Below are 47,986 nucleotides of genomic sequence, written 5' to 3'. Positions count from 1 at the left end.
GGCACCGGAGCTGTTCATGCCAGCCTTCTCCGCTTGGCCAGCTGCGCTCGCTCGACCAGCTCCGCCGGCCAAGCTTCCCGTGGCGGAGCGGCCAACCGTACACTAACTTTACCCTTGGACCACCTCGTGGGGGCCGATCAGTTTACATGTGACGATGCGATCGAATGCGAGACATTTTCCGCAAGCGACTTGACCAGTGCCTCCCCATACGCAACCTCGGCGAGAATCATGCACGAGAGCGATCATGGGACGGCGACGCGCATCTGACTCCGTACGGACACTGCTGCTGGTAGCCTCGCTGGGTCTGATTGCTCTCATCTTCGGGCAAGGCTTAGGTCCTTCCAGAACAAGCTCTCCACCGCCAACTCGGTACGTCTCGTTGCCCGCAGATCCGCCTCGGGTCGAACCTTTGGTAACGATATCAACGCCTTCGGCCCCGTTGCAGCATTCTGCCGTCGTCGTTGCGCCGCCGGAGACACTTTACGTGTCCGGCCACAAAGTTCCGCTCCGCGCTGAAGCCAATGGCAAAGCCGCCATCCTCGACCGTTTCGGCCCTGGCGAAGCCGTAACCGTCCTCGCAAGGTTGAATGAATGGGTTCAGGTCCGAAATGTACGGACACAGCGCGAAGGGTGGATTACCAAAAAGCGTCTGCGCGATGAGGCACCGGAACAGATCGAAAAGCCGGTAAAGCCGACCATCTCTCCAAGCGTTGCCCTCGGTACGGCCGCGATCGCGAAGCTACTCATCACCGCCTCGATCGACGCCTATCCCAGCAGTTGCGCTTGCCCCTACCAGTCGGATCGCGGTGGACGATCCTGCGGACGCCGCAGTGCCTACTCACGGCCCGGGGGCTTTGCCCCTTTATGTTATGCCAAGGACATCACGCCAGAGATGGTCGCGAGCTACCGCGCCAGCCGCTGATTCCGTACCACCGGCGACAACGTCGGATCGAGACGCCTTCATCATTCAACGTCGTTTCCGGGTCTTAAGTACCACCTTCGACCAAACCCGGGCGTCTGCGGCATAGGACCGTCGTTGGACTGCCCGTGCCCGTTTGCAGGCCTCGTAGTAGCTGGCATCCCCAGACGTGGCGAGCAGCTCGGATGCTCGTTCCGAGATCGTGGACCTTTCTGAGCACCGGCGCCCGGGCGGGCTCGCATGTACGACCACATGGGATGAGGCTCCGCGGTTAGGGCATCGTCACTGGGATGATGTGGTTTTGGGTACGACGGGTGGCTGATAGAGGCCTGCTCAAAATCCGTCGGAGCATAGACGCTGTGGACGCCCCAAATTCGGTTTGTGCATCAAGACGGCATCACATTTGCCGTCACAGCACATACTCGATCCTGATATTGACCTTGTCGCGGCCTGACCGGTCCAGCACGAGGCGAGAATATGGATAGTCACGCTGCCATATCAAATTGAAAGCTGCACCGGCGGATGCGACGCCTGACAGCTTGATGAACGTCTCAGCGGGCACGTTCAGCATCTGATTGTTTCTGAACGTTGAATCGGAAACCATCACGACGAAATCTTTCAGATTCTCTACCACGCGGCTTAGCTCTAACTTCCATTTCGGATCAGCGGCGAGCTGCTTCATCCGAAACATGTCAACCTCAAAGTCGTTCAGCCGCAGTGAGAGGGGCGTCTCGTAGGGGCCAACGCTGGAAACGACGACATTCGATTCTGTGAGAATGGCGGCCATGCTCGCGGCTGTGACAGCTGTGGCCGTGACCGTGATCGAGCGCACGCGATCGGGATGGAAAGCGATCTGGTACCGGTAGCCCGCCTTCTCTTCCGCAGACAGTTTGGAGGCCAGGACCGACGAGGGCGGCAGGCAAATGTCCCCGAGGTCGCACTCCTCTGCGCCTGGCAGCTTCAGGGCCTCATCGCGGGTCGTGGAGAGCTTCAAGAGGTTTGTGATCGCCGCATCGCGCGGAATCGCCTTGCGGAACTGGCATTGTCCCACGCTCTGCATCGAGCCGAGCTTCGCGCCCATGAGGAACGCTTCGATATCCGCACGGTCGCCGGCCATTTCCGCCCAATCGCCGGCGGGCTTGAACAGGATGTTGGCGGCCCGGTTCTGATGACCCGCATCCGATTGGGATCCGGGTTTGAGCGAAAGGACGTCGACCCCGTCACCCGCTTTCATGAGATAGCCGAACTTGTAGACGCCGCCGGTCAACACCTGGGCGAGATAGAGCGTATCGCTGATGCGCTTGAACGCCAGCAGCTCATTGTTCGCACGGTAGGTGAGACCGCCCGCGGCGGTCCTGTCCGGTTTCGTCAGGTCGAAGCTCAACGGCTTGTCGTTGATTCGGCAACTCGCGATCTCGCCGAATGGCAGCGCTACCCCGTCCTCGATGATGCTCATCTTCGATTGGTAGCAGCCAGCGAGCAGGGGCAGCATCAGGGCGAGGCCGCCAATCCGAAAACGGTTCATGATCCCGCCTCCGCTCAATCGAAGGCGCTGTACGAGCACCACTTGTAGGCGGTCTCGTCAGGCTTCCCGTTGACTGTCGAGACGACGACGAAATGTTTCTTGTCCGCGATCCTGAGGACCACCGTTTCGATCTGCCGCTTGCGCTCGCCCTCGATCTTACAGCGCGAGGTGAAGGTGTAGACCGAACCCTGGCTCTTCACGTTGCTGATGGCGCAATCCGCCGTCGATTGGTTCAGACGATCGCCCCAGTAGGTCATGATCTCGGCCCGCGAGCGCTGCGGGCAGGAGGTCGTTTCCAGTGCGTAAGCGCCGCGTTCCAAAGGCAGCAGGCTTTGTGACGCAGCTTGAGCGACGGGGATGAAGGCAAGCAGGGCGAAGAGCCCGAGAGGGCAGCGAACTTTCAGCATGATGGGATCTTTCGATGGGAAGGGCGAGAAAGGAGCGCCCGGTACGAACTCGGTCGTCCGGACGTGATCTCTGGACCAGGGCTACGGCGTGCCGCCGATGAAGCTCTGGCGAGCGGCTTGGCAGATCGATGCCGAGGTGAGCCCCTCGAGTGCCGCTCCCAGCAGGGTGCCGGCGGTTTGGGAGGCGTCGAAGACGACGGCCGCAATCCCAGCGGCAGCCGCCAGCGCCGCGATGTCCTGGCCATCACCCCGGCCCCGAGCAATGCAGGACAGGGTCGCGAGGGGGCCATCGAGGGCAGGCAGACGGTCGAACTCAGTGACACGCCAGACCTCGACGCCGTCGGCACGGGGCTCGGGGACGAGGACGCCGCCGAGTGCGGGAGCGTCCTGGCCGAGCGGCGTGATCCGAAGGGCATAGCTCCGCGAAAGGAACAGGGTCCGGGATTGGCTGAAGGCAACCTGGAAGCCGTTTGCGGCGGCGGCCACGACGAGCATCCGCGGATCCACCGACTGTGTCGTACCCTCTGGGAAAACCACGGCCAGCATGCCCTTGCCGAGCACGTCATCGACGTTGGAAGCGGTCACGGCAGCAACGACGCGCTTGGCCATGATCTTTTTCTCTTCGTCCCGGCAGGCGGCCTCAATAGATGAGCGGACAAGTCCGCCACCAGGCGGTACCGACCGAGATCCACTGCCAAGGTAGGGCGCGCACAGGTCCCTCGCGGATCGTAGACCCGCATCCGATGAACCACTCTCGGCGTAAGCCTTCGCAATCCCAGTGACGGCGATGGCCTTTGCCTCGTCTCGGAGAGGACGGGTCAACGCCAGCGTCTTCTCGCTCATCAGACGAACGATCTCGTCGCGACCGGCGTCCCGAGGATCGGCAACTGCCGCAAGATCCTCCTGCGATGGCTCGAACCAGCGATTCCGTTCGAGACCCTCGAGGGTGCGAGGCGCAGCTTGGAGGCCAACCGCAACCGTCTTCGCGCGAATCTCCAGGGCGCGATCGATGACGCCCTTCGCCTCGCTCGCACAGCCCTGCCGCAGCGGGCCGGTAAAGCCGAGATCGAAGCCGTCGAAGGATGTGAACCAGCGACCGAGGACGACGTCACATCGGGCCTGCACCGACAGGACGGGGCCGCGCGGGTTATCCGAGGCGGCGATGTCCGCGGAGATCGCGGTGGTAAGCGCCGGCTGCTGGCGTAGGAGCCAGGCATTCGCCTCCCTTTTGCAGGCGTTTCCCACGCCTTGCTTGAAGCGAAGCACCGCGGCGTCTCCGTTCGACCCGCCACCGAGCGGATCGTTCATCGCCATATCGCGGACGACGTCGGATTGCGGGAACCACGGACCGAGTAGCTCCCGGCATTGCGCCGCCCCGGTTCGTAGCGGTCCCTCTCCCAGAGGCTTGTCCCGATACAGCTGCGTGATCTCGCCGACGACCTGCGGCTGGGCCGCCGCCAGCCGGGCATCTAGAGCCTGGCCGTACTCGCGATAGAGATTCTGAGCCGTGATCATGGCGTCAGTCCCAACGAGTTGGGCGGGATAGGTCACGTCGAGGTTGCGCAGATGCGGCAGGCTCACACTCAGCCGCTCCACGAACTCACCCAGGAGCCGCCGGTAGGTCGTCGGAACCAGCTTCGTCCGGCAATAGGCCTCTAGATTATCCTGTAGAGGGGTTCGGATATCACCCTGCTTAGTCGGCATGATCCAGCGGCAATGCGTGGGAAACGGTCCCGCATCCTCCAGCGTCGAGATCGCCGCCTCCTTCTGGTCGAGCTGCCGCTTCAGCTGATCGAGAAGGCTATCGCCGTACTGGCGAAGCCGCTTCTGAACGGGCTCGATGTCGATATCGTACGTTCTCGGACGCTCGGACCGGACGCTTTGGGCAATCTGGTACCAGCGGTATTTCTTCGCGTTCTCCAGCGTGACAGGAGCCGTCATCGCCTCGAGCGCATAGGCCTCGACCCATTCAGGGTTGCTGGCCGGTGCGGCCCAGGCAGCAGGCGCGATTGCCAACGGCGAAGCCATGGACGCGAGTAAGAGACGACGAAACGAGCGCCGGGCCATCCAAGGTGCCTTTTGAGAATGTGAAACCTGATCCGAAAGGTGCGCCCGCTCGAGCGACGGCAGGCGCACCTGTCCTTGTCTGACGGGAGGGGTCAGAGGCCGGTGAAGCGGTAATTCAGGCCGGCGCGGACGAGGCCGAAGCGGTTCGATTCACGAACCGTATAGATGTCGGTGGGCTCGGTGCTGCCGTTGCCGGTGTAGCGGGCGGTCACACTGGAACGGCCGAGGTCGCCGTACAGGCCCTCGATCTTGGCGCTGAGGCGATCGGTGATCGCATACTCGATGCCGCCGCCGGCGACGTAGCCGACCTGCATCGACGAGCGCGAGGCGGCATACGGAATCACGTTGATGCCGCCGGGGAAGAAGGGACCGGTGCCAGTGTCCGTGTAGGCCGTGCGCATGCTGACGTCGCCATAAGCGAGGCCGCCGGTGGCATAGACCATCAACCGCTCCGTCGGCAGGAAGCCGATCCGACCGCGCACCGTGCCGAGCGTCTCGATGCGCGTCCGCGACGTCAGGATGTCGGTGTCCGTGTGGCCGGGTGCCAAGTTCGTCAGCGCACCGGTTCCCGTGCGACCGCGTTCGATGCCGGCATACTGGAAGTCCGCCTCCGCCCCGAGGACGATGCCGCCAACCTGATAATTGTAGCCGATCTGCCCGCCGCCGACGAAGCCCGTCTGCTCACGCGACTTCTGGAGGCCGTCGAGGACGCCTGGGTTGAGCCCGACGAAGCCACGGCCTTCGGTGTATCGCGGCTGTTCCGAGCCGGAGAAGGCCGCACCGGCGTTCACGCCGGCGTAGAACCCGGTCCAGGTAAAGACCGGCAGGGTGACGACGGGCGGTGCATAGCGCGTCGACGGTAGATCCGCGGCCTGGGCGGCACCCGCGAACGATCCGGCCAGCAGCGATCCCAGCACGACAAGGTGTTTCACGAACTCACTCCACATGTGACGACAGTCGATGGCATCCGCCCGGGGGACCCCGTTCGGCATTTCATGTGCTGTGCCCGCCCTACTCACCTGCAGGCAGCCGACAGCGAAGTTCGGCCCCGCCCATTCGGACAGAAGGCCATGACAAGAATGATCAATGTTAAGCCGTAATACAGCTCGATATTTATTGATCGATGCTGTGACTGCGGCGTCTCCGCTTGATGGTGATACTCAGCGAATCGCCTGTACAATTTACTAATTAGCTCGGCCATATCCGAGGGATCAACGGACGATGCGTCCTTTCGAAGGGACGTTCCGTCCTTTTTGGTGCCGAGGAGCATCGCAGCATGCCGCCGGGGCTGAAATTGGTATGCAATCCCGCGACACGGTCCGGAACCGCCAACGATCAGCGGAGCAGATTTATTATCTTGCGAATCGCTCGATAAACAGCGATTCGTGAAACAGAATTTCCGATACTGTATAGACCACTGATTTATCTACGGTATCAGGCTTGATCATCGGACGGGCGCTGCCTACCTGCCAGAATGTTGCTGGCCCGGCCGGAGGCGAAATGCGCCTTGGGCAGGGCATGCAACACAATCGGAAACAGCGTTTCAGCGCGCCAGCGGCTCCATGCCGTTGGCCGGCTCCAGGATTCGTCGCGATGGCTCGAGCGATGCCGACTGCGCCTCCCTCGCTCTACACGGGCGGAGGGCGACGGAAATACCTCACGGCGCAGGAGCGAGAGCGCTTCGTCGCTGCTGCCGCCTCCAGTACCCCCGAGATCGAAACACTCTGCCTGATGCTGGTCTGGACGGGATGCCGGATCTCCGAGGCGTTGACCCTGACCATGGCCGACCTCGACGTCGAGGGCGGCACGGTATCGGTCCACTGTCTGAAGAAGCGCCGTCCCGGGATCGTGCGAGAGGTACCGGTGCCGCTCACTTTCCTGGCCCACGTCCGGCAGGTCCACGGCCACGGACGGCCGGAGGACCGGCTCTGGCCAATCGCGCGCTGCACCGCGTGGCGACAGGTGAAGGAGGCGATGATCGCCGCTCGCGTGGGAGCGACAGCAGCCTCGCCAAAAGGCCTGCGTCACGGCTTCGGCGTCCATGCCCTACGCTCGGGCGTGCCCCTCAATCTCCTTCAGCGTTGGCTCGGCCACGCCGATATCGCGACGACTGCAATCTATGCCGACGCGATGGGTCCCGAAGAGCGCGCGATCGCCGCCCGGATGTGGTCGCCCGCGCTCTGAGTGGATCGCACCGAGAACGAGAGGCGCCCCCCGCCCGCCCACACCACAGTCGACGCCCCGACTTGAGCGGCGCGAGGGCTGTTCGATGATCATCGACCACCGCTTCGATCACATCGCGGACGACGAGGCCCGCCGCCGGGCTTGGATCGATAGCCTTTCGTCATTCTTCGTCACCCACATCAATCCGGACGCGGTCGTGCCTGCGAGCGCGTTCCACAGATACCACCACATGAACCATCTGGTGTTCGGTGAGATCGAAGCGTCGCCGCAGACCATTGAGCGGACTCCGGCTCTGGTGGCGGCCCAGAACATCGATCACGTCGTGCTGCGCCTCTACACGTCCGGACGCACCAACATCTCGACCGGCGGTGACACGAGCGAGATCACCCAGGAATCTTTCGTCTTGTTCGACCTGTCACAGCCAATCTTATCCGAGACCAAGGGGATGACGGGCCTCAACCTCGCGGTCCCGCGCCGCCTGATCGAGGGCGGCGGCGATCTTTCGTCCTGGCACGGGCAGATCCTCCCATCCGCGCGCAGTCCGATCACGAAGCTGCTCGCCGACCTTTTTCGCAATGTCAGCGCCAGCCTGAGGACGGCGACGACCGCGCAGATGAACCACATCGTGCCGGCGACTACCGCGCTGTGCAACGCGCTGTTCCTGTCCGAAACCGACAGCGCCTACAACCGGCCAGCGGTCACCGGTATCGCCATCCGTCAGTTCATCGATGAGAACCTAACGAAGGTCGACGTCGGGATGCTGAGGGTCCGGTTCGGCATGTCGCGGAGCCCTCTCTATAAGCTGTTCGAGGCCGAAGGTGGTGTCTACGCCTACATCCGGGATCGGCGGCTCTCGCATGCTATGCAAATGTTCTTGCGTGCCCCAGGCAGCAGGCGACCGACGATCGCCCAACTCGCTTTCAGCGCCGGATTTGAGAACGAGCGGGTATTCAGCCGTGCCTTCAAGCGCAAGTACGGGGTGAACCCAAAAGATATCGATGGGACGGCGGCAGCGGCCTTGAGCCAGCAGCAAACCTCGCAGTTGCTGTCCTGGGTCAAAAATCTTTAGAGGTTGTTATAAACCACTCGCCAATCGAGCGGCTTGTTTGAGAATGAGGCAGACGAAGGCGAGGATTTAGAGATCGACGAGCGTGCTGTGGTAGCGCTCGTAGTCCTTGACGAGGCGGCGGAAGCGCGTTGCCCAGGCGAAGGAGCGCTCCACGACCCAGCGTCGCGGCAGCAGCACGAAACCGCGCTTGGCCCCCGGGAGTTTGACGACCTTCAGTTCGATCCCGCGTTCGCGGGCGGCCTGGGCTGGCGTTTCCCCGGTGTTGCCCTGGTCGACATAGGCCAGACCGACGTTGTCCCCGGTGGCGGCCTGCACCGCTTCTGCCAGATGCCCGACCGGGGCGCGATCGTCGGCTTCGGCAGGGGTGACGTGCAGGGTCAGGAGATGGCCCAGGGTGTCGACGGCCAGGTGGACCTTCTAACCCTTATTGCGCTTCGCCCCATCGTACCCGGCCCGCTCGCCGCTCTCGGGCGTCGAGCGCAGGGTTCGACTGTCGAGGATGGCCTCGCTCGGCTCGGGGTCACGCCCGGAGGCCAGGCGTAGGAGCGCATGCAGATCGTCGGCGAGTTGCTCGAAGCATTGGCACTGCAAAGCGTGCGGATTCGTCGGCCACCGCGACGTCGTCGGTGCCACGAACATGCACGTCAACGCCTATGGTGTGACCGTCACATTCCCCGCTCCAATGACGTATCGATAGCCCGGCCCCGTAAGGGAGCCGCACGGAGTAAACAACCGTGCGGCCGCGTTAGCACCGGAACGTCGTAGAAGCCCGGACACGGGCCCGGGCGGAGGGCGCAAGCCCGATGCCCCGTTGCCTGGGAGAGCACTTCCATAAGGCACACGAAAAGACACATTCAAGACCAAGGCCCCTCCGTTGCACATCCGAAGTGCCATAGCCTGACAACAAGATTTGGACGCCCTTTGCCAACCTCACAAAGCTTACGCCATCGACAGGCTTGGACATACGGCCGCACTTCACAACTGCGACAATCTGTCAATTTTTTTGGCGCAACGCAGAGTTCATCTACTAAGGAAATTGTACAAATCGGTGGCAATAAAATGGATCGCCATAAAAAGACCATCTCTTTTTACCGGGTATTTTGTAATGTTTTACTATTGACTACGGCAATGCGAAAAAGGAAACGAGTCACTCGTGCTGCATATTTATAAATGGCTTCATAAATGGATGATCTGCCCCCTACCGTCGCACAATCTGTGGCCGTTGCCGACAGGGTAGACGAGCTTCTTCCAGCGCCGCGCCTTGCTGCCTTCGGCCTTCAGCACGTCCTTGTTATGTACGCCAACGCCATTGCCGTACCGCTGATCGTTGGCGGGGCACTCAAATTGCCAAAGGATCAGATCGCCTTGCTGGTCAACGCTGATCTATTTGCATGCGGCATCGCGACGTTGATCCAGACTATTGGAATCGGGCCATTCGGTATCCGATTGCCTGTCATCATGGGCGTCACCGCGGTCGCGATCCAGCCGCTCCTAGCGATCGCCGCGATGCCTGGAGTGGGACTGGATGGGATCTATGGCGCGGTGATTGTCGCCGGCCTGTTCGGGCTGGCCATCGTGCCCTTTATCGGCCGTCTGATGCCCTTCTTCCCGCCCGTCGTAACGGGAACGATTCTAACGATGATCGGCATTGCGCTCACGCGCGTAGCCGTTGGGTGGGCGGGCGGCGGCGCGGGCACGCCCGAGTTTGGTGCGACCGGTCATATCCTCGTCGCTGGCCTCGTGCTCAGCGTCATCCTCTTACTCGCCCGGTTTGCTCGCGGCTTCGTCGCCAATGTCGCTGTGCTGATTGGCATTCTCGTCGGCTATGCCGTGACCGCGGCGATGGGTTGGACAAATCTCGACGGGCTGGGTGCCGAACCGTGGCTACGCGTCGTCTTGCCCTTCGCATTCGGCCTTCCGACCTTTCACCTTGTGCCCTCCCTGATCCTCTGCCTCGTGATGACGATCGTCTTCATAGAGGCAACCGGCATGTTCCTGGCCCTCTCGGTCATGACGGGCCGCCCCGTTGGCACACGCGATATCGCCCGTGGCCTGCGTGCGGACGCGCTTGGCACGCTGATCGGCGGCGTGTTCAACACCTTCCCCTACCTGTCCTATTCGCAGAATGTCGGATTAGTTGGTCTCACGGGCGTCCACAGTCGCTGGGTCTGCGCGGCGGCCGGGGGAATCATGCTGCTGCTCGGCCTCGTGCCCAAGGTGGCCTTCGTCGCGGCCTCGATCCCCCAACCCGTCCTGGGTGGCGCTGCGCTTGTCATGTTCGGGATGGTTGCCGCGACCGGCATTCGCATCCTGGGGCAGGTCGACTTCGGCCGGCCAGGCAGCCGAGATGCGCTTATCATCGCGGTCTCACTCGGGATTGGATTGATCCCCATCGTGCAGCCGCAGTTCTTCAAGCTGGTGCCCGAGGCGTGGAACCCTATCGTCAAGGACCCGATCCTGCTGACCGCACTCGCGGCCCTAGCTCTCAATGCCTTATTCAACGGCGCGGGTAAGCACGCTATCGCTGATCAGGCCGGGACGGACAATTTGGGCAGCGGGATTGGTTCGCGACCTTCCGATATCGCCGCAGCGAGCAGATCGAGTCGATCCTGACCCCAGAACGGCTCTTCGAGGTAGAAGTAAAACGGCGCCCCGAAGGCCTGCCGGGAAATCGCTTCGTGTGTCAGGGCTTGCTCTCGCGCGAGCAAGCCAGGCGCAGATGCACCTTCCAGAAGACGTAAACCATCGAGCCCGGACGCATTGGCGAGCCGTACGATAGTATCCGGATCGGCAATATCGAGTTCGTCTGCCCAGACCGCCGACAGACCTGCATGGATGTAATTGGCGACGTCGGCGCCTTCGTCTAGTGCAACAAGCAGCACGCGGTGCGCAAGCGAGGGGTCGGCAGGGTAGAATTTCGGGTGATAGACCAGCGGGATGTTGCGGATCTTTCGCCAGCGCTGCATTTCGACAAGCCGGTAGGCTTGGCGTTGCAAAGGCCGCTCTTTGACCGGCTTGCCGCCGCCAGCCGCGAAAACTTCCAGCAGGTTGACTGGTCTATAGTCAATCTCGGCGGTGTGGCGCTCGGTAAGCGCCTGGAAAGCCCGACTGCCAACGTAGGACCACAACGAAATGAAGCTGAAATAATAGGTGATCACGGGCCGTGGTGCAGGCTCTGACATAAGTTTTCTCCTCTTTCAGTCTGCGATCGGCGAGCATCACCGATACCACTTCGCTCCTAGCTCGCGCCACCATAGTGGTGCCGATTCACGCCGCCTTCGGTCCCAAGGATGAGCGGCATTCCCCTGGCAATCTTGAAGGTGACCGCCGACCGGACGCAGTTCGGCGTGGGGCCGCTCCCCAAAGCGATCCTGGTGGTGAAAATCTGACGTTTGGTACCCGTTGCCGGGGCTGCTTTCGACCGCTCTCGGACTCTGGGAAGGTCTTCTTCCCGGCAGCCTGGTGGACGAAGACCTACGACCGGGACGGGTGGTTTGGCGACGATCCGCTTTTGGAGGAGATAGCTTGTGAAGATAACGTTCAGCGAAGGGCGGCGTCCTTGCCGCAGCGGCTGACGATCTCCACAGGTGTGGATGGTTCGATTGGGCGAGAGGGTGAGGATCCATGTCATGGCGCTACGTGCGGGCGGTCATTGGCCAAGACGTTGAGCTGGCGATTTGCCCTGTTGGCTGTAGCGAAGCCCTCGTCCCACATTTCCATGAAGAAGCGCAAATCAGTTTCGTTCTGACAGGTTGGCGTCAGTTCCTTGTCAATGGTTGCTACATCGATGTGCCGGCACGAAGCTCTTGCGTCCTGCCTGCTGGCGTGCCGCACCAAGCGATCGATTGCGCGCCGAACACCGTGTGCCTCAATCTCTACGTCCCTGCCGAGCATTCCTTAGCTCTGATGAGTATGACGAGGCCGCTGGGGGAACTCTTCCCGGATATGCCTTCGTTCGCCGAGGACGCGACAATCGCTTGCGTCGCGGTTCGGTCCGGCTTGACCCGAGAGGGTTTCACGCGCCGCTTCTCCCGCTGTCACGGTATGCCACCTCATGCGTACAGGCGCATGCTTCGGCTTAACTGTGCTCGTCAGATGCTGCGGACAGGTACGCCCCCCGCAGAGGTGGCTGCGGCGACAAATTTTGCCGACCAGAGCCATCTCGGCCGCTGGTTCAGGCGTGCCTTCGGCACCACACCCTCCCGCTACCAGCTTGGCTGAGAGCAGTCACAAACGTTCCAGACATCTCGCCTCGCAGTCATCACAGCTCACGCTGGAGGTGCACGATGGATTGGATGACGGCGATATTTCTGATGTCAGCTGGAGCGGCTGGCGGTGTGATCAACGCGGTAGCCGGCGGGGCAACGCTCATCACGTTTCCGGCCATGCTCCAGGTCGGTTTGCCTCCCGTAATCGCCAATGCCTCGAATGCCGTGGCCATCATGCCAGGTCATCTCATCGCCTTCCTTGCGGATCCTGGCCGATGGCCACCGATTGACCGCCGCCTCGGCTGGCTGACTGCTGCATCCCTCCTCGGGGGCGCGTCGGGTGCGCTTCTCCTGCTCTGGCTTCCCGAAGCCCTGTTCACGGGCCCAGTGCCGGTGCTCATCGCGTTCGCCACAGTCCTGTTTGCGTTTGCACCAACGATCCAGGCCCACCGAGCGAAACGCGGCCCTAGGCCCAAGGACGCGCTGACCGGCCCTGCGATGATCAGCTTGGCATCCATCTACGGCGGCTTCTTCGGTGCGGGGCTCGGTGTCATCCTGACGGCACTCCTGTCAATCAGTGGCAGTCGAGACATTCGCACGGTCAAGGTACTCAAGAACCTGCTCGCGACCACCGTTAGTGTCGCAGCAACAACGATCTTTATCGTTCAAGGCGCCGTAAGTTGGCCAGAAACGCTCGTCATGCTGGCAGGGGCGTTGTTTGGCGGATTTCTCGGCGGATATCTCGTAAAGGTTCTGCCGACTGAGTGGGTTCGCTGGACAGTAATTCTTGCGGGAATTGTGATGTCTGTGACCTATGGAATTCGTTATTGGCTATAGAATATTTATGAGGATACAGATGGAATTTAGAATTCCTGATGCAGTTCTGCGCACCCTTCAACATGAGATATGCCATCGCACGTACACCGTTCCATGGCGTCCGGACGGAGAACGCCCACTTCCGGCGAGCACAAAGGTGGGCTTAACGAACAAGTTTGGTCGGAGGCGGAACGCCCGCTTCCGGCCGAAAGGCTAAGGTCTGGTTGGCACCCATCTCGGACGCTCAAGGCGGGGATCATCCCTCAGATTTTGACCACGAGCGAACCGGCAAGCGACAACGCTTCCCTCGCCTTGGCCTAATCTCCCGCGCCATCTCGGTGCGCGACGCAGTATGGGCCCGGCCGCACTCCTGAGCACGGCAGTCTCGATCCGGTGCGGGGATAAAGCGCCTTCAAGAACAGCGTAACCCGCCAAATGCGAATTCGTTCGGCACTCCGCTAGATTGACATCCGCGAGGAGCATTGCCCGCCATCGAATGCGGCGAATATAAATCCTGATCTTGCCGACTCTGGTAAAACGATCATCTCTCACCGAGAAAAAATAGAGAATTCAACCGAACGGATCATGCTGGTACTGACAGTCCCATTATCCAATACACAGCCGTCGTGGTGTGGCGGGACAGGTCGGCTGTCCTAGCCTTCGGCGTGTACGACGGGAGCGGCGGGATGGTATCAGGGTCTGTTCGAGGCATCGCAGGTGTGATGCTTGCGCTCGCACTCACGGTGGGCCCGGCATGCGCCGAGCCCGAGCGGAACGGCGGGACCTTGACGGCGATCGTGCAGCCGGAGCCGGTGATCCTGACCGCGGCAGTCAGTTCCGCCGCCCCGACCGGCGTGGTGAGTGGGACGATCTTCGACGGGCTCGTGGATTACGACCGCGATCTCAAGCCGATTCCCGCTCTCGCCACCGCCTGGGAGACAGCACCCGACGGGCTCAGCCTGACCCTGCACCTGCGCTCCGGCGTGACTTGGCATGACGGCAAGCCCTTCACGGCGGCGGACGTCAAGTGGACCCTGGAGAACGTCTGGACAAAGATCCATCCGCGCAACCAGATCACCTTCGGCAAGGTGACGACCGTCGAGACACCGGATCCGCTCACGGTGATCCTGCGCCTCAGCCAGCCCTCGCCGGCGATCTTGTCGTCCCTCAACAGCAACGGCGCGCAGGTGCTTCCCAAACACCTGTATGAGGGCACGGACGTGCTCTCGAACCCTTACAACAACAAGCCAGTCGGCACGGGCCCCTTCGTCTTCAAGGAATGGAACCGCGGCAACCACATCGTCCTGGAGCGCAACCCGAGCTACTGGGATCAGGGCAAGCCGTATCTGGACAAGGTCGTCTTCCGTGTCCTGCCGGATGCCGCCGCCCGCGCTGCGGCGCTGGAGAAGGGCGAGGCGCAATACGCACCCTTGAGCCCTGTGCCCCTGCGAGACGCCGCCCGCCTCGGCGCGCTGCCGAACCTCCGCGTCGCGACCACCGGCTACGAATGGCTTTCGCCGTGGCTGTTTGCTGATTTCAACGTCGAGCGCGGCCCCCTCAAGGACGTGCGGGTGCGCCGCGCCCTGGCCCTGGCGATCGATCGTGCAGCTCTGGCCAAGGTCGTCTGGTTCGGCTTCGGCCAGCCGGCGACAAGCCCGGTGCCTTCGACGCTCACGGATTTCCACGCCAAGGACGTTCCGGCCCATCCGTTCGACCCAAAACGGGCCGAGGCGCTCCTCGACGAGGCCGGGTTTAAGCGCGATGCGAACGCGACGCGCTTCAGTCTCGACATCGACTACATTCCCTATGGCGACGATTTCAAACGAACGGCCGAATTCTTGAAAGCCTCCCTGCGCCGCGTCGGCGTCGAAGCGAATATCCGGAGCCAGGACACGCCGAGCTATACGCGCCGCATCTACGGGGATCGCGATTTCGCCATCGCGATCACCTGGTTCGCCGCCTTCTCGGATCCGCAGGTCGGCGTCACCCGGGCCTATTGGTCGGCTTCGATCGGCAAGAACATTCCATGGACGAACGGCTCGGGTTACCGCAACCCGGAGGTCGACGGGCTGATCGCAGCGGTCCAGGGCGAGGCGGAGGCGGGCAAGCGCCGCGACCTGTTCCGGCGCTTCCAGCAGATCGTGCTGGAGGACCTACCGACCCTGCCACTGCTGGAACTTAAGTTCTTCACCGTCGAGGCGTCCAACCTGCGCCACGACGCCCGGGGCGATCAGGTCTACGGCACCCTGCGCGACTTCCGCTTCGACGGGCCGGTACCGGGGCAATCGCGCGCCAATGCCAATTGAGCGGGCGATGAGCGGGTCGACGGCGAAACTGGGCACCCTCGGCCGGCGCCTCTTCCAGATGGCGTCGGTGGTGGTCGGCATCGCCGTCATCAACTTCTGCCTGCTGCATCTGGCGCCCGGCGACGCCGTCCAGGTCCTGGCCGGGGAAGCCGGCTCGGCCACGCCCGAATACATCGCCGCGCTCCGCGCGCAGTTCGGCCTCGATCAGCCGATGGCCGTACAATTCGCCAGATACCTCGCCAACGTGGTCACCCTCGATCTCGGTTTCTCCTTCCGACAGGGCCTGCCCGTCGCGACCCTGATCCTCCAGCGGGTCGGGCCGACGCTGCTCCTGATGGGCACCAGCATCGGATTTGCCGTTCTCGTTGGCGGAGCGTTGGGCTTTGCCGCCGCGCGCCACGCGGGCCGCCCCCTCGACACTGCGATCTCGATCCTTGCGCTCCTATTCTACGCCACGCCGGTGTTCTGGATCGGGGTGATGCTGATCGTGGTGTTCTCGGTCTGGCTCGACTGGCTGCCGGTGGGCGGCATGGCGCAGGTGGAGGCCGGCCTTACCGGGCTTGGCTACGCGGCCGACGTTGCACGGCATCTCCTGCTCCCGGCCCTCACGCTCGGCCTGTACTACCTCGCGGTCTACACCCGCCTGACCCGCGCCGCGATGCTGGAGGCCTACAGGCAGGATTACGTGCGCACGGCGGTGGCCAAGGGCGTGCGGCCGCACCGGATCGCCCGCCGCCACGTTCTGCGCAACGCGCTCCTGCCGGTGGTGACACAGCTTGGGCTACAGCTCGGTTCGATCCTGGGCGGCGCCGTTCTGGTGGAGACGGTCTTCGCCTGGCCGGGCCTCGGGCGCCTGGCCTTCGAGGCCCTGTTCCAGCGTGATCTCAACCTACTGCTCGGCATCCTGCTCTGCAGCTCGGTGGTGGTCGTCCTCGCCAACCTAGCGGTCGACCTGCTCTACGGGGTGCTCGACCCGCGCACCACCCGGTCCTAAGCCGATGGCGTCTGCCCTTCCCCTGGCCGCGTCGCGGCGGAATCCGGCCGGGCTACTCGCCCGCCTGGTGCAACGCCCGTCGGCGCTTGTCGGCCTCATTCTTCTCGGCCTCGTTGCTGGGTCGGGCCTCGCCGCGCCGGTCCTCTATCCGGGCGATCCGCTCGACATGGTGGGCGCTCCCCTGCAATGGCCCGGCGCCGATCCGGACTTTCCCCTAGGAACCGACATGCTCGGCCGCGATCTCGCCGCCGGCATCGCTCACGGGGCCCGGATCTCGCTCCTGATCGGCGCCGTCGCCACCCTCGTGGCCCTCGTCATCGGCGTCGGGATCGGTGCGGTGGCAGGGTATTACGGGGGGCGCATTGAAGCTGCCCTGATGCGGCTCACCGAGCTGTTCCAGACCATCCCGCCCTTCCTGTTCACTCTCGCCATCGTGGCGGTGCTGCAGCCCTCCATTTCGACCATCGTGCTGGCGATCGGGCTCACCGGCTGGCCGGCGCTCGCCCGTCTGGTGCGCGCGGAGGTCTTGCGCCTGCGGGATGGCGAGCTCGTCCAGTCCTCCATCGTCATCGGCGCCTCGGATGCGCGCATCATCGGGCTCCACATCCTGCCCAACGTGCTGGCACCGGTGATCGTCTCCGCCTCGATCCTTGTGGCGAACGCGATCCTGGCTGAGTCGAGCCTCGCCTTCCTCGGTCTCGGCGATCCCAACGTCGTCAGCTGGGGCGGCATGGTCGGGGCCGGCCGCGAGGTGATCCGCACCGACTGGTTCGTGGCCGCCGTGCCTGGCCTCGCCATCGTGGCCGCCGTCCTCGGCCTCAATCTCCTGGGCGACGGCCTCAACGATGCCCTCGACCTGAAGCGGGCGGCCCGGTGAGCGCGCACAACGAACGGCCGGTTCTGGAGGTGAAGGACCTGTCCGTCGCCTTCCACGACCGGGGCGGCGAACTCGTCGCCGTGCGGGGCGTCAGTTTCGCTGTTGCGCCGGGCGAGATCCTGGCGCTCGTCGGCGAATCCGGCTGCGGCAAGTCGCTCACCGCCTACGCCCTGCTCGGCCTGCTTCCCGGCAACGCCCGCGCCAGGGGCCGCGTCCGTCTCGAAGGACGCGACATCCTCGGCCTGGAAGGCGAGGCGATGCGGCGCCTGCGGGGCGCCCGCATCGCCATGATCTTCCAGGAGCCGATGACGGCCCTCAATCCGGTTCTGACCGTGGGTGCGCAGATCGTCGAGGCGATCCGCGAGCATGAGGCCGTGAGCCGCGCCGAGGCTCGTGCCCGGGCACTCGCCCTGCTCGCGCGTGTCCGCATCCCCGATCCAGAGCACCGGTTCGGCGAGTATCCTCATCGCTTGTCGGGCGGCATGCGCCAGCGCGTGATGATCGCCATGGCGCTGGCTTGCACGCCGGCTGTTCTCATTGCCGATGAGCCGACCACGGCCCTCGACGTCACGGTGCAGGCGGAGATCCTTGACCTGCTCGACGACCTACGCTGCGAGACCGGGATGGCGGTGGTGCTGATCACCCACGATCTCGGCCTCGTTGCCGAACATGCCGACCGGGTCTCGGTGATGTATGCCGGCCGCGTGGTCGAGACACGCTCCGCCGAGACTTTGATCGCGGCGCCGCTCCACCCCTACACGCGCGGCCTTCTCGCGGCGCGTCCGCGCCTTGGGACAAGTCCGAGGCCACGCCTCGCCGAGATTCCCGGCCAGGTCCCGCCGCTGGGCGCCATGCCGCCCGGCTGCGCCTTCGCGCCCCGTTGTACGTCCGTAGATGCGCTCTGCCGCGAGACTCTGCCGTCCCTGGACGCGGCCGGGTCAGCCACCGAGCAGGTCGCCTGCCTCCGTTGGAAGAAAATCCGTGCTTCAGAGCAATTCACTGCATCGCTTGGCGCCTGAGGTTGACGGCCCCCCGTTGCTGGTCGTCGACGACCTCGCGATTCATTATCGGACCGGCCGCGGTACGGTACGGGCGGTGGATGGCGTTTCGTTCGAGATCTACTCTGGCGAGACCCTCGGCCTCGTCGGCGAATCGGGTTGTGGCAAATCCACCCTTGGCCGTGCCATCCTCCGCCTCGTGGACCCGACCCGAGGAGCGATCCGCCTCGGCGGGCGCGACCTCGTCGGATTGTCCGCCCGCAACTTGAGGAGGGAGCGAGCCCGCCTCCAGATGGTGTTCCAGGACAGCGGAGCGGCGCTGGACCCGCGCTGGACTGTCGGCAGGCTGATCGAGGAGCCGCTGCGCATCCACGGGCGCGGCTCGGCCGCCGAGCGTCGGGCGCGGGTGGCGCGGCTGCTGGCAGATGTCGGCCTGCCCGCCGATGCCGCCGGGCGCTATCCGCATGCCTTCTCGGGCGGTCAGCGCCAGCGCATCGGCATCGCGCGCGCTCTGGCATTGGAACCCGACCTTGTCGTCTGCGACGAGCCGGTCTCGGCCCTCGACGTTTCGGTCCAGGCGCAGATCCTGAACCTGCTGCACGATTGCCAGGTGGAGCGCGGTGTCGCTCTCCTGTTCATCAGCCACGACCTCTCCGTGGTCGAGTACGTCTCCGATCGGGTCGCCGTGATGTATCTCGGCCGGATCGTCGAGATCGCGTCCCGCGAGGCGCTGTGGCGCGCGCCGACCCATCCCTACACCCGCAGGCTCCTCGCGGCTGTACCGTCACAGGAGCGCAGGCGGCACAGGATCGAGAGGGGTTCCGGGCAACCCGACGAATTGCCGAGTCACTACGCCCCTTCGGCGGGCTGCAACTTCCATCCCCGCTGCCCGATCGCGGTCGAACGCTGCCGCTCCGAGCCGCCAGCACTCCGCCCAACCGCAGAAGCAAGGCATCAGGTGGCCTGCCATCTCGCCTGAGCTGAGCGACAGAAGCGGCACATGTCTGGTCGTTCATGCCCGCGCCGTCGCGGTTGCAAACCGAACGGGTGCGGCTCTAACAGGCGCGGGGCGCCATCATTGCGGATCGTCCGTCATGGATCAGCCCAGACGCCACGTCACCTGCCCGATCACGAGCCGCGCCGCGATTGTCTCCGCCCCGGCCCAAAGGACAGCCTCGCTCCTTCGGCGGACGAGGTGCACGGCCTCTCCGACGTCGTGGGTGCTCGGTCCAAGGTAAGCTTAGTGGAGGTTGAATTCGCCCGAAATCGTCTTCAACTCGGCCGGTTTGATCAGACGACTGTGCATCACCCTGACCGAATGGAGCGGTCCATCCAGCGTTTCCTGCCAGAAAGCCAGGAAGCGTTTGAGTTCAGGAAACAGCGGGAAGATGTCGTGCTGCTGCCAGACGAAGACCTGCAGCAGATGGGGGTGATCGGGAAGATGGTACAGCACCTCGGCGGTAGTGAGGCTGTACCCTTCGAGCTGACGGCGAAACTCCTGCGAAACAGCCATAAACCCACCTCATTGAAGGACGTGGCAGAAAAACGCCTTTGCGACCGGTAGTCTGTCTTCTCTAAGGGGCGTTGCCTTCCTCATTCGCGAAGAAGGCGCCCCCGATAGGATGCTGGCCGAGTCAATCGGCCATCCGTTTGCCGAGGCGGCGAGAGACCGCATAGCCGGCCCCTCGCCGGAGACGATCAGAAGTCCGGGCCGCCCGGGGCGGGCGGCGCCGACTTCTCTCTCGGCCGTTCGGCGACGAGCGCTTCGGTCGTTACCAGGAGGCCGGCCACGGACGCCGCGTCCTGCAGCGCCGTGCGCACGACCTTGACCGGATCGACGATGCCGGCCTCGATGAGGTCACCGTAGGTCTCGGTCTGTGCATCGAAGCCGAAGGTGTCGGACGGGTTTTCGAGGATCTTGGCGACGATGATCGAGCCCTCGACGCCGGCATTGGCGACGATCTGACGGATCGGAGCCTCGAGCGCCTTGAGAATGATCTTGATGCCGGCCTGGACATCCGCGTTTTCGCTCTTCAGTGCGGAGACGGCTTTCTGGGCCCTCAACAAGGCAACCCCGCCGCCGGGAACGATGCCCTCTTCCACCGCGGCGCGGGTGGCGTTGAGCGCGTCGTCGACGCGGTCCTTCTTCTCCTTGACCTCGACCTCGGTGGCACCGCCAACGCGGATGACCGCGACGCCGCCGGCGAGCTTGGCCAGGCGCTCCTGGAGCTTCTCGCGGTCGTAGTCGGAGGTGGTGTCCTCGATCTGCGCCTTGATCTGGCCGACACGGGCCTCGATCAGCGCCTTGTCGCCCGAACCGTCGACGATCGTCGTGCTCTCCTTGTCGATACGGATGCGCTTGGCCTGCCCGAGCAGGGCGAGCGTCACGTTCTCGAGCTTGATGCCGAGATCCTCGGACACAACCTGGCCGTTGGTCAGGATCGCGATGTCCTCGAGGATCGCCTTGCGGCGGTCTCCGAAGCCCGGCGCCTTCACGGCCGCGATCTTGAGGCCGCCGCGGAGCTTGTTGACGACGAGGGTGGCGAGCGCCTCGCCCTCGACATCCTCGGCGATGATCAGCAGGGGCCGGCTCGATTGAACGACCGCCTCGAGCACCGGTAGCAGTGCCTGGAGCGAGGACAGCTTCTTCTCGTGGATGAGGATGTAGGGATCCTCGAGTTCGGCGATCAGCTTCTCGGTGTTGGTCACGAAGTACGGGGAGAGATAGCCGCGGTCGAATTGCAATCCCTCGACGACGTCGAGCTCGGTCTCCGCGGTCTTGGCCTCCTCGACGGTGATCACCCCCTCGTTGCCGACCTTCTCCACGGCCTGCGCGATCAGCCGGCCGATCTCGGCATCGCCATTGGCCGAGATCGTGCCGACCTGGGCGATGGCGTCGGACGTCGTGACCTTGCGGGCGCGGGCCGTGATGTCCTTGACGGCGGCGGCCGTGGCGAGGTCAATGCCGCGCTTCAGGTCGAGCGGGTTGAAGTTCGCCGCGACAGCCTTGGCGCCCTCGCGGACGATGGCCTGGGCGAGCACCGTGGCGGTCGTCGTGCCGTCGCCCGCGAGATCGTTGGTCTTCGAGGCGACCTCCCGCAGGAGCTGGGCACCGAGATTCTCGAAGCGGTCCTCGAGCTCGATCTCCTTGGCGACGGTGACGCCGTCCTTGGTGATGCGCGGCGCGCCGAAGCTCTTCTCGATCACGACGTTGCGGCCCTTCGGCCCCAATGTGACCTTCACCGCGTCCGCCAGGATATCGACGCCGCGCAGCAGGCGCTCGCGTGCATCGCCTGCGAATTTCACGTCCTTGGCAGCCATTCCAGTACTCCCGTTGTCGATGCGTTCGAAACTTGCTCAGGCGCCGATCACGCCGAGGATGTCGGATTCCTTGAGGATCAGCAGATCCTGGCCGTCGACCTTGATCTCGGTGCCGGACCACTTGCCGAACAGCACCCGGTCGCCCGCTTTCACGTCGAGGGCATTGATACGGCCGGCCTCGTCGCGGGCGCCGGGGCCGACGGCGACGACCTCGCCCTCCTGCGGCTTCTCCTTGGCGGTGTCCGGGATGATGATGCCGCCCTTAGTTTTCTCCTCACCTTCGAGGCGGCGCAGCAGCACGCGATCGTGCAGGGGTCGAAAGGCCATCGGACTTGAAGCTCCGTCTGAAAGGTCGTGGACTGTTCGACGGTCGCAATGGGCGACGGCCGAGCCCTCAGAGAGTGCAGAGTGCCGTTCCTCCAGTCAATGAAATTGTTCTTTTTACAGAACGACACTGTGAGGATGTGAACTATGGCGAACTCTGATCTTCTGGGAAGAATGTGCCAGAGGCCCAGGTGGCTCTGTCTGCGTTGCGGTCTCCGCCCCTGTGTTGTGCGATCCGAATGCCGGGCGAATTCTTAGTCGCGATGATGCTTGGATGAAGTTTTGGCGAGCAAAGCACACGTGCGGGCGGGCGGGCTTGATGTACCGCCACGATCGTGACCGCCACTTTACCGGCAGTCCCTGGTTGGAACGAAATCCTGCTGCAAGGCCAGTTCAAGTGAAGGTGTTTCTACATCCAAACGTTCTTTAAAAAGAACATTTTGATTGACGAATACGGCTGCATCGCCACACTCGTCCGGCAAGGTGCATCGCCGTCTTCTCCTCCAGGACGCCGGGGTTTCGGTGCCGAGCAAAGCCAAGACTTCGAAGGTCAAGGCTTCGGGCACCATGGCTGAATCACATCACGGGCTCCCATGACAGTCGATCCTCCACCTTTTTCCCGCCGGCACCTGCTGGCCCTCGGCGCGGCCGCTTTCGGGACCGCCGCACTCGCTGGCCGGGCCTGGGCGCAGCAGGGCGCAAAGCCTGACGTGGTACGCATCGGCTACCTCACGGCGCCGCGGGCCTGGGTGATCGGCAAGCACGACGGCGCCTTCGACGCCGCCCTCGGGACCCGTGTCGAGTGGGTACAATTTCCGGCCGGCGGGCCGGCACTTCAACTGCTGGCGGCCGGCCAAATCGACTTCGCCATCTTCGGCAGCACGCCGATCGTGGCGGGCATCTCCCGCAATCTGCCTATCCAGATCCTGGGATCGCCAGAGATCGTGGCGACGAGCGAGCGCCTCGTGGTCCGGCCAGAGATCACGGAGCCGAAGCAGCTGGAAGGCAAGCGCATCGCCGTGGCGCCGTCCTCCACCATGGCCTTCGCACTCGAAGCCGTCATCAAGGTCAACAACCTCGATCCAGCGAAGATCAGACGTCTGCCGCTCAACCAGCCCGAGACGATCGCGGCCTGGAGGCGGGGCGACATCGATGGCACCTATATCAACGGTCCCTTCTGGGCCGAGCTGATCGGCTCGGGCGCCCGGCAACTGGTGGTGTCCAAGGATCTTCAGCCCCACGGCTTCTTCTTCTGGAACTCGGCGATCGTGCGCACGGAGTTCGCGCAACGCTACCCCGATACCGTGGTGACCTGGCTGCGGACGGTGCAGGCCCAGGTCGACCGCTACAAGGCAGATCCCGAGGGCGTGTCGCGGATCCTGGCGCAGGATTTCGGCGCTCCTTTCGAGGCCGTGCGGGATACACTTGCCGGCCTGTCCTATCCGACGTTCGCAGAGCAATTAGGACCGGATTACTGGGGCCGTGGCGGAACAGGAGCGGTCACGCCGCTCTTGAAGGCACTGGGTGACACCGCCGACTTCCTGGCGCAGTCCGGCGAGATCAAGCGCGGCGGGGTTCCGTCCGCCTTCGCGCCGCACGTGAACTACGAGTTGCTCAACCGCGCGTTTCCGGCGTGACTCAATCGTCCCTGTCGCGCCGCGTCTTCCTCGGCACTGTCTCGGTGCTGCTCGTGATCGGTATCTGGGAGACCGCGGGGCGGCTGTCGCTTGTCGACGCCCTGCTTCTGCCTCCGCCGTCGGAAATCCTGGCGACGACGCGGGAGTTGCTCCAGGACGGCTACCGGCAGACGCCGCTCTGGGCCCATCTGCTCCTCAGCCTTGCCCGGGCTCTAGCGGGTTTCGGCGCGGCGATCGTCACTGGAATCCCGCTTGGCATCGCCATGGGCATGTCACCCGTTCTCAGCGCCCTCATAGATCCGTTCGTGCAGTTCCTGCGCCCGCTGCCGAAGCTCGCCCTGATCCCTCTGGTCGTGCTGTGGTTCGGCATCGGCGAGACCTCCAAGGTTCTCCTGATCTACCTGTCCACCGTCCTCACGATCATCGTCGGGGCGGCCGCTGCCGTGGAGCAGGTCCGGCGGCTGCAGTTGCGCGCCGCGCGGGCACTCGGTGCGCGCGGCTTCACGATGTTCCGGTTCGTGATCCTGCCGGCAATCCTACCCGATCTCTTCGTCACCGTGCGTCTGGCGTTCGGCATCGGATGGACCACTCTGATCGCCGCAGAGATGATCGCCTCGGAGGCCGGCCTCGGCTGGATGGTCGTGAATGCCGGGGCGTATCTCCGAACCGACGTGGTCATGCTGGGCATCGTCCTGCTGGGCGCGACCGGGTACGCCCTCGACCTCGCGCTCGTCGGTATCCAACGCTGGGTGACGCCCTGGGCCGGGAGGGGCTGATCCATGACGATCCAAATGACGGCATCACCCGGCCTTCGACCCGTCCAAGCAGCGCCGCTGACAGAGCCCCTGATCGTCTTTGAGGACGTCGCGAAGCGCTTCGTTGAAGGGCGGACAGGGCGCGTGACGACGGCGCTGGAACATCTCACCTTCTCAGTCCGGGAGGGTGAGTTCGTCTGCCTGCTCGGCCCGAGCGGGTGCGGCAAGTCCAGCGTTCTCGATCTACTCTGCGATTTCGAGCGCCCTTCCGAGGGGCACATCCGGGTCGAGAGCGCCCCGGTGAAGGCGCCTGGGCCGGATCGGGGCATCGTCTTCCAAGAAGCGCTGCTCTTCCCCTGGCTCACGGTCCTGGACAACATCACTTTTGCGCCACGCCTCGCCGGTGTACCGGCTGCTATCTATCGTCCCCGAGCGGATCGTCTGATCGCGCTCATGGGCCTCGCCGGGTTCGAGAGCCACGCGCCCTACGAACTATCTGGCGGCATGCGGCAGCGGGCGGCCATCGCGCGGGCCTGGATCTCTGAGCCACGCATGCTGATGATGGACGAGCCTTTCGGCGCCTTGGATGCCCAGACGCGACTCTCCATGCAGGAGCAGTTACTGGTCGCACGTGAGGCGACGAGCGCGACGGTCCTCTTCGTGACCCACGACATCGAGGAAGCCCTGTTCCTGGCCGACCGCATCCTCGTCTTGACGAGGCGACCCGGCCGCGTCGCGAGGGAGATCGTGGTGCCGTTCGGCCGGCAGCGTAAATACGAAGCGCTTCTCGCGGATCCTATTTTTACTCAAATCAAACGGGAAGTTTTAAAAGAACTCCGTAGCCGGTAGAGCGGACGCACTGGGCTATTGGTCTGTTGCCAAACGATTTGAGACGAACAGGGGCGCTCAGGAAGAGAGCCCCCGTCCGTTTGGAATGAGGGGTTAGACAGTTTGCCGGCAAAGGCACGAGCGGCGATCGACGACGGCTTGGGATTCATCTACGTTTGCTCACGTAGAATATTCACTTTACAGCCGAAAAATATCTTGGTGGCCGTGCGGACGCCCAGGCTCCCTTAAACGATCCCTTGAAGATAGCTAACATCCTCAGGATTAATTTGCGCACCGATGTTTATTCGGGCGTTTAAGAGCTGGCGGGCTGTTAACATTCTCGTAACTCCATACGTATTCATAACAAGCCCCAAAGCGTCGTCGACACTTGTCGATGCTCTATATACACTATACGCCCATTCCATCGGCGCTAGAAATTCGGCTGCAAAGGCGTTGGCCCGCGCTTCGATTCTTCCCCTACTGTCATTTTTATTGTCATGTTTAAGGACATCAATGACTGGGAGATTGCGATGCCGATCAACGAGCAAATGGCATATCTCGTGCGCGACACTGGCACGATCGCCTCCAGCAATATTTCTACTGCCATTTGGATTGATTATAATGGCCGGACCATGATGCCGCCCCCAAATACTTACTGCTTGGATCGCAGGAGTCAAGATAAGGTCATGTTGATCAACAGCCCAATCTGACAGAAGGTTAGAAAGATCGACCTTGCTTCCTTCGCGCCACATGCCGATTTGTTTGCGTAACCATTTCGCCAAATCATGGCCCTGTGCATATGGAAGACGATCACGCGCCTGGTCCAATTGCACAACAGCTTCAGCACTTAAGCTATCCAAAGCCAAAGTCTCACGCGGCGGAATACTCTCAATGACTTTCGCAAGCTTAAATAAGGCTCCTTCATCTGCAACCTGCCCCATCATTCTGGCGGCAGCCATAACTTCACTCATGTCTTGGATGAGTATGTCGCGACTGGGCATGCTCTTAAGAATACCCTTTTTTACCCAGCCCCGCAGTGAATCTTCAGGCAAACCTGTCGAAATCGACGCCGCTGCAATATCTGATATTTTATCTCTCGCATGCCAAGCGCCAACAATTGACTCTGTTCCATTTATTTTCTCGAGCCTAGATGAAATTACATTCCCAAGGGACGAAAGAGTGCGAAATACATCCGCGATGGGCCAAGTCCAATCATTGAAACCGGCGTCGATGATCATATTATTGCCTTGCCGCAATAACCACACAGAAATAATGCTCGGATTAGATGTCCAAGCCCCGATGTTATGACCGGACAGAAATTTCTCCACAAGACTAATGGCACTTGAGCCCAACTCTGAGCCGTTAATTTCTTTCGAAATTTTAGAAGGCGCGGAAGCAGACAATCCCGCAGGATACGCTTGCTCCAGCAGCAATACGTTCCAATTTGACGATAAATGAGCGAGAAAACCTGTTAGATCCAAGCGGACGCCTTGTTCGTCGTTCCCCCAAACTGCCTTGCCGGCGACGCGCAGCCACAATACAGCAACCATTGAACTGTCGTCAGCCCATTCGAGCTCATACGAAAGCCCGGAGGCTGACCCCCCTCTTGTCCATAGGCTAGAGCGATCGGATGCGAGGCGCACACGTCTCCCAATGGAGAACTCCGTATCGTCGAATGCATCGTTCATTTTATCTACCCGGAAATCTGTATAGTTCAGCTTCTGTTGATGCGCTTTCAATAAAAGCGCCGGCTACGGCTGGTTGAAGCTCTAACCATGGGAGACCATCTTCGTCCTCGTCGGGACCTAAGTTGGTTAGACCTTGAACCATCCGTGTGTAGTCATCTACCGCCCCGTGGAGACTGTGCCATGCAGTTCGACCATAATAGCCCATGTCTCGGCTCTGCTTCGTCGCTTTCCAGACCATCCATCTGCCGGCTGGCGTTATCCTTTCATTTTCAAACTGAATTTGGTCGCGAACGCGTTTGCGGTTCCAAGGAGCGGATGATAAGTACTCGATATATATCCCGGGCTCTCCGGGGCCTCCTGCACGCATGGCAGTGTTAGGGCGCGTAATCATCAAGCATTGCCATATTCCGTTAAATTTAAGACCGAAATGGGTGTATCCTTTCTCTTTGGAGCACTCATTCTCGACGAGATCGGGCCAGTTCCAATCATGATCCTCCTCATTAGGCAGCTTACCACGCCACAGTTGTTCCCATTGTGACACGAAATCGGGCTCAAGTTCTTCGATAGTCGCCTCCAACATACTCTTATCAAGCTCAACGGTTACCCTCTCCATTAAGACGGCCTTTCGGTTTTCCGGGAAGGATACATGATTGGCCGTATCTCGCTATTTCCAGTTGCGCCGGGTTTCATTTGCTAGGCATTGGACGTCACGAGAACCTCCTCGCGGCGCCATACTGGCACATTACGCCAAGTTTTCCGGTCCTCAAAGCAGGCTTTCAGTGAGTGCGGCCACAAGCAATGTGGTGTAGTCGTCTAAGAGACTGTTTGAGGTCCTCCGCCGGCCGTCCCCATCTGTCTCCTGTGCAAACACAAATTCCGCCTAGTGGGGCGGAGTGGAGAGCAGAGTTGGACGGACCGACATCGGACACGCCATGAGGCGCGCCTGAAGGACGTGGTGCTGCAAGCATGCCTGGACGAGGTGGCCGGCTTCCTGGAACGAGCCGATCCGCCAGGCCGACCGGACGCGACAGCGGCGCGCCACGTGTTGGCAAGAATCGCCTGGCACCTGCGGACGGGCGGAGGGTGGCGGGCGCTGCCTGCGGGCTTTCCGCCCTGGCGCACGGTCTACGGCTGGTTCCGGCGCTGGATTGAAAAGGGACTGTTCGAGAGCCTGATGCGGGCTCTGGCCCGCCGCCAGCGGCGGCGCTGCGGACGTCGGCCCGATCCGAGGCTGGCGATCATCGAGACGCAGAGCGTCAATTGCATCGGGGTGCGGGGGCCGCGTGGCTACGACGGAGCCAAGAAGCTGGTCGGGCGCAAACGCGTCGCGCGCTGGTCGACGCCGAGGGGCACTTGCTAGCGCTGGCCGTCGTGCCGGCCAACGTGCAGGATCGCGACACGCTGCTGGCGCTGGACGCGGGCAAGGAGAACTGGCCCAGCCTTCGTCTAGCCCTCCTCGACGGTGCCTTCACGGCCCAGCGCTGCCAGGAGTGGTGCAACCTCCACGGCATGCGCCACCGCGTCGTCGAGAAGCGGCCCGACCAGAAAGGCTTCGTCGTTCTGGAGCGGCGCTGGGTCGTGGAGAGGACCTTCGACTGACTCACCCATTGGGGTGGCCTGCAGCGCGAGCGCGCTGGCCGCCTCGACGTCGCAACTGGGCGTCTCGCCTGTGCCGCCAGCCTTATGGCCGCCAATGCACTCAACGACCCAGATTAAAAAAGCTCAAACAGCCTCTTAGGAGATTGCTCAGGGCGGATCGAGGTCCGAGAAGCCGCCTCCTGCATTCGCGCCTTGATCCATCGGTACGTTTTAACACGGCCCGTGGAGCCAGGCCGCATAAGCACAGCAAGACCTTGGTAGGCGAATCAGGTGAATTCCTGGATTCGTCCGTGGCGAGGAGGTCAAGTCCCCGGCTTAAGCGATGCGGTAAGTTCAACGTCGACGCCAACCTCTAGTGCAACCCACTGTCCCGATGTCCAAGCGCCTTGGCCAACGCCAAACTCCGTGCGGACGAGGTCGAGATGCCCGACCGCGTGGGCCTTCCCCCCGTTGAGGGTGAGACGGAACGGCAACGTGACGGTCTTCGTCTTGCCCCGGATGGTCAGGGTACCGACCGCTTCGTAGCGGCCGTCGCCCCTGTCCACGAAACGGGTCGCCTCGAAGCGGGCCTTCGCCTCAGCCTTCACGTCGAACCAGTCCTTCTGCGGCAGCGCCTCGTCGCGCTGAACGTCTCCGGTCTTGGCGGAGGCCAGGTCGATCTGCACGGTGGCATGGCCGGTCTCGGGTTTGGCGGGATCGAAGCTCACCGCCGCCTCGAATCGCTGAAATCCCCCCGTGAACGGCACACCGACCTGTACACCCGAGAACCTGATCGCGCTTCTCGCGGGATCGACCTGCCACTCGGCCGCGAACACCTGGGGGGGGACCGCCTGGAGGGCCATCAGGACGAGCAGGTGACGGACGGTCATGACGATGATCTCGTGAGGGAATGGCTGCCCGTGCCGCGCAGGACCGGTGACATGCGACGCAGGACGCCGTCGCGGAGAACCCAGTGATGGCGCAGCGCCGCCGCCACGTGCAGCAGGACGAGCAGGCCGAGGAACCACGCACCGTAGGCGTGGACGCGCTTCATCACGGCCTCGCCAACAGCGGGGTCGACGAGTTCGGAGAGGGGCAGGTGCGGCCAGGGGATCTGGCCGAAAAGCACGGTCGGAATGTTGAAGGGCGAGAGCGACACGAGGGCCCAGCCAACGAGCGGCAGCCCCACCAGCAACCCGTACAGGGCAAAGTGAGCCGCCGAGGCCGCCCGGCGCTCACGTGCTGGCATGCCGTCCGGCTGGGGCGGCGGCTTGTGGCCGAGGCGCCAGGCGAGACGCAGGACGGTCAGCAGAAGGACAGTGATGCCAACCGACTTGTGCCACTGGTATAGCTGGAACCGGCGCATCGGCGCCAGGTCCCCATGCACCATGAGCAGGCCCATCCCGAGCAGACCCAGCACGCAGAGCGCGCTGACCCAGTGCAGCAGGATCGCCACGCGGGTGTAGCGCCGCGTTACCTCCAACATGACCGCCCTCCGCTCCCCGGACCCTGGTGTCAGTCCTGAAGCTCGAAGGCGCCCGCGATGGTGAGGTGAAGGTCGTCGCCGATAAGGGGGACGTAGGTCTTTACACCGAACTCGGAGCGCTTGATTGTGCCGGTCGCGTCGAAGCCGACCGTGTACTTCTTGCTCATTGAATTGGCGCCTACGCCCACCAGGGTAACGTCGAGGGTGACGGGCTTCGTGACGCCGTGCAGGGTGAGGTTGCCGAGCACCTTCGCCTTGTCCTTGCCATGCGGCTCGACCTTCGTTGACACGAAGGTCGAGCCGGGAATTTGGCCCCGTCGAGCCACTGGTCGCCCTTGAGCTCACCGGTGAGCTTGTCGCTGGTGGTCGAGACCGACGCCACCGGGATCTTGATCGAGAGCTTCGACTGGGCCGGGCTCTTCGGATCGAGGGTCAGGGAGCCCGACACGTCCGAGAAACCACCGTGATAGTTCGAAAATCCCATGTGCGAGACCTTCCATCCCACCTGTGTGTGGCCGGGATCGACAGCGTATGTGCCAGCCTGGATCTGAGCAGGATCGCGTGTCGGCGGAGTTTGGGACAGTGCTGACGTGGCAAGCGCGAGGGTCACGGCCAGGGCGGAGGCAAGCTTTGTATTCACGGAGATCTCCGACGATGAAGGAATGAGGTATTGCGCCGGAAGAACTAGTGCACTGACTCAGACGGATGGTTCAGGGGATCGGCTGACGGCGGCGAGGATGTCGGTGGCTGGCTTGGTCCAGACGAAGGGTTTGGCGTTCCGGTTGTGCTCGGCGATGTAGCGTTTGATCGCTGCCTGCAGGTCGACGACGCCGGTGAAGGAGCCTCGCCGCAGCCGACGACGGGTCAGCGCTGAGAAGAAGCCCTCGACCGCGTTGAGCCACGAGGCCGAGGTCGGGGTGAAGTGGAAGGTCCAGCGCGGGTGGCGGGCAAGCCAAGCGCGCACCTTCGGATGCTTGTGGGTGGCGACGTTGTCGAGGATCGCGTGGATCGCCTTGCCGGGCGGGACGGCAGCCTCGACGGCGTTGAGGAACCGGATGAACTCACCGTTCCGGTGGCGCTGCATGCAGCGGCCGAGCACGGTGCCCGCCAGGACGTCGAGGGCGGCAAACAGCGTCGTGGTGCCGTGACGGGTATAGTCGTGGGTCTGGGCGACGGGATGGCCTGGGGCGAGCGGACGGTCAGGGCGGGTCCGCTCCAGTGCCTGGATCTGGCTCTTCTCATCGAGGGACAGCACCACCGCGTGGGCGGGTGGAGCCATGTAGAGGCCGACGACATTCTCGACCTTGGCGGCGAAGGCCGGGTCGCGCGAGCGCTTGAACGTGCGCAGTGGATGCGGCTGGAGGCGGTGAGCGTCCCAGATCCGTTGCACGGCGCGCAACGAGATCCCGACAGCGCGAGCCACGGCACGGCCGGTCCAGTGCGTGACCTCACCCGGCGGCTCCGAGCAGGTCAGCGCCAGCACCTCGGCCACCGTCTCGGTCGAATGGGGTGCTGTCCCGGGAGGACGCGTCTTGTCGCGCAGCAGACCTTCGACGCCCGCCTCGGCGTAGCGCCGCTGCCAGCGCCATACGGCCGGGCGGCTGACGCCCGCCCGCCGAGCGACGTCTTGGACACTCAAGCGCTCGGCCGAGAGCAGGACGATGCGGGCGCGCTGGGTGTGTTTGAGCGGGCGGAAGCGGTCGCTGGCAATCGCAGCCAGCCGTGCCGCGCCGGTCGCATCGAGGAGCACGCATACCGTCTGAGCCATCGCCCAGACTCGCACGTCTCATCGTACGCGTGAATCCTCTGTCCGCGTCACTGCAATAGGGGGTGCCGTTACCCGATGAAACCCGGTAACTTCCGGTGACTATCATTTTCCGGTATCCGCCGGGAAACCAGGTTGCGGCGCCGTGCCCAGGAGAGGGTCATGTTTCTAAAGTTGAGAAAGAAAGTTGCCCCCCCCTCCGGGCTGCCCAATGTCCGCCTGTATGAGCCTGCTCGGCGGCGTGTGGACGCCGGAGATCATCTGGAACCTCAGCGAGGGGCAGCGCCGCTTCTCTGAGATGCGGCGCGCAATGCCGGCAATCTCCGCCAAGGTACTGAGTGCGCGATTGAAAGATCTGGAAGAGCGCGGAGTACTTTCACGCACCGTTCGAGCGACCATCCCACCAAGCGTCGACTATGCCTTGACCAATCTGGGAAAAGAACTCATTCCAGCCATTCGCGCGATCGTCGAAGTTGGGACCAATTTGCATCATCGAATGACGTCGGGGGCGACAAACGGAGCAAGAGCAACAGGGGAATTTGCTGCTTAAATTGTAAATAGATTTTGGTTTCAGCTCTGAAGCCCAGCACCCGTCTTTCGGTAACCTCCTACTCAACTGGATCGACGCGAAAGAAACGTCACCGCCCCATTCAGCGGTAGCGTCTCGTGGCGCAGCTCCTTGACCTTGTCGGCGGTAGCGGTTCAGCCCCTGTCGCCGGCCAGCGGCCTCTTTGCGCCCTTCAAGCGACTCCTCTACGGCCGTCGGTCATCGCGGCAAAGATCCCCTCCCGACTGCAAGTTTGGTGATGCACCCCTCACCGGAATGGCCTTCAGCACGATGCAGATCTCCTGCTCATCCAAGACCTCCCGGTGCTCGGGCAGGCGGACGTCTTTAATTACGGCCTCCTCCGGCCTCCACCTCGGACGAGTTTTGCTTCATTCTTGCTCCTCAGCACTTCAGTGAATGAGTTACTCTACGGTTGTGAGACCCTCCCTTTTTCAGCCGGGCTAGCGACAGACTGGAGGTTCACAATTCTCAGTCGCAACCCCAGCATTTGAAAGCAAAAAGTAGATTTGACATTCTTACGATGCTTCGGAGATCCAAATTCTCTCTCATACGCTGTGATTAGCAAATCTATCGTGCGCTTGAGATGAAATTAATTGCTCGCTCCAGGCGGGCGGATGACCATACCTAATTGGCCATTGAAGCTGTCTGCAACACGTCCTGCCGGCCGAACCCGCCAAAGCCGTTTATGCAACGCGCTACGAGCCGTGTGCTTCCGCGCATTCACAGACCCGAGTTCGCCAACAAAACCGGAGAAATCATGAGCGTATTCGGAAAAGCTGCTGCCTTCGTCTTCATCAGTCTCGTCTTCACGTCTTCATCTCACGCGCAGACGGGCGAACTCATTAAGGCACGCCTTGCGCAGAACCTGTCGCCCATCTCAGGACTGACCATTGTCGCGAAGGCGAAAGGGCTTTTTGAGAAAAATGGTCTAGACATATCGATCAGCAACTTCACCAGCGGTAAGCAATGTCTGGACACGGTGATCGGAGGCGGCGCTGATATCGCGACAACAGCCGAAGCGCCCGTGACAGCTGCGGCTATGGCCCAGCAAAGCATCGCGTTTGTTGCTGGAATGGAGTATTCGGACGACAAGACCTTGACGCTCCGATCGTCGGGCATCCAGACAGCGGCCTCGTTGAAAGGAAAGACCATCGCCTACACCGCCGGCACGGGCAGTGAAGTTTATACAACGGAACTTCTCAAAAAGGCCGGCCTTACGAGCAAAGACGTAACGCTTGTCAATTTGAAGCCACAAGAGATGCTGCCCGCCTTGGCATCTGGCAGCATTGATGCATTCAACAGTTGGGAGCCGCATATCGCCAACGGCCGCCGGGCCCTGGGCGACAAGGTCGTCCCGCTCGACACGAGAGGCGTCTATGCCGAGACCTTCAACATTGTCGTCACGCAGGATTACCTCACGACACATCGTCAGGTCGTTGATCGCTTCCTGGCCGCTCTGATCGAATCTGAGACTTGGTTAAAGCAGAACCCGGACGAGGCGATTAGGATCATTGCAAAGGCCGTCGGTATGAAAGCCGAGGATCTGACGGAGATCTGGAGCGACTACGTGTTTCACGTCGCGATTGGTGAGAAGCAGATCGACGCATTAAAGACCCACGCCCAATGGCGACTTGATACCAAGAACCATCCACCAGGCGTCACAGCGGTCCCGGACTTTTCCAAGTTCGTAATCCCCGCCCCCCTGCGGAGCCTCGATCCGTCTCGCGTCACCTATACGGGGGGCTGAGACGTGACGGGTATTGCTGCATTTCCTGTCTCACGTTCTCAAGCTCCCTCACCCGCGGCGATGTCAACGGGTCATTCGCTCGAGGCATCTCCCGTCGGTAGGAGCGCAGTAACCCGTCGCATCGGTTCGCTCCTTAATGCTGCCGTGGGATACCTGTCGCTCCCGCTGTTCCTCCTGATCTGGGAAGCCGTGTCGCGGGCGGGCATCGTCAACACCGTGCTCTTCCCGCCGCCGACTGTCGTGGCGCAGGCGCTGCACGAATGGCTGATCTCTGGTGAACTGCCGTCGGACCTAGCCGCGAGCCTTGCGCGGGTTGCTGTGGGCTTCCTGCTGGGATCCACCTGCGGCGTCGGGGTCGGCATTCTGACCGGACGCATCTCATTTGTTGCTCGGCTCCTCGGCCCGGTCTTCCAAATCCTGCGGCCCATCCCGCCGATCGCCTTCGTGCCCATCGTCATCCTGTGGTTCGGACTTGCGGAGTCGGGCAAAATCTTTCTCATCTTCTGGGGCGTGTTCTTCACCGTTTGGCTGTCGACCCATCTTGGGGTTCAAAAAGTGGATCGAGGCCTAATCAGAGCAGCGCAGATGCTTGGCACCCCGCGCCTGCGCCTGCACTGGGAGATCATTTTCCTCGGTGCTTTGCCCTACATCGTCGTCGGCCTTCGCACAGCCGTCGGCATCTCGTTCTATACCCTGGTGGCCGCCGAACTCGCGGGGGCCTTTTCGGGCGTCTTCTACCGGATCGCCCTTGCCCAGCAGAACATGCAGACCGGCCTGGTGCTCGGCGGCCTCGTCGTACTCGGGCTCGTCTCCTTCCTGGCCGATCGCGCATTTGCTGCAGCCGCCGCGCGCCTGGTCTGGTGGCGATGATGCCGTCACAGTACGGCCAAGCCGCCCTGGGATCGGCGGAGCCTGCCATCGAGATCGAGGGGGCCTCGATCGTTTTTGAGCGGGGAGGCAAATCCACAATCGCGGTAGACGCTGTCTCGCTTCGGATTGCCCGCGGCGCATTCGTCTGCTTGCTGGGGCCTTCCGGCTGCGGAAAGTCGACACTCCTCAACGCCATCGCGGGCTTCGAACCGCTCCGGTCCGGGACGATACGGGTTTCCGGGTCGGAGGTCGTTGGTCCGGGTCCAGATCGTGCCGTGGTGTTCCAACAGCCGAACTTGTTCCCCTGGAAGTCCGCCCGGGACAACATCGCCCACGGTCCCCGGATGGCCGGGCATTCGAAGGCCGAGGCCCTGAGGCAGGCCGACGCGCTGATCGACATGGTCGGCCTTGGCCGGTTCGCGGGCGCGTATCCCCATGAACTGTCGGGCGGCATGCAGCAGCGCGTGGCGATTGCGCGGGCGCTCGCCACGCGGCCGGGCATCCTCCTCATGGACGAACCCTTTGGAGCCCTCGATGCGCAGACCCGCTCCATCATGCAGGATAACCTCTTGAGGCTGTGGCCGCGGATCAGCGCGACGATCGTCTTCGTCACGCACGACATCGAGGAAGCGATCCTGTTAGCCGACAGGATCCTGGTCATGAGCGCCGGGCCGGGCCGGATCCTGAGGGAGATCGCCGTCGATCTTCCCCGCCCCCGCTCCGTTGACCTTGCCGTCGATCCGCATTTCCTGGCGCTCAAGAAGGAATGCCTGGACCTGATCAGGCAGGAGAGCCGGCATGTGTTCGAGGCTGACGAAGCCCGGCCAGGCCGTTGAGGTGAACCTAACGGAACAGCGATGAGTGATTTTCAGACCCTCGCCATGACGTTGGCTTCGGTGCGTGCGGCTTTGTCAGAGGGGGCCGATCCCGTGGCGATCGTCGCGGAGAGCTGCCGTCGGGTCTTACTTTATGGAACTGGCTGCTTCACTGCCCTCGTCCCGGCGGGGATCGCAGTCGACCGGGCCCGTACCGCCGCCGCCGAGGCTCGCGCGGGCGCGGACCGGCCGCTTCTCGGCCTGACCTTTTGCGTGAAGGACAATCTCCATGTCGCGGGGATGAAGACGACGGCGAACTGTCCCGGCCTCTCCCTCGAACCGGAGGCCAGCGCCGCCGCCGTCCTCGCCCTGGAGGCGGCGGGTGCCGTGCTGGTCGGCAAAAACACCATGGACCAGTTCGCTACGGGCCTGAACGGCACGCGCAGTCCCGAGCCGCTGTGCCGGAACGCCATCGATCCCTCGTACATTCCCGGCGGGTCGAGTTCGGGTTCGGCGGTCGCCGTCGCCCGCGACCTCGTCGCCTTCTCTCTTGGGAGCGACACGGGGGGCTCTGGCCGGGTGCCGGCGGCCTGCAACGGCATCGTCGGCGTGAAGCCGAGCATCGGTCTCGTGAGCGGCCGGGGCCTCCTGTACAACAGCCGCTTCCTCGACTGCATTCCGGTCTTCGCCAGCACCTGCGCCGACGCGAACGAGATTCTCCAGACCATCGCGGGGTTCGACCCCCTCGACCCCGCCAGCCGGCGGGATCTCCCTCCCCCGGTGGCCGCGCCTCTAGGCGATCTCCCGCGGGAGATCGCCGTTCCACGGCTTGACCAGCTCGATTTTGAGACGGATCGCGCTGCCGAGGCGGCGCATCGTGCCAATCTCGAAACCCTCGAAGCTCTCGGTTTTACGCTCGTCGAGATTGATTTCGATCCGTTCGCGGCGGCGGGCCGCCTCGTCTTCCAATCCGCCCTCGTGGCCGAGCGGCTGGTGGATTACTGGGACGTGGTGACCGGGCGGCCGGAGACCATCCATCCCGTCGTCCGGGCCGCCATCGAGCCGGGGCTGCGCTACTCGGCAAAGGACGCATTCGACGCGATCCGCCAACTTACGGAGGCCCGGCGATGGGCCCGCGCAGCGCTGGCCCCCTTCGCGGCCTTCGTGGTGCCGACCGTGCCGACACTCTATACGATCGCCGACATGCTGGCCGAGCCGGTCGCGCGTAATGCCGTGATGGGCCGCTACACCTATTTCGTGAATCCCATGGACCTGTGCGCGGTCGCGGTTCCGGGATCGGTCCGCACCGACGGCCTGCCCTCCTCCCTGTCCTTCATCGGCCTCGCGGGACACGACGGGACCGTCGCCGGCCTCGCGGCACGGTTCGAGTCCGCGATGGATGCCCACCGGGGCGGGGCCGCATGATGGCGGTCCTGGACGACGCGAGCGACCTCGACCTCCTGTCGGCGATAGAGTTGCGCGGGCTCCTCGCCGCCAGGCAGGTCTCGCCGGTCGAACTGACCGAACGCGCCCTTCGCCGGGCGGAAGCCACGCAATCCACGATCAACGCCTTCTCCTGCCTGATGCCGGTCTCCGCGCGCCAAGCCGCAAGGCGGGCGGAAGCGGCCATCCTGCGGGGTGACCCGACGGGTCCGCTTCACGGCCTGCCGGTCTCGGTCAAGGATCTGATTGCGGTGGCCGGGGAGCCCTGGGAAATGGGCTCCCGGTCGAGGGCCGGGATCACCGCGACGGTGGACGCGCCCGTCGTCGAACGAGTGCGGGCTCAGGGCGCCATTCTCATCGGGAAGACGACGACGAGCGAGTTCGGGTGCAAGGCGGTCGGGGACTCGCCTGCGACCGGCATCACGCGAAATCCCCGGGACCTCAGTAAGACCCCTGGCGGATCGAGCGCAGGCGCCGCGGCGTCCGTGGCGGCCGGCATCACCTCCCTCGCTGTCGGGACGGATGGCGGCGGATCGCTTCGGATTCCCGCCGCACTGACGGGCCTCGTCGGATTCAAGGCTCAGTTCGGCCGCGTGCCGGTCTGGCCCCCGACCGCCACGCCGACCCTGGCCCATGTCGGCGCCCTGGCCCGTACGGTCGGAGATGCGGCGTTGCTGACGTCGGTTCTGGCCGGGTACGACCCGCGCGACCCGTTCTCCATCGCCGGTCCGACGCCCGATCTCCTCACCGCCCTGCGGTCCTCCGTCGAGGGGGTGCGCATCGCCTGGAGCGCGACCCTCGGATACGCCCGAGCTGATGCGGACATCGTGCGGATCGGCCGGAGCCGCGTCCTGGCCCTTGCTAACGAGGGCGCGCGCGTCGAGGAGGTGGAGGAGATACTCGACACGGACCCGGAGCCGATCTGGTCATCCGAATTCTACGGCGGTGTCGGCACCCACCTTCGCCCTATCCTCCTGAACCAGCGCGAGCTCCTCGATCCCGCCGTCGCCGAGCGGCTCGACTGGGCCCAGCGACAGGGTCGTGAGGGAGACGGCAACCGTACCGCCGAACGCCTCGCGCTCCGCGACCGCATGGCGCGCTGGCTCAATTACTTCGATGTCCTGATCACCCCCACGCTTCCGATCTCAAGCCTCGGCATCGGATGGAATGCCCCCGCCCGTCTGGCCGGGCGAGGACCGATCTCGTGGTCCATGTACACCTATCCCTTCAACCTGACGGGGCAACCCGCGCTCTCCCTGTGCGCTGGCACCGCCGCCGACGGATCGCCCATCGGTCTTCAGGTCGTTGGGCCGGCCCTGGGGGAAGCGCTCGTAATCCGCGTGGCGGCGGCCATCGAGCGGGCGACGGCGCAGGACCGGCCTCACCGCTTCGACGGCGGGCCGATCACATGGGCGAGGCACGACGATGCTGCCCAGCGAATGTCCACCGTGGAAAAAGGGCGCCCTTCGACGTAAGCGCGTCAATTAATTGCTTCGGTTTCTCATGCGTCCATCTGAAGGTCGAACTGGCGGCTTCATCTGCGGCGTCCATAGCAATCCAAGCTATGACACCCCGCCGTTCGGGGGATTTGTCTCGATATAACTGCGAATGCACCGAAAAACGGTCTGGAAATAGAGTGACGGTATCGGTGATGGAGTTAGTTTCGATGGAGCAGGATAATTTCTCCGACACAGAGCGACGGGTTCTCGAGAAAATCGACGAGCATGCATGGCTCGCTCTCGCCTGTGCCCTGATCCCTGCCGGCCAGCCCGAAGCCGAGAACCCCCTCGATCCGGACGAGCCGCCCGCCCGGGAGGAGGCGGCGGCCCTGTTCATCGCCGGTCTCCTCGAGGACATGGGCCTGTCCGTCGACCTTGTCGCCAAGCGCCCGGGACGGCCCAACGTCATCGCCGTCCTGCCGGGCTCGGACCCGCAAGGCCCCTCTCTCATTCTGAACGATCATCTCGACACCTACCCGGCGGGCGACTGGTCGGCCTGGACCATGACGAACGGCCACCCGTTCAAGCCGACGCGCCATGGCGGGCGCCTCTACGCCCGGGGGACATCGGACACCCGTGGCAACCTCGCCTGCACCCTCCTCGCGGTCCGCGCGATCCAGGAGGCCGGTATACGGCTCAAGGGGTCGTTGAGCTGCGTCTACACCGTCGACGAGGAGAAGAACGGTCCGGACGGCTCGATTTTTCTCCTCGACGAGCATGGCCTGCGCGCAGACTACACCATCGTCTGCGAGCCGACGGGCTGGTCGAAGCCGGATGGCTCCCAGGGGGCGGGTCGTTCCTGGGGCATGGGCATCGCGGTTGCCAATGGCGGCCACGTCCTCGTCGAAGTCGAGACGCGGGGCGTAAAGACCCATCTCTGGCGGCCTGACACGGGCGTGAACGCCGTCGCCAAGATGGCCCGCCTGCTCCCGGCCCTCGAGACGATGACCTTCGCTCACGAGCCCGCTCGTCTCGCCGGCGGTACGCCGCCCCGCACGACGATCCTGCGGGTCTCGGGGGGACTGCCGCGAGAGATGCAGTTCACCCCCGATCTCTGTCGCGCCGTGATGGCCGTCGTCGGCATCCTTCCCGGCATGAGCGTCGAGACGGTGATGGCCGACATCGACGCGGTGATTGCATCGGCGGCGGCGGCGGACCCCGAATTACGGGCCAGCACCCGTCCCTATCCGGGTGCGCTCTTCGTCGACGGAACCTTGGAGCAGGACGAAGCGGCCCAGCCCACCGCGGCCATCGCCCGGTCCTACGAGCGCCTGCTCGGCGAAGCGCCGCAGATCTATCGGAAGAACGCCTTCAACGACACGATCCGGTTCGCGGAGCGCGGCCACGCCGCCGTAACGTTCGGCCCCGGCGAGGACGGTTGGCCGCCGGTGAACGAGTACATCGACATCGCCAAGGCCGTGGCCGCCACCCGTATCCTGGCACTCACGGTTCTCGACCTACTCGGTAGCGAATGAAACCCCTCGACCGTCTCGCGGAGATTCCGTCCATGACCCGCCTTGCATTCTGGCTCGCCCTTTTCGGCTCGTTGTTCCTCGGAACCACGGGGGGGCGAGCGGAGGAGACGCTGCCCCTCCGGATCGGCTTTCAGACCGGTGAGGTGAACGTCCTGCTCTCTCACGCACTCAAGGCCGGTCTGTTCGAGACCAACGGGCTCGCTGTCACCCTGGCTCAGTTCCCGGCTGGCCCGGCGATGCTGCCGGCCCTGGCGGCCGGCGAGGTCGATCTCGCCTGGATGGGCGAGTTTCCGGCGGTGACCGGCTACGCGAACGGGCTCCCCATCGCGATTCTGTTCATGGAACGGATCGATGCGACGAATGTCCGGCTGGTGGTCAACCCGGGCGCGGGCATCGAGACTCCGTCGGACCTGAGGGGCAAGAGGGTCGGCGTCGCCATCGGCTCAACTAGCCACTACCACCTGCTGCGGGCCCTCGCTCAGGCGGAATTGAAGGCCGACGACGTGCGCCTCGTGAATCTCAGCCCGGCCAACATGCCCCCGGCCTACGCGGCCGGCCAGATCGATGCCGCCTTCGTCTGGGAGCCCAACGTCGGTGCCATGGAGCGTCAGGGTGCGAAGCCCATCGCTTCGACCCGGAGCCTCGGCATGATAACGGGAGGCGTCTGGGTCGGGCGCAAGCCCTTCGTGACGGGCAACCCCGAAACGGTCCAGCGCTTCCTCAGGGCCTGGGACCAAGCGCAGACGGCCTACGGCAGGGACCCGGCCGCCGTTCGGGCCGCCGAGGCGAAGCGGATCGGCATGGACGACCCGGACTTCGACCGCCTCGTCGCCGGTCAGAACGTAGCGCATCCGACCTTTCGGCAGACCTTGACCGCGGACTTTCTCGGGGCGCCGGGACAGGAGATCGACTCGCGTCTCATGAAGCACCTCCAGGGCATCGGTGCCTTCCTCGTCGCCGAGAAGCGCATCCAGGCCCTGCCTGCCGACTGGACGGGGTTGTTCGACACCCGGCCGATCCAGACCGCATTGTCCGGTGCGTCCAAGTGATCGGGCGCGTCCAAGTGATCGGTGACGCCAGGTGATCGGTACTACGTCGAAATCCGTCGGCACGACCGAGCCGGGAGCGGCGACGGAGCGGCCGGTCCTGACGTTCGACCGGGTTGGCTTCGCGTACGGCGATCGAACGGTGATGCGCGACGTCTCCTTCGGGATCGGCTCCGGCGAGATCGTCTCGCTCCTGGGAACGTCGGGCTGCGGCAAGACGACGATCCTCAATCTCATCGCCGGCTTTCTCCGCCCGACCGAAGGCAGGGCCCTCGTCGACGGGGCCGAAATCTCCGGCCCCGGCCCCGATCGAGGCGTCGTGTTCCAGGCCGCGGCCCTGTTCGACTGGATGACGGTGGCGGAGAACATCGCGTTCAGCCTGCGCTGTGCCGGGCGCCCCAGGCGCGAGCGGAGACAGGTGGCCGAAGAAACCGCCGCCCTCGTCGACCTCGCAGGCCGGGAGGATGCGTATCCGTACGAGTTGTCCGGCGGCATGCGCCAACGCGTCGGCCTCGCCCGCGTGCTCGCCGCCCGCCCGCGCGTGATGCTCATGGACGAACCGTTCTCGGCGCTCGACGTGCAGACGCGGGAGGACCTGCAGGAGCAGGTCCTGCGGCTGCGCGACCGCACCGGGTGCACGATCGTCTTCGTGACGCACAGTATCGACGAGGCGGTGTTTCTGGGAGACCGTGTCTTCCTCATCGACAACCTCCGTCAGGGCCAGTTCGAGGCGTTCGCGGTGGAACTGAACGCCCCTCGCGCGTCGTCCGAGAACCGCCTTGCTCCCGCCTTCCTCCGACTGCGCGAAGCGATCTACCGGACCATGCGGCATTCCCATTGAACATCCGCGCGGCGAGGCTCCCTTGAACAGAAACACGGTTCCGTGGCGCTACCGGATTCTGGCCGTGCTCTCACCGCTGGCTCTCTTGGCTCTCTGGGCCCTCGTGACGATGCAGGAGCTGGTAACGCCGATCCTGCTGCCGCCTCCGCTGGCCGTGCTCGCTGCCCTGAAGGACATGGTCGCCGAAGGCTATTCTGGCGTCGATCTTGGCACGCATGTGGTCTCCAGCCTGCGTCGCGTCGGCATCGCGTTCGTCGCCGGCGCCGTCTGCGGCACCATGGTCGGCCTGTTGCGGGGCCGTGTGATCGAGATCGATGCCCTGTTCCTGGTGCCCTCCGAAATTGTCCGTCCGATCCCGCCGCTGGGCCTCATACCCCTGTTCATTCTCTGGTTCGGAATCGGCGAGACCTCGAAGATCCTGCTGATGTTCCTCTCGATCTTCCTGATCACGATGGTGAACGCCCAAGCCGGCGCACGGGCGTGTGGGCTCGACACGCTTCGGGCCGCTCAATCCATGGGAGCGTCCGGTTGGCAGACGTTCCGCTTCGTGGTGTTTCCCACCGCGCTGCCTCAGATCATGACGGGGCTGCGCGTCGCGATGGGCACCGGCCTGACCATTCTCGTCGCGGCCGAGTTGCTCGGCGGGGATCGCGGTCTCGGCTTCCTGATCCTTGATGCTTCGAGCTTTTTTCGAACGACCTACGTGTTCGCCGGTATCATTCTCATCGGACTGATCGGCTTCGTAAGCGACCTGGTCCTCGTCGCCCTCAGGGGGCGAATTATTCACTGGGAAGGAAAGCGCTGAAGCGCAGGTGAGCCCCTTAGAACTGGAGGATTGATTCACGTGACATTTGGCCAAGACCCAACGTGGCGCGCCTGATCTCAGGGCAGCCGTCCCAATGCGGATGCCTCACGCCCTGCAGAAGTCCTGTCCCTTCTGGGTTCGGGGACGCGCCAGTCACTTCCGCAGTCCTGCCTGACGCATCAGTGGAAGGACGCGCGTTCCAAAGAATTCGAGATCGGGTTTGAAGTCGAAGAACGATATTTGCAAGCCGTCGCAACCGGCGCGCTTTAGATTACAGAGTTGCTCCGTGACGTATTCCGGGCCACCGACGATATGGACATTGCCGCCGAGAATTCGATCCTGCGGAAGGTGGTTCTTCCATGCTTTGCTGTCAGCGAGGGCATGATGTCGGGCATAGCCCTCGACCGCCCCGTGATCCGCGTTCGTGACGATGCGATCGTAATAAGCCCATGCTTCCGCATCGGTTTCCCGGCAGACGATCATGGGGTTGATGATCGTTCGAAGATTGCGCCCGTATTTCCCCGCGGCCGCTTTGATCGCTGCTATGTGCTGTGGCAACGCAGGTAACGCGTTCACTAACTTGGCACCGGCAGGGCTTGTGATGAAAGCGATGTCGGAGTGCCGGCCCGCATAGTCAAAGCCGGCCGGGGAGCCTGTAGCGCTGACGAGGATGGGTCGACCGAAGCGCGGTTTTGGCCGCGCGAAGGCAGCATCTAGATGCCAATAATCTCCCGAGATTGTGACATCCTCGCTCGAACGCCAAAGCTGTTTCAGGATGGTTGCAAACTCATCGGCCATTTTATAGCGCAGGTCGTGCTCGATCTTCTTCATACCGAACATAGAGGGCTCGCGCGGAGCGTAGCCGGTGACGATGTTGACGCCCCAACGGCCGGCCGCAATGTGGTCGAGTGTGGCCCCGAACTTAGCTAGGTGTAGCGGATGCCACGGGCCGTAGAGGATATGGATCGTCGAGATGAGAATGATCCGTGTTGTCAGCGCGGCCAAAGCCGTCGCAGTGATGAACGGATCGAGCGACTCTTCTCGAAACCTGGATACACCGCCGTAACCGCGGTGACGGACCCACTCTGCCAGACCGAAGACTAGGTCGAATCCCAGCGCCTCAGCTCGCAACGTGAGCTCGGCGTTATAGTCGAAGGTCCATGACGTCGAGCGGGGTTCGAGAGACGGGGACCACGCACCGCTCTGAATTGGAAGAAACAATCCCAACATCAGAGGCTGCGCTAGGGCATGGGACAGCGGGCTTTCAGCGAAGCTTGCTGGCTCCGGAGGTTCCGGAAGGTCGAGCCGTAGATCCATTTCGCTTGCCTCAGGCGGTGATGGTAATACGGCTGAGATCGACGTGATCGCCTGCAGCGATCTCCCGCTGGGCGCGCTCCAGGGGGGCCATGTCGTAGAAGGGTGCGGCTTCAATTCTATTAGTCAGGAGCTTCTGGTCATGCAGGAAGTCGATAACACCTTGGGTGTCTTGAATCTCCTGCGCGGAAATCAAGAAATCAAGCGTCTTAATCTCAGCCACTGGCGACCGTAGATAACGGTCCGCTTTATCTGCCGCAGTCAGAATTTGAGGGTCGAGGCGTGACGTCTTGCTGAACCAAGCGTCTGCTTGGTCAATGTTTCGTGAGGTCCACCAAGTGGCAGAGATCCAGGCCTTGAGGAGTTGCACCGCTCCGTCCTGGCCGTAGCGCTGCAGCCACGGGCCCGAGAACCCCTGTATGCCAGACCCAGCCCCGAGGGGGGCCTGCCAGACGACACGGCCAAGCTTCTGCCGTATCAGGTTCTCGAAGGTGGGATCCCAGCTTGTCACGGCATCGACCGCTCCGGCTCGCATCGCGTCGGCCTGCTCAGCCACATCTTGGTTTACGATACGAATTTCCTTGAACGGCTCCCTCACCCCTGCGGCGATGATGGCCTGAATGCAGCGGGGAAAGACTGTTGTTGCGAATGGGCCGGAGAGGCGCTTGCCCCGCAGGTCGGCGAGGTCGCCTATGAAATCAGGCCGTGCGATCACGGCGAAACGCTGATCATGCGTGCGCTGAAGGACCTTCGATCCTGGAATCCTCGCCATTGCCCGCAGCGTCGGGGCATCCGCCGCGAAAATGTTGTCGATTGCGCCGGCCACCGCAGCTTCCGCCAAGGGACCGCCATAGGTAAACGTCTTGAAGCTCGCGTCCACGCCGTGCAGTTCAAGGATATTGGTGTGCTTGAGCGTCTCGAAGACGCTGCCGCCTCCTGCCCAAAGTGACTGGTAGCCGAGTGTAACCTTGATGCGCTCCTGGCTGCGAGACCGGATTGGTGCAAGGCCTGAGAAAGCCCCGACCGCGAGGCTCGAGCCGACGAGGAATTGCCTACGCTGCATTGACCTTGATCCGCTTCAGAGTTGGCATGGAGTGTGGGACGTCAACGGCGACGAATGAGGAAATTTTCGAGTCCGAGCATGATGCCATTCATGCAGAGACCGACCAGCCCGATGACGACCATGCCGGCCAGAACCTTCTCCGTTTCGATCGTCGTGCGCGCGAGCTGGATCAGGTAACCAAGCCCCGAAGTCGACGAAATAAGTTCGGCAGCGATCACGCACATCCATCCCACTCCCAACCCGACGCGCAGACCCGTCAAGATGTACGGAAGGGCAGATGGCAGAAGCACTTTCCGCAGCGTGAGCCATCGACCGGCACCGAAACACCGTGCCACGCGCAGGTGGATTTCGGCGACGGAAAGCGCTCCCCGATAAGCATTGCTGAAGATCGGGAAGAAGGCGCCGAGGGCGATGATGAACCAAGCCGGCTGGTCGCCGAGGCCGAACCACAGGATTGCAAGCGGGATCCAGGCAATCACCGAGATCGGACGGACGAGGTCGATGAGGGGCAGGATATAGAAGGCCAGCCATCGAATACGCCCGAGGAGCAGCCCAGACGCACTTCCGAAAGCCGCGGCGATACCGAAGCCGATCGTGACGCGCTGAATGCTCGCACGGGTATCTTCCCAGAGCATACCGCTCGAGGCGAGGTCGCGAAGTGCGCTCAGCACAGCCGACGGCGGGGGAACTAGGTTTCCGTTCAGCCATCCGGTGCGCACCCCCATCTCCCAACTGGCTAGGAGTATGGGTATAAGGATGAAGCGTTTAACCGCGTGGGCGCTGCGCGTGATCAAATGCCTCGCTGTGTATAGCGACGCTTTCACGCGCGGAGATAGGGGTGAGGCGCCGTTGGCCGTCGTTAATACTTCCGGCATGGTTCAAAACCTCTCGCCATTCTGTGCTAGGACGCCTATGCGCAAACGGCGCGAAATCTCCTCCTTGAGGGCAACAAAGCGCGAATCAACGCGGACGGCGTTCGTCCGAGGCCGGGGGAGATCGACGTCGACCACAGTGTCGACGCGCCCGGGCCGGCCGCTCATGACTAGCACCCGATCGGCGAGGAAGACGGCCTCCTCGATGTTGTGGGTGATGAGGACGAACGTCTGATGGGAGACTGCCCAGATGCGAAGCAATTCCTCCTGCAATGCATCTCGCGTGATCGAGTCGAGTGCCGCAAATGGTTCGTCCATCAGAACGACACTTGGATCAGGCGCCAAGGCACGAGCCAAACTAACGCGCTGGCGCATCCCGCCTGACAGTTCGTCGGGGAAACGGTCCTCAAATCCACTCAAGCGCACGAATTCGACGAGACGAGCGATGGTCTGACGTCGCTCCAATTTTGCAACCGATTTCGCGCTCAAGCCGAAGCCTATGTTTTCGGCCACGGTCATCCAGGGATACAGACCATAGTCTTGGAAAATGACCGTTCTGTCGGGCCCGGGCTTCTCGATTGGTGCCCCCCGAAAGCGCGCATCGCCGCTTGACGGCCGATCGAAGCCGGCCATCATATTAAGTAAAGTTGATTTCCCACACCCCGATGGACCAATCAAGCAGAGAAACTCACCATCCCGCACTTCAAATGTTATATTTGAAATCGCCAGATTGCCGTTAAGCGCTCCGCGTTCTGGGTAGCTTTTGCTAACGTTCACGAAATTGAACACAAAGCGCTTTCGATCTCCATTTTATTGGAACGTGCCATAATTTTTCACAGCCGACGCCGTATTGATTTTAAGAGAGGGAGGCGTCAGCCAGTGCCAGGAAGTACTGTGTATAAAATGAACGGTCCTCGTAGTCAAAAGCAATATTTAGTTTTTATTCTCCGTAGCAAGGGGTGCTTGTTTCTATAAAAGTGCAATATGAATAAAATTTATCTTTGGATGGTGTGCGGACTTGGCCCTGGCTTTGGACACACATTGGCATGCGTTAGCCGGATTGTGTGGGTCGATAGGGCCGCGACATTGTGTTGCCGCTTAGTCGGGAGGTGATCGTGGGGGCGCAGCGCATCGGCGTGCGGCTGATGCGGGCGATGGGCCTACGGGGCGTCGTGCGGGGTAAGACTATCCGAACGACGATCCCGATCCGGCCTGCCCGCTTAACCGGGTCAATCGGCAATTCAAGGCGTCACGCCCCAACACCCACTGGGTCACCCACTTCATCCAGGTGGCGATGGCCGCCGTCTCCCCTCGCCAACGTCCCGGACTGGGTGACGGGCTGGTGGCCCGTCTGACCTCGACCTCCCGCGCTTTGCCTTTCGCGGCTGTGATCGAGGTTTTTGAGCGCCTGCGGCTGTGGAAGCACAGCAGGATCAGTCTTGATGTTCTGTCCGGGACGGAGCCCGTAGCGCGTGCGCCGCGGGCTAACGCTGGTCAATCCGGCTTACAAGAGAATCTACAAGCCCCTCCCTTCAGGGTGGGGTACTTGACATGCTCCTAATTTAAACGGCGACCATTCGACAAGACAATGATATGCATCTTATGTCGCGAAGCTTGGTTCTGAGCCCAGCCAAACGGGTCAACAATGATACGCGGGAGATCAGTATTATCCAGCACCTTCGCCTTATAACTCGTCAAACTAATGTCTGTCGCAACTTCCCGAATCCGCAGGTTCGCTGTGTTTCGGCGTGCAACTTTGACCCCGTGAGGCGGGGGATCGGCGTCCAATTCTGACCCCCTAACCTCGTTCTCGCAGACTGCCCTCCGGTACGACCGGAGGGTGGTGTAGGGGGATGAAGGGCGTGGACACGATTGC

The 47,986-nt window shown here is 63.0% G+C and carries 43 protein-coding genes and 3 pseudogenes; 27 read left to right on the top strand and 19 right to left on the bottom strand.

From position 1 onward, the window contains the following. Nucleotides 1-484 precede the first annotated feature (484 nt). Nucleotides 485-922, top strand: coding sequence for an SH3 domain-containing protein (locus MKK51_RS27360; protein WP_243975356.1), 438 nt, complete (start codon nucleotides 485-487; stop codon nucleotides 920-922). 406 nt (nucleotides 923-1,328) lie between these two features. On the opposite strand, the gene MKK51_RS04915 is transcribed toward MKK51_RS27360, so the two are convergent. The 4 genes from MKK51_RS04915 to MKK51_RS04900 all read right to left on the bottom strand — a co-directional run bounded on the left by MKK51_RS04915 (nucleotide 1,329) and on the right by MKK51_RS04900 (nucleotide 5,850). Beyond that, complete coding sequence (locus MKK51_RS04915) at nucleotides 1,329-2,444, bottom strand: hypothetical protein (RefSeq protein ID WP_243975354.1); 1,116 nt, start codon at nucleotides 2,442-2,444, stop codon at nucleotides 1,329-1,331. 14 nt (nucleotides 2,445-2,458) lie between these two features. Then, nucleotides 2,459-2,851, bottom strand: coding sequence for a hypothetical protein (locus MKK51_RS04910; protein WP_243975353.1), 393 nt, complete (start codon nucleotides 2,849-2,851; stop codon nucleotides 2,459-2,461). Between the two features lie 81 nt (nucleotides 2,852-2,932). Continuing rightward, nucleotides 2,933-4,918, bottom strand: a complete 1,986-nt coding sequence (locus MKK51_RS04905) for a hypothetical protein (protein ID WP_243975351.1) — start codon at nucleotides 4,916-4,918, stop codon at nucleotides 2,933-2,935. Nucleotides 4,919-5,010: 92 nt separating this feature from the next. Further along, complete coding sequence (locus MKK51_RS04900) at nucleotides 5,011-5,850, bottom strand: outer membrane protein (protein WP_243975350.1); 840 nt, start codon at nucleotides 5,848-5,850, stop codon at nucleotides 5,011-5,013. Between the two features lie 673 nt (nucleotides 5,851-6,523). On the opposite strand from MKK51_RS04900, the gene MKK51_RS04895 reads away from it, so the two are divergent. Further along, nucleotides 6,524-7,102, top strand: a complete 579-nt coding sequence (locus MKK51_RS04895; protein WP_243975349.1) for a tyrosine-type recombinase/integrase — start codon at nucleotides 6,524-6,526, stop codon at nucleotides 7,100-7,102. 85 nt (nucleotides 7,103-7,187) lie between these two features. Then, nucleotides 7,188-8,171 carry an AraC family transcriptional regulator gene (locus MKK51_RS04890; RefSeq protein ID WP_243975348.1) on the top strand — a complete coding sequence of 328 codons (984 nt, stop codon included), beginning with the start codon at nucleotides 7,188-7,190 and terminating at the stop codon, nucleotides 8,169-8,171. A 66-nt stretch (nucleotides 8,172-8,237) separates the two neighbouring features. Here MKK51_RS04890 and MKK51_RS04885 read toward each other — a convergent pair. Then, nucleotides 8,238-8,792: pseudogene (locus MKK51_RS04885) on the bottom strand (transposase); the annotation flags it as partial. A gap of 561 nt (nucleotides 8,793-9,353) precedes the next feature. Here MKK51_RS04885 and MKK51_RS04880 point away from each other — a divergent pair. Then, entirely contained in the window at nucleotides 9,354-10,784 is a 1,431-nt protein-coding gene (locus tag MKK51_RS04880) for a nucleobase:cation symporter-2 family protein (protein WP_243975347.1), read from the top strand. Here the strand turns inward: MKK51_RS04880 and MKK51_RS04875 are convergent. Continuing rightward, a complete protein-coding gene (locus MKK51_RS04875) occupies nucleotides 10,700-11,353 on the bottom strand; it encodes a 2-hydroxychromene-2-carboxylate isomerase (RefSeq protein ID WP_243975346.1) in 654 nt (217 codons plus the stop codon). The two genes, MKK51_RS04880 and MKK51_RS04875, sit on opposite strands and share 85 nt — an antisense overlap. Nucleotides 11,354-11,795: 442 nt before the next feature. Here MKK51_RS04875 and MKK51_RS04870 point away from each other — a divergent pair, with 442 nt between their 5' ends. The 7 genes from MKK51_RS04870 (at nucleotide 11,796) to MKK51_RS04840 (ending at nucleotide 19,349) form a co-directional block, all read left to right on the top strand. After that, complete coding sequence (locus MKK51_RS04870) at nucleotides 11,796-12,392, top strand: AraC family transcriptional regulator (protein ID WP_243975345.1); 597 nt, start codon at nucleotides 11,796-11,798, stop codon at nucleotides 12,390-12,392. Between the two features lie 65 nt (nucleotides 12,393-12,457). Continuing rightward, nucleotides 12,458-13,216 (top strand): sulfite exporter TauE/SafE family protein, encoded by a 759-nt coding sequence (locus tag MKK51_RS04865; RefSeq protein WP_243975343.1) that lies wholly within the window; start codon nucleotides 12,458-12,460, stop codon nucleotides 13,214-13,216. 764 nt (nucleotides 13,217-13,980) lie between these two features. Then, a complete protein-coding gene (locus MKK51_RS04860) occupies nucleotides 13,981-15,501 on the top strand; it encodes an ABC transporter substrate-binding protein (RefSeq protein ID WP_243975341.1) in 1,521 nt (506 codons plus the stop codon). A 7-nt stretch (nucleotides 15,502-15,508) separates the two neighbouring features. Beyond that, on the top strand, nucleotides 15,509-16,495 hold the full coding sequence (locus MKK51_RS04855) for an ABC transporter permease (protein WP_243975339.1): 987 nt from the start codon (nucleotides 15,509-15,511) through the stop codon (nucleotides 16,493-16,495). 4 nt (nucleotides 16,496-16,499) lie between these two features. Continuing rightward, nucleotides 16,500-17,372 carry an ABC transporter permease gene (locus MKK51_RS04850; protein ID WP_243975338.1) on the top strand — a complete coding sequence of 291 codons (873 nt, stop codon included), beginning with the start codon at nucleotides 16,500-16,502 and terminating at the stop codon, nucleotides 17,370-17,372. Continuing rightward, a complete protein-coding gene (locus MKK51_RS04845; protein WP_409565620.1) occupies nucleotides 17,369-18,391 on the top strand; it encodes an ABC transporter ATP-binding protein in 1,023 nt (340 codons plus the stop codon). Before MKK51_RS04850 ends, MKK51_RS04845 begins: the two co-directional genes overlap by 4 nt. A gap of 16 nt (nucleotides 18,392-18,407) precedes the next feature. After that, nucleotides 18,408-19,349, top strand: a complete 942-nt coding sequence (locus MKK51_RS04840) for an ABC transporter ATP-binding protein (protein ID WP_243975335.1) — start codon at nucleotides 18,408-18,410, stop codon at nucleotides 19,347-19,349. Nucleotides 19,350-19,610: 261 nt separating this feature from the next. On the opposite strand, the gene MKK51_RS04835 is transcribed toward MKK51_RS04840, so the two are convergent. From MKK51_RS04835 to MKK51_RS04820, 4 genes are all read right to left on the bottom strand, one after another. Continuing rightward, nucleotides 19,611-19,883, bottom strand: coding sequence for an usg protein (locus tag MKK51_RS04835; protein WP_243975333.1), 273 nt, complete (start codon nucleotides 19,881-19,883; stop codon nucleotides 19,611-19,613). A gap of 185 nt (nucleotides 19,884-20,068) precedes the next feature. Further along, nucleotides 20,069-21,691, bottom strand: coding sequence for a chaperonin GroEL (gene groL, locus MKK51_RS04830; protein WP_243975331.1), 1,623 nt, complete (start codon nucleotides 21,689-21,691; stop codon nucleotides 20,069-20,071). Between the two features lie 36 nt (nucleotides 21,692-21,727). Next, nucleotides 21,728-22,018, bottom strand: coding sequence for a co-chaperone GroES (gene groES, locus MKK51_RS04825; RefSeq protein ID WP_243975330.1), 291 nt, complete (start codon nucleotides 22,016-22,018; stop codon nucleotides 21,728-21,730). A 344-nt stretch (nucleotides 22,019-22,362) separates the two neighbouring features. Then, entirely contained in the window at nucleotides 22,363-22,584 is a 222-nt protein-coding gene (locus MKK51_RS04820) for a hypothetical protein (RefSeq protein ID WP_243975329.1), read from the bottom strand. 24 nt (nucleotides 22,585-22,608) lie between these two features. On the opposite strand from MKK51_RS04820, the gene MKK51_RS04815 reads away from it, so the two are divergent. Genes MKK51_RS04815 through MKK51_RS04805 form a run of 3 tightly spaced genes read left to right on the top strand, consistent with a single transcriptional unit; the run spans nucleotide 22,609 to nucleotide 25,256 of the window. After that, nucleotides 22,609-23,652: an ABC transporter substrate-binding protein gene (locus tag MKK51_RS04815; RefSeq protein ID WP_243975328.1), complete on the top strand. Its 1,044-nt coding sequence runs from the start codon at nucleotides 22,609-22,611 to the stop codon at nucleotides 23,650-23,652. After that, entirely contained in the window at nucleotides 23,649-24,428 is a 780-nt protein-coding gene (locus MKK51_RS04810) for an ABC transporter permease (protein ID WP_243975327.1), read from the top strand. Before MKK51_RS04815 ends, MKK51_RS04810 begins: the two co-directional genes overlap by 4 nt. Nucleotides 24,429-24,443: 15 nt before the next feature. Next, entirely contained in the window at nucleotides 24,444-25,256 is an 813-nt protein-coding gene (locus MKK51_RS04805; protein WP_243975326.1) for an ABC transporter ATP-binding protein, read from the top strand. A gap of 224 nt (nucleotides 25,257-25,480) precedes the next feature. On the opposite strand, the gene MKK51_RS04800 is transcribed toward MKK51_RS04805, so the two are convergent. Then, nucleotides 25,481-26,974 carry an ImmA/IrrE family metallo-endopeptidase gene (locus MKK51_RS04800; RefSeq protein WP_243975325.1) on the bottom strand — a complete coding sequence of 498 codons (1,494 nt, stop codon included), beginning with the start codon at nucleotides 26,972-26,974 and terminating at the stop codon, nucleotides 25,481-25,483. Between the two features lie 832 nt (nucleotides 26,975-27,806). On the opposite strand from MKK51_RS04800, the gene MKK51_RS04795 reads away from it, so the two are divergent. Further along, nucleotides 27,807-28,283, top strand: a complete 477-nt coding sequence (locus tag MKK51_RS04795; RefSeq protein ID WP_313898793.1) for a transposase — start codon at nucleotides 27,807-27,809, stop codon at nucleotides 28,281-28,283. Next, on the top strand, nucleotides 28,277-28,522 hold the full coding sequence (locus MKK51_RS04790; RefSeq protein ID WP_243975323.1) for a transposase: 246 nt from the start codon (nucleotides 28,277-28,279) through the stop codon (nucleotides 28,520-28,522). Before MKK51_RS04795 ends, MKK51_RS04790 begins: the two co-directional genes overlap by 7 nt. Nucleotides 28,523-28,824: 302 nt before the next feature. On the opposite strand, the gene MKK51_RS04785 is transcribed toward MKK51_RS04790, so the two are convergent. The 4 genes and pseudogenes from MKK51_RS04785 to MKK51_RS04770 all read right to left on the bottom strand — a co-directional run bounded on the left by MKK51_RS04785 (nucleotide 28,825) and on the right by MKK51_RS04770 (nucleotide 31,755). Continuing rightward, nucleotides 28,825-29,391 (bottom strand): YceI family protein, encoded by a 567-nt coding sequence (locus MKK51_RS04785; RefSeq protein WP_243975322.1) that lies wholly within the window; start codon nucleotides 29,389-29,391, stop codon nucleotides 28,825-28,827. Continuing rightward, on the bottom strand, nucleotides 29,388-29,987 hold the full coding sequence (locus tag MKK51_RS04780; protein WP_243975320.1) for a cytochrome b: 600 nt from the start codon (nucleotides 29,985-29,987) through the stop codon (nucleotides 29,388-29,390). The genes MKK51_RS04785 and MKK51_RS04780 overlap by 4 nt, the downstream gene beginning before the upstream one ends. A gap of 29 nt (nucleotides 29,988-30,016) precedes the next feature. Further along, a pseudogene (locus tag MKK51_RS04775) lies at nucleotides 30,017-30,627 on the bottom strand (YceI family protein). A 57-nt stretch (nucleotides 30,628-30,684) separates the two neighbouring features. Further along, a complete protein-coding gene (locus MKK51_RS04770; protein ID WP_243975318.1) occupies nucleotides 30,685-31,755 on the bottom strand; it encodes an IS630 family transposase in 1,071 nt (356 codons plus the stop codon). 220 nt (nucleotides 31,756-31,975) lie between these two features. On the opposite strand from MKK51_RS04770, the gene MKK51_RS04765 reads away from it, so the two are divergent. The 10 genes from MKK51_RS04765 to MKK51_RS04720 all read left to right on the top strand — a co-directional run bounded on the left by MKK51_RS04765 (nucleotide 31,976) and on the right by MKK51_RS04720 (nucleotide 42,861). Next, on the top strand, nucleotides 31,976-32,302 hold the full coding sequence (locus tag MKK51_RS04765; RefSeq protein ID WP_243975317.1) for a winged helix-turn-helix transcriptional regulator: 327 nt from the start codon (nucleotides 31,976-31,978) through the stop codon (nucleotides 32,300-32,302). Between the two features lie 775 nt (nucleotides 32,303-33,077). Continuing rightward, a complete protein-coding gene (locus MKK51_RS04760; RefSeq protein ID WP_243975314.1) occupies nucleotides 33,078-34,067 on the top strand; it encodes an ABC transporter substrate-binding protein in 990 nt (329 codons plus the stop codon). Nucleotides 34,068-34,211: 144 nt separating this feature from the next. Continuing rightward, nucleotides 34,212-34,937, top strand: a complete 726-nt coding sequence (locus MKK51_RS04755; protein WP_227437595.1) for an ABC transporter permease — start codon at nucleotides 34,212-34,214, stop codon at nucleotides 34,935-34,937. Continuing rightward, the gene (locus MKK51_RS04750) at nucleotides 34,934-35,773 is read left to right on the top strand and encodes an ABC transporter ATP-binding protein (RefSeq protein ID WP_243975358.1); all 840 of its coding nucleotides are present in this window, start codon (nucleotides 34,934-34,936) and stop codon (nucleotides 35,771-35,773) included. The genes MKK51_RS04755 and MKK51_RS04750 overlap by 4 nt, the downstream gene beginning before the upstream one ends. A gap of 21 nt (nucleotides 35,774-35,794) precedes the next feature. Beyond that, nucleotides 35,795-37,177 carry an amidase family protein gene (locus tag MKK51_RS04745; RefSeq protein WP_243975313.1) on the top strand — a complete coding sequence of 461 codons (1,383 nt, stop codon included), beginning with the start codon at nucleotides 35,795-35,797 and terminating at the stop codon, nucleotides 37,175-37,177. Continuing rightward, nucleotides 37,174-38,670 carry an amidase gene (locus MKK51_RS04740; protein ID WP_243975311.1) on the top strand — a complete coding sequence of 499 codons (1,497 nt, stop codon included), beginning with the start codon at nucleotides 37,174-37,176 and terminating at the stop codon, nucleotides 38,668-38,670. Before MKK51_RS04745 ends, MKK51_RS04740 begins: the two co-directional genes overlap by 4 nt. Nucleotides 38,671-38,861: 191 nt before the next feature. Next, nucleotides 38,862-40,169 (top strand): M20 family metallopeptidase, encoded by a 1,308-nt coding sequence (locus tag MKK51_RS04735; protein ID WP_243975309.1) that lies wholly within the window; start codon nucleotides 38,862-38,864, stop codon nucleotides 40,167-40,169. A gap of 32 nt (nucleotides 40,170-40,201) precedes the next feature. Next, nucleotides 40,202-41,218: an aliphatic sulfonate ABC transporter substrate-binding protein gene (locus MKK51_RS04730; protein WP_243975307.1), complete on the top strand. Its 1,017-nt coding sequence runs from the start codon at nucleotides 40,202-40,204 to the stop codon at nucleotides 41,216-41,218. Between the two features lie 31 nt (nucleotides 41,219-41,249). Continuing rightward, nucleotides 41,250-42,056 carry an ABC transporter ATP-binding protein gene (locus MKK51_RS04725; RefSeq protein ID WP_243975305.1) on the top strand — a complete coding sequence of 269 codons (807 nt, stop codon included), beginning with the start codon at nucleotides 41,250-41,252 and terminating at the stop codon, nucleotides 42,054-42,056. Nucleotides 42,057-42,078: 22 nt separating this feature from the next. Further along, nucleotides 42,079-42,861, top strand: coding sequence for an ABC transporter permease (locus tag MKK51_RS04720; RefSeq protein WP_243975303.1), 783 nt, complete (start codon nucleotides 42,079-42,081; stop codon nucleotides 42,859-42,861). A 153-nt stretch (nucleotides 42,862-43,014) separates the two neighbouring features. On the opposite strand, the gene MKK51_RS04715 is transcribed toward MKK51_RS04720, so the two are convergent. From MKK51_RS04715 to MKK51_RS04700, 4 genes are all read right to left on the bottom strand, one after another. After that, nucleotides 43,015-44,178 (bottom strand): LLM class flavin-dependent oxidoreductase, encoded by a 1,164-nt coding sequence (locus MKK51_RS04715; protein WP_243975301.1) that lies wholly within the window; start codon nucleotides 44,176-44,178, stop codon nucleotides 43,015-43,017. A 10-nt stretch (nucleotides 44,179-44,188) separates the two neighbouring features. Beyond that, nucleotides 44,189-45,238, bottom strand: coding sequence for an ABC transporter substrate-binding protein (locus tag MKK51_RS04710; RefSeq protein ID WP_243975299.1), 1,050 nt, complete (start codon nucleotides 45,236-45,238; stop codon nucleotides 44,189-44,191). 41 nt (nucleotides 45,239-45,279) lie between these two features. Next, on the bottom strand, nucleotides 45,280-45,957 hold the full coding sequence (locus MKK51_RS04705; protein WP_243975297.1) for an ABC transporter permease: 678 nt from the start codon (nucleotides 45,955-45,957) through the stop codon (nucleotides 45,280-45,282). A 159-nt stretch (nucleotides 45,958-46,116) separates the two neighbouring features. Further along, nucleotides 46,117-46,899: an ABC transporter ATP-binding protein gene (locus MKK51_RS04700; RefSeq protein ID WP_243975296.1), complete on the bottom strand. Its 783-nt coding sequence runs from the start codon at nucleotides 46,897-46,899 to the stop codon at nucleotides 46,117-46,119. 350 nt (nucleotides 46,900-47,249) lie between these two features. Between MKK51_RS04700 and MKK51_RS04695 the strand changes: the two are divergent. Further along, a pseudogene (locus MKK51_RS04695) lies at nucleotides 47,250-47,401 on the top strand (IS3 family transposase); the annotation flags it as partial. Nucleotides 47,402-47,986: the final 585 nt, after the last annotated feature.

The organism is Methylobacterium sp. E-045, from assembly GCF_022829685.1.
In the GTDB taxonomy this organism is placed as follows: Bacteria; Pseudomonadota; Alphaproteobacteria; order Rhizobiales; family Beijerinckiaceae; genus Methylobacterium.
The sequence above is the reverse complement of the archived record's forward strand: the minus strand, read 5'-3'. Positions and strand labels throughout refer to the sequence as shown.

Bases quoted from the DNA above. Each gene is read 5' to 3' on its own strand.
- MKK51_RS04745 (WP_243975313.1), top strand. From the start codon at position 35,795: ATGAGTGATTTTCAGACCCTCGCCATGACGTTGGCTTCGGTGCGTGCG.
- MKK51_RS04785 (WP_243975322.1), bottom strand. From the start codon at position 29,391: ATGACCGTCCGTCACCTGCTCGTCCTGATGGCCCTCCAGGCGGTCCCC.
- MKK51_RS04815 (WP_243975328.1), top strand. From the start codon at position 22,609: ATGACAGTCGATCCTCCACCTTTTTCCCGCCGGCACCTGCTGGCCCTC.
- MKK51_RS04865 (WP_243975343.1), top strand. From the start codon at position 12,458: ATGGATTGGATGACGGCGATATTTCTGATGTCAGCTGGAGCGGCTGGC.
- MKK51_RS04910 (WP_243975353.1), bottom strand. From the start codon at position 2,851: ATGCTGAAAGTTCGCTGCCCTCTCGGGCTCTTCGCCCTGCTTGCCTTC.
- MKK51_RS04880 (WP_243975347.1), top strand. From the start codon at position 9,354: ATGGATGATCTGCCCCCTACCGTCGCACAATCTGTGGCCGTTGCCGAC.
- MKK51_RS04770 (WP_243975318.1), bottom strand. From the start codon at position 31,755: ATGGCTCAGACGGTATGCGTGCTCCTCGATGCGACCGGCGCGGCACGG.
- groES (WP_243975330.1), bottom strand. From the start codon at position 22,018: ATGGCCTTTCGACCCCTGCACGATCGCGTGCTGCTGCGCCGCCTCGAA.
- MKK51_RS04760 (WP_243975314.1), top strand. From the start codon at position 33,078: ATGAGCGTATTCGGAAAAGCTGCTGCCTTCGTCTTCATCAGTCTCGTC.
- MKK51_RS04890 (WP_243975348.1), top strand. From the start codon at position 7,188: ATGATCATCGACCACCGCTTCGATCACATCGCGGACGACGAGGCCCGC.
- MKK51_RS04765 (WP_243975317.1), top strand. From the start codon at position 31,976: ATGAGCCTGCTCGGCGGCGTGTGGACGCCGGAGATCATCTGGAACCTC.
- MKK51_RS04905 (WP_243975351.1), bottom strand. From the start codon at position 4,918: ATGGCCCGGCGCTCGTTTCGTCGTCTCTTACTCGCGTCCATGGCTTCG.
- MKK51_RS04875 (WP_243975346.1), bottom strand. From the start codon at position 11,353: ATGTCAGAGCCTGCACCACGGCCCGTGATCACCTATTATTTCAGCTTC.
- MKK51_RS04850 (WP_243975338.1), top strand. From the start codon at position 16,500: ATGGCGTCTGCCCTTCCCCTGGCCGCGTCGCGGCGGAATCCGGCCGGG.
- MKK51_RS04915 (WP_243975354.1), bottom strand. From the start codon at position 2,444: ATGAACCGTTTTCGGATTGGCGGCCTCGCCCTGATGCTGCCCCTGCTC.
- groL (WP_243975331.1), bottom strand. From the start codon at position 21,691: ATGGCTGCCAAGGACGTGAAATTCGCAGGCGATGCACGCGAGCGCCTG.
- MKK51_RS04820 (WP_243975329.1), bottom strand. From the start codon at position 22,584: ATGGTGCCCGAAGCCTTGACCTTCGAAGTCTTGGCTTTGCTCGGCACC.
- MKK51_RS04855 (WP_243975339.1), top strand. From the start codon at position 15,509: ATGAGCGGGTCGACGGCGAAACTGGGCACCCTCGGCCGGCGCCTCTTC.
- MKK51_RS04780 (WP_243975320.1), bottom strand. From the start codon at position 29,987: ATGTTGGAGGTAACGCGGCGCTACACCCGCGTGGCGATCCTGCTGCAC.
- MKK51_RS04715 (WP_243975301.1), bottom strand. From the start codon at position 44,178: ATGGATCTACGGCTCGACCTTCCGGAACCTCCGGAGCCAGCAAGCTTC.
- MKK51_RS04735 (WP_243975309.1), top strand. From the start codon at position 38,862: ATGGAGCAGGATAATTTCTCCGACACAGAGCGACGGGTTCTCGAGAAA.
- MKK51_RS04730 (WP_243975307.1), top strand. From the start codon at position 40,202: ATGACCCGCCTTGCATTCTGGCTCGCCCTTTTCGGCTCGTTGTTCCTC.
- MKK51_RS04740 (WP_243975311.1), top strand. From the start codon at position 37,174: ATGATGGCGGTCCTGGACGACGCGAGCGACCTCGACCTCCTGTCGGCG.
- MKK51_RS04805 (WP_243975326.1), top strand. From the start codon at position 24,444: ATGACGGCATCACCCGGCCTTCGACCCGTCCAAGCAGCGCCGCTGACA.
- MKK51_RS04870 (WP_243975345.1), top strand. From the start codon at position 11,796: ATGTCATGGCGCTACGTGCGGGCGGTCATTGGCCAAGACGTTGAGCTG.
- MKK51_RS04895 (WP_243975349.1), top strand. From the start codon at position 6,524: ATGCCGACTGCGCCTCCCTCGCTCTACACGGGCGGAGGGCGACGGAAA.
- MKK51_RS04835 (WP_243975333.1), bottom strand. From the start codon at position 19,883: ATGGCTGTTTCGCAGGAGTTTCGCCGTCAGCTCGAAGGGTACAGCCTC.
- MKK51_RS04750 (WP_243975358.1), top strand. From the start codon at position 34,934: ATGATGCCGTCACAGTACGGCCAAGCCGCCCTGGGATCGGCGGAGCCT.
- MKK51_RS04710 (WP_243975299.1), bottom strand. From the start codon at position 45,238: ATGCAGCGTAGGCAATTCCTCGTCGGCTCGAGCCTCGCGGTCGGGGCT.